This is a genomic window from Pseudomonas sp. JAI115, assembly GCF_014200835.1.
GTDB lineage: Bacteria > Pseudomonadota > Gammaproteobacteria > Pseudomonadales > Pseudomonadaceae > Aquipseudomonas > Aquipseudomonas putida_A.
This window is the reverse complement of sequence record NZ_JACHCY010000006.1, coordinates 1-57,671: the sequence shown is the minus strand read 5'-3', so window position 1 is coordinate 57,671 and position 57,671 is coordinate 1. Positions and strand designations below refer to the sequence as shown.

The following is a 57,671-nucleotide window of genomic DNA, read 5'->3' as shown; positions in this document are numbered from 1 at the left end:
GACGATTGCCAGCGTGGTCGACTTCGGCAAGGTCGGGAACATCACCAGGCCGAACGGGATGGCAGTCAGGATCACCGACAGGATGAAGCCGATGGCGTACGACTTTACGCTGCCGTGGCCAGCATCATGGCTGTCATGGGAGTGTGCATTAGCCATTACAGAGTCCCCATCAGGTAAACAACGGTGAATACGCAGATCCACACCACGTCCAGGAAGTGCCAGAACAGGCTCAGGCAGCTCAGACGGGTCTTGTTGGTCGCCGTCAGGCCGTGCTTGTTGACCTGGTACATCATGATGCCCATCCAGATCAGACCCGCGGACACGTGCAGACCGTGGGTACCGACCAGGGTGAAGAACGCCGACAGGAAGCCCGAACGGCTAGGACCGAAGCCCTCGGAGATCAGCAGGTGGAACTCGTTGATCTCCATGGCGATGAAGCCTGCGCCGAGCAGGAAGGTCATGAACAACCAGCCCAGAACCTGCTGCTTCTTGCCTTTGTACAACGCCAGCATGGCGAAGCCGTAGGTGATCGAACTGAACAACAGCAGAGCGGTTTCGCCCAGCACGTATGGCAGTTCGAAAATGTCGTGGCCCGACGGGCCACCGGCGACGTTGTTTACCAGTACTGCGTAAACCGCGAAGATCGACGCAAACAGAATGCAGTCGGTCATCAGGTAGAGCCAGAAACCGTATACGGTCATCTCGCCCGAGTCGTGGTGATGGTCATCGTGCCCATGGTCACCATGGGCGTGTCCAACATTGGTCACTAAGTTCGACATGGTTTAAGCCTGTTCCAACGAGGTTACACGGGTGGCATTGGCCGGGATTTTCCCTGCCGCGACCAGACGCTTGTGCTGCTCGGCTTCGATGCGCTCGATCGTTTCAACCGGAACCATGTAGCCCTGGTCGTCACGTGCGGCGTGGATCACGAAGTAGATGACAGTGCCGGCCAGGCTGGCGATCGCCAACCACCAGATGTGCCAGATCATCGCGAAACCGAAGACGGTCAGCAGTGCGCCCATCACCACGCCAGTGGCGGTGTTGTTCGGCATGTGGATCGGCTCGTACTTGGCCGGAGCCTGGTACGCAGTACCGTTTTCCTTGGCTTCGGTGAACGGGTCGATGCAGTCAGCCTTAGGCAGCACAGCGAAGTTGTAGAACGGAGGTGGCGACGAGGTCGACCATTCCAGAGTGTGGGCATTCCACGGGTCACCGTGTTCGCACATGTTCTCTGGCTTGTTGCGGTCACGCACACTGACGTACAGCTGGATTAGTTGGCAGGCGATACCGACAGCGATCATCACCGCACCGAACATGGCAACGTACAGGTACGGTACCCACTCAGGGTTGGTGGTGGCGTTCAGACGACGGGTCATGCCCATGAAGCCCAGTGCATAGAGCGGCATGAACGCGACGAAGAAGCCCGAGATCCAGAACCAGAACGCTGCTTTACCCCAGCCTTCGTGCAGCTTGAAGCCGAACGCTTTCGGGAAGTAGAAGCCGAAACCTGCGATGTAGCCGAATACCGCGCCGCCGATGATCACGTTGTGGAAGTGCGCGATCACAAACAGGCTGTTGTGCAGAACGAAGTCAGCACCCGGAATGGCCAGCAGTACGCCGGTCATGCCGCCGATGGCGAAGGTCACCATGAAGCCCAGAGTCCACAGAACCTGGCTGGTGAAGCGCAGACGGCCCTGGTAGATGGTGAACAGCCAGTTGAACAGTTTCACACCCGTCGGGATGGAAATCAGCATCGTCGCCAGACCGAAGAAGGCGTTTACGCTGGCACCCGAACCCATGGTGAAGAAGTGGTGCAGCCAAACCATGAAGCCCAGTACCGAGATCGCGCCCGAAGCGTAGATCATCGAGTGGTGGCCGAACAGTTTCTTGCCGGTGAACGCCGAGATCACTTCCGAGAAGATGCCGAATGCCGGCAGGATCAGGATGTAAACCTCAGGGTGGCCCCAGGCCCAGAACAGGTTGACGTACATCATTGGATTGCCACCAAGTTCATTGGTGAAAATGTGGAAATCCATGTAACGGTCGAGGGTCAGCAGTGCCAGGGTAGCGGTCAGGATCGGGAACGAAGCCACGATCAGGACGTTAGCCCAGGTGCAGGTCCAGGTGAAGATCGGCATGTCCATCAGTTTCATGCCAGGGGTACGCATTTTCAGCACGGTGGCGAGGAAGTTGACCCCCGTCAGCGTCGTCCCTAACCCGGATAGCTGTAGCGCCCAGATGTAGTAGTCCATCCCCACGCCAGGGCTGTACTGCAGACCCGACAGCGGCGGATAGGCAACCCAACCGGTCTTGGCGAATTCGCCGACACCCAGCGACAGGTTGATCAGCACCACGCCGGACACCAGCAGCCAGAAGCTCAGGGAGTTCAGGAACGGGAAGGCAACGTCACGCGCGCCGATCTGCAGCGGCACTGCAAGGTTCATCAGGCCGGTGAAGAATGGCATCGCCATGAAGATGATCATGATCACACCGTGAGCGGTGAAGATCTGGTCATAGTGTTCAGGCGGCAGGTAGCCAGGCGAACCCTCGGTGGCCATGGCCAACTGGGTACGCATCATGATGGCGTCGGCAAAGCCACGCAGCAGCATGACCATGGCAACGATGATGTACATCACACCGATTTTCTTGTGGTCGACCGACGTCAGCCACTCGGTCCACAAGTAGGTCCACTTCTTGAAGTAGGTGATTGCAGCGAACAACGCCAGACCACCGAGCGCGATCATCGAGATGGTGACCATCACGATCGGCTCGTGGAAAGGGATCGCTTCCCAACTTAATTTACCAAACATCGTTTACTCCTCTGCCCCGGCAGCTGAATGCGAATTCGAGTCCATGTCCGTTGCCGCCACTTCTTTCTCTTTCTTCTCGTGCTTCAGCGGCTTGCCCGGTTTCATGCCTTCGTACTTGTCGACGATGGTCTGGAACAGGTTCGGCGTGACCGAGGAGTAGAGCTCGACTGGATTGTTCTGGCTTGGCTTGGCAAGGGCTGCGTATTCAGCTTGTTCAAGCTGTTTAGGTGCCTTTTTGACTTCACTTACCCAGGCGTCGAAATCTTCCTGAGAAGTTGCGATCGCTTTGAATTTCATACCGGTGAAACCAGCGCCGCTGTAGTTGGCGGAGATACCGTCCATTTCAGCGTTGCGGTCAGCGATCAGGTGCAGCTTGGTGGTCATGCCCGCCATCGCGTAGATCTGGCCGCCCAGGCCCGGGATGAAGAACGAGTTCATCACGGCGTCGGAGGTGATCCGGAAGTTGACCGGAGTGTGCGCCGGGAACACGATCTTGTTGACCGTGGCAATGCCTTGTTCCGGGTAGATGAACAGCCACTTCCAGTCCAGCGCAACGACTTCGATGGTCACCGGCTTGACGTCGGATTCAATCGGACGGTACGGGTCCAGTTTGTGGGTCGAAATGTAGGTGATGTAACCCAGGGCGATGATGATCAGAACCGGGATGGTCCAGACCGCCACTTCGATTTTGGTCGAGTGCGACCATTTCGGGGTGTAGACGGCATCCTTGTTGGACGCGCGGTACTTCCAGGCGAACAGGAAGGTCATGACGATAACCGGCACAACGACCAACAGCATCAGCAGCGTGGCGGTGATGATCAGGTTGCGCTGTTCCAGGCCGACCTGGCCCGTTGGATTGAGCAGGGTCATGTTGCAGCCTCCCAGCAACAACGTGCCGAGCAGCGGCACTAGGCCTAGTAATCTGGGGTACCTGTTTTTACTCATCTCACGACCTCTAAAGCAGCTTGCGCAATGCAGTTGGGTTTTGATCGCCAACACTTCACCCTGCCAAGGGTTGGCATTTTCTTTGGATTGAATAAGGGCCGCCCGTCGCGCGTCAGACGCTCGACAAAACCATGGACAGCGGTCAGTTCTTATTCGAATTCGTGGTCAAAGGCCTTGTTACAGACCAATTCCATTTGGTGCGGAAAGTTGGAAGGCACCGACACCTGGGTGTCGCAAAAGCCTTTCGGCCCGCTCGACACCCGACTTCCTGTCCAGTTCCTTAATAAAGGCTGAACAGTGCCGGGAATTCAGTGCGGGCGATTGTAGATAGGTAGCGCCCTATACACCATGTCTTATCCCGAAATAATTTTTATCGCTCAGAGCAACAATCCATCACCGTTTTTGCAAAAGTTCCGCATGTTATCGAAATCGATTCTCAACAAAAAACACCAAAAAATGTAGGCCTATACACCTCAGTTCAGACAGCTCCGAAGGGATTTTCCCGGCAGCGAATCGGCGCAAAGCCCGATATTCAAAGGCCTCTGGCCATCTGCCAGAGCCTGTTAAAACTGCCTGATCTGGCACCTGCGTGCAAAACCAGAAAAATGCCGAAACAGACCAATCCTTTTTTGTAACATTACGCCAATCCGGGTCGCCGAAAGCCCCTGCGACAGGGCGCGTGTGACAACATGTCGCACATCTGCCGCACTCTCCATTGCCGTTCGTCACGGTGATTTCACAATCACTCTGAAATGCAAAACGCCCCGATCGGCTGATACGCAAATCGGGGCGTTTTCTGTATCGGCCAATCTGCCGAAGAGTTGATTCAGCGCAGTGCTTTTCGGTTACGCGAGGTCAGCAGCGGCACCAGAATCACCACCAGCACGAACGCCACCAGCGCCCATTGCGCCAGCGACAGACCGAGGATCGGCGGGTACGGCGTCGAGCAGAAACCATCGACCTGGAAGCCCAGCGGGAAGATCTTCGCCAGCGGCAGGTCGTCGACAATCGGCTGCAACACATCGATGCCGCAGCTCACCGCCGGATAGAACTGGGTGTACACGTGATGCCCGGCAACACCGGCGCCGGCGATCGCGCAGATCACCACCAGCACTTCGAACACCGTGATGCTGCGGCGGGTGCGCATGGCCGCGCCGATAAACGCGAACAGCGCAATCAGCAGCAATGCATAACGCTGCAGGATGCACAGCGGGCATGGTGCCTCGCCCAGCACGATCTGCATGTACAGCGCGCCACCAATCAATGCCAGACAGATGATGCCCAGCAGCACCAGAAAGCGCCGCTCACGTCCCAGTCGAATCGTTTCCTCGCTCATCGCGTTTCCCTTGTATGTCCATGGTTCAGCTGGCTGGCGGCTGCGCTTGCAGTTGCGCCATCAGACTGATGTTGTCTTCGATATGCCAATTGGCCGCGATGCGACCGTTGTCGATCTGATAGATATCGGTTGCCCGGAAGTCTACACGCTGGCCCTGCCCTTTGAGAGCCTTGAACGTCCCACTGAAGTGTCCGCGAAAGTGCAGATGCACCACCACGCGGTCACCGGCAATGATCATTTGCTCGATCTCGCAGCTCAGGTCCGGCACCGCCGTACGAAAGAACTTCGATGCCAGCAACGGCCCGGTCGGCCCCTGCACCCGACCTTCAGGCGGGGTCTTGTCGACAAACTGCGGCGACAAGGCTGCCGTGGCCAGGGCCTCTTCTCCACTGTTCCAGAAACTGCCGTAACGCCGCGCCGCCAACTCCATTGCATCGCGCTGAGCCTTGGGCAGGCTCTGATCGACGACCAGGGTCTGTGGTGCGATCAACGCCGATTCGGCCGCAGCAAATGGACTGGCCAGCAAAGCAGCCGACAGGCCAAGCATTGCCAGGCTCAGACGAGAGGAGAAGATGATGTGCGACATGGGGGCGATCCTGATCAGTTAAACGAACGAGCGCCTATCATCAGCATCGGGGAATAAACGATAAACCGGTTAAGAAACGATTAACCTTTAAACAGAATTTAAGAATCGAGACCGCGTAACGGCCTTCGCGAGCAGGCTCGCTCCCACATTGGATCTGCGTTGAACACAAATCCTGTGGGAGCGAGCCTGCTCGCGAATGAAGACAACCCGGTTTCAGATCACTCCAAAGCCGCCGCCGGCCCGAAGAACTCATAACGGCTCTGCTGCTCCGGCACGCCCAACGCTTTCAGATGCCGCTTGATCGCGCCCATGAAGCCCTTCGGCCCCAAGAAGTAAGCGTCGACGTCACGTTGCGCCGGCAGCCATTCACCCAATTGCTCTTGGCTGAGGATCCCGACCTTGTCCGCCGCCGGGCTCACGCCGTCGTCTTCGGCGTAGCAATAGAAGCGCTTGAGCTGCGGATGACGCGCCGCCAGCCCATCGATCCAGTCGCGGAACGCATGCACGCTGCCGTTGCGCGCGCAGTGGATAAAGTGCACCGGGCGCTCGGTTTGCAGCGCTGCTTCGAGCATCGCCAGAGTCGGGGTAATGCCGACGCCACCACTGATCAGCACCAACGGCTTGTCGCTGGCAGTCAGGGTGAACTCGCCCGATGGCGGGAACAGCTGAATGCTCGCGCCGATGTGCAATTGGTCATGCAAGTGGTTGGACGCACGACCGCCCGGTTCGCGTTTGACGCTGATGCGGTACTGACCTTTATTGGCCAGCGCCGACAGCGAGTAATTGCGGCGGATTTCTTCGCCATCAAGGATCAGCTTCATGCCAATGTACTGACCCGGTTCTGCGGCCAGGATCGGGCCTTTGTCCGCCGGCTCGAAGTAGAACGAAATGATTTCCGCGCTCTCCTCGACCTTGTCCACCACGATGAAATCCCGCGCCCCACGCCAGCCGCCGACTGCCTGTTCTTTCTGGTCGTAGATCGCGGCTTCAGCACCGATCAGAATCTCGGCCAATTGCCCGTACGCCGCGGCCCACGCGCTCATGACTTCAGGCGTAGCGATCTCGTCGCCGAGCACTTCGGAAATGGCCCGCAGCAGGCAGGTGCCAACAATCGGGTAGTGCTCCGGGAGGATTTGCAGGGCGACGTGCTTGTTGATGATCTTCGCCACCAGATCGCCCAACTGGTCGAGCTGATCGATGTGCCGGGCGTACATCAACACACCATTGGCCAACGCGCGCGGCTGATCGCCACTGGCCTGATGCGCCTGGTTGAACAGTGGCGCACCTCAGGGTATTCGGAGAGCATCATGCGGTAGAAGTGGGTGATCAGCGCTTCACCGCCGCTTTCCAGCAGAGGCACAGTGGATTTGACGATGGCACGATCCTGGACGCTAAGCATAAGAGTGACTCCTGAGCTTTTTGAGAATTACCTTAGGCTTATCAGTTTTCGTGCCAGATAAATTATCTTTATAAATCAATGAATTATTTTTTACGTAGTCATTTAGACTCAAAGCGCTTTATAGTCATCGCGACTACATCGAGTCTCTTTGACTACAAGACCATGACCGCCAAATCTCTGCTCACCGCTCTACTGCCACTGGTCTCCGACCTGTCCCGCGAACTGCCCGAAGGCGAGCGCTATCGGCGCCTGCTCGAAGCCATGCGCGCCCTGCTGCCGTGCGATGCCGCCGCGTTGCTGCGCCTGGACGGCGAATGGCTGGTGCCGCTGGCGGTGGATGGTTTGAGCACCGACACCCTCGGCCGGCGCTTCAAGGTCAGCGAACATCCCCGTTTCGAGATCCTGCTGGACGGCGCCGGGCCAACGCGGTTCGCCGCCGACAGCGACTTGCCCGATCCTTACGACGGCTTGGTCGATGGTCTGGGCGAACATCTCGAAGTGCATGACTGCCTCGGTTGCCCACTGTTCGTCGATGAAAAACTCTGGGGCCTGATCACCCTTGATGCGCTCGATCCGGAGCGTTTCGAGCCGATCGAACTCGACGCCTTGCAAGCGTTCGCCAGTCTCGCCTCGGCCACGGTCAACGCCGCCGAACGTATCGAACGCCTGGCGCTGCGTGCCGAAGACGAACACCAACGCGCCGAGGTCTACCGCCAGGCCAGCGGTCAGCAGCAGCGTGAAATGATCGGCCAGAGCAAGGCGCACAAACGGCTGGTGGAGGAAATCAATCTGGTCGGCGGCAGCGACCTGACCGTGCTGATCACCGGCGAAACCGGGGTCGGCAAGGAGCTGGTGGCGCAAGCGATCCACGCCGCCTCGCCGCGCGCCGACAAACCGATCATCAGCCTCAACTGCGCCGCTCTGCCCGATACGTTGGTAGAAAGCGAACTGTTCGGCCACGTGCGCGGCGCCTTTACCGGCGCCACCAGCGACCGCCGCGGCAAGTTCGAACTGGCCAATGGCGGCACGCTGTTTCTCGATGAAGTCGGCGAACTGTCGCTGACCGTACAGGCCAAGTTGCTGCGCGTGCTGCAAAGCGGCCAGTTGCAGCGGCTCGGCTCGGACAAGGAACATCAGGTCGATGTGCGCCTGATCGCCGCGACCAACCGCGATCTGGCCGAAGAAGTGCGCAGCGGCCGCTACCGCGCCGACTTCTATCACCGCTTGAGCGTGTACCCGCTGCGCGTCCCGGCGCTGCGCGATCGCGGCCGCGATGTGTTGCTGCTCAGCGGCTTCTTTCTGGAACAGAACCGCTCGCGCATGGGCCTCAACAGCCTGCGTTTGAGTAGCGATGCCCAGGACGCGTTGCTCGCCTACACTTGGCCGGGCAACGTGCGCGAGCTGGAACATTTGATCGGCCGCAGCGCACTGAAGGCGCTGGGCAATTGCAAGGTAAGGCCGAAGATCCTCAGTTTGAGCGCGGCGGATCTGGATCTGCCGCGGGAGGTTGTGGATAACTCAATTGAGCCGGCTGCCGAGGTGCCCGCGATGCCGTTGATCAACGGCGATCTGCGCAGCGCCACCGAGCAATATCAGCGGCAGTTGATCAGTGCTGCGCTTGAGCGTCATCAGGATAACTGGGCGAGTGCGGCGCGGGAGTTGGGGCTGGATAGGGCGAATCTTGGGCGGATGGCCAAGCGGTTGGGGATGAAGAGCTAAAAGCACACCCTCACCCTAGCCCTCTCCCGGAGGGAGAGGGGACTGATTGGGGGATATTCAAGAATTCCGCCGACGTGAAAGATCTGTACTGAATCCATAATCGACTCGGTCATTCAGGTCGATGTACAGCGCCAGACACCTCGTTCGGCCCCCTCTCCCTTCGGGAGAGGGCTGGGGTGAGGGGCTTTGGATCTGCCGCCAGCCGATAACCGACCTAAAGCCCACCCCGTTAACGCCGATAACCCGGCATCAATAGTTTCTGGCGATTTGCACCCTCGCCCATCACCTTTTTCCACAGAAGGTTTTTATGTCTTCCAACAAAGCCCGCGCAGATTCACTTTCGCTTCTGCTGTTTACCTTGCGCAGCGGCAAGCTGATGGCGATCAACCTGCTGAAAGTCAGTGAAATCATCCCCTGCCCGCCGCTGACCAAAATGCCCGAGTCGCATCCGCACATCAAAGGCATCGCCACCCTGCGCGGCGCGTCGCTGTCGGTGATCGACCTCAGCCGCGCCATCGGCGAGCGACCACTGGAAGACCCGAACGGCGGCTGCCTGATCGTCACCGACGTCAGCCGTTCGAAGCAGGGCCTGCATGTGCAGGCGGTGAGCAAGATCGTCCATTGCCTGACCACCGACATCAAGCCGCCGCCGTTCGGCTCCGGCGGCTCGCGCGCCTACATCACCGGCGTGACCTCGGTGGACGGCACGCTGGTGCAGGTGCTGGACATCGAGAAAGTCATCCACAGCATCGCTCCGGCGCAGATCGAGATGGCCCCGACCGACCTGAGCATGGAAGACGCCGAGGTACTGGGCAACGCACGGATTCTGGTGGTCGACGACAGCCAGGTGGCGTTGCAGCAATCGGTGCACACCCTGCGCAACCTCGGCCTGCAATGCCACACCGCGCGCAGTGCCAAGGAAGCCATCGACTGCCTGCTGGATCTGCAAGGCACCGCGCAACAGATCAACCTGATCGTCTCCGACATCGAAATGTCCGAGATGGACGGCTACGCCTTCACCCGCACCCTGCGCGAGACGCCGGACTTCGCCCACCTCTACGTGCTGCTGCACACCTCGCTCGACAGCGCGATGAACAGCGAGAAAGCGCGTCTGGCCGGGGCCAACGCGGTGCTGACCAAGTTCTCCTCGCCGGAACTGACCCAGCGCCTGATCGAAGCGGCCAAACACGTCGCCGCCAACGGTCACTGAGTCTTGGGCCAGACGTACTGCTTTTTGATGCGGCGCGACCTTCGCCAAGGCGTGCCGCCGATCCACTGGCCGGAAGGCATTGAGCTGAGCACCTATCGTCCGGAACTGGCGGCGGCGGTGCATCAGCTGATGCAACTCGGCTACCGCGAAGGCGGTGGTCGCGTGCCGGCACTGGAGGAATGGCAGCTGCGCTTCGAGAGCGATCCCGAATACGACCCGGCGCTGTGTTTCATTGCCAGCGATGCCGAAGGCGTGATCGGCGTGGCGCAGTGCTGGACCAGTTCGTACATCAAGAATCTGGTGGTGCACCCACGTGCTCAGGGCCGAGGTTTGGGTCGGGCATTGCTGCTGAATGCATTCAAGGTGTTTCAGCAAAGGCGCGAAGGATTTGTCGATCTGAAGGTGCTGGAAGACAATCTGCGGGCGCAGCGTTTGTATGAGAGTGCCGGGATGATGGTGGTTCGCCGGGAACTTGTGCCGGACTGATCGACCGTCTTCGCGAGCAAGCCCGCTCCCACAGGGGGAACGCATTCCAAATTGTGGGAGCGGGCTTGCTCGCGAAGAGGCCGGCCCAGGCAACTTCCCTTCCCGGGCAGACTCCAACCTTGGCCACCCACGACCAAGGACGCCCACGATGAAAACCCTCTCCCTGAGCCTGCTCTGCCTCACCGCCCTGGCCTCACAGGCCCACGCCTCCAGCCCCGACGCCTGGGCCGCTTACGATAAAACCGTGCTCGCCAGCTGCACCAAGGCCAGCGGCCTGAAAGACGCCAAACCCGTCGGCACACCCGCGCAATTCGATGACCGCGTCGGCTACACCGCCGTGCTGTTGCAAGGCCAATACCCGCAAAAACACATGAAAGGCCAGCAAGGCACTGAGCTGTGCCTGTACAGCAAAAAGTCGAAAACCGCGTTCGTCACCGAATGGGACTCGATCCGCCCGACCGCCAAGCCCTGAGGGCTGGCGCACAACTTGCTTCGATCAGCCTCAGCCTGGCGACTTTACGTCGCCGTATCACACTCTGATTGAAGATTGATCGTGCAATGAATACGACATTTTCCTGCGTCGGTTGCGGCAAATGCTGCACCGACCACCATGTGCCCCTGACCCTCGCCGAAGCCCGCATGTGGGCGGCGGATGGCGGCCAGGTGATCGTGCTGGTGGAGGCCTTTCTCGGCAACGGCCTGGGCCTGCCGGCGCAGCAGCGTGAACACGCCGAACGGCGTTCGCTGGTGGTACGCAGCGGCACGACCGAGGCCCACGTGGCCATCACCTTCGCCGCCTACAACGTCGGTCGCTGCCGGAATCTTGACGAAGAAAACCTGTGCCGTATCTACGAGCGCCGACCGTTGGTGTGCAGGATTTATCCGGCAGAAATCAATCCGTACATTCCGCTCAACCCGGCGGCCAAGGATTGCCCGCCGGAGTCGTGGCAACAGGGGCCGCTGCTGATTGTCGGCGGGGAGCTGGTCGATCAGGAACTGCTGGAGCTGATCCAGCGTTCGCGTCAGGCCGATCGCGATGACATCCGCATCAAGGATGCAATCTGCGCGGCGCTGGGGATTCGCACCACGGCGCTCAAGGGCGATGGGTTTACCGCGTATTTGCCGCAGATGGACGCTTTTGCGGCCGTGATCGATCAGGTTTCAGCACAGCCGCTGAGTGAAGCGTCCAGCGAATGGCTGTTTCATTTGTCCGGGGACGACGTTGCCGGGCAATTGGTGGCGGCCGGGGCGCAGGTGGTGACGGAGCCGGCGCAGACGTATGCGTTTATTTCGCTGCGGGCGGCTTGATCCGGAATTTTTGTCGGGGCGAATGGCCCCTTCGCGAGCAGGCTCGCTCCCACAATGGATCGCATTTCAAATGTGGGAGCGAGCCTGCTCGCGAAGAGGCCGGCCCAGGCAACCTCAATCCCTAACCCGCCGCCCCCAGAACTCCCGCGCCAGCAACCGCAAATCCCCCGCCAGCCCCGCCACGTCCTCAGAGTTACGCTGACTCTGCCGCCCCTCATCCACCGTCAATTCCGACGCCGTGCGAATGCTGACGATATTGCGGTTGATGTCTTCGCTCACCGCGCTCTGCTGCTCCACCGCCGCGGCAATCTGCAGGCTCATCTCGGTGATCTGCTCGACCCGCTCACTGATCCCGTCCAGCGCCCGCGCCGCGCGCTGTGCCTGTTCGACGCTGTTATCCACATGCTCGCTGCTCTGCTGCATTACCAGCACTGCATCGCGCGCACCGTTTTGCAGGCTGCTGATCATCCGCTGGATCTCGTTGGTCGACTGCTGCGTGCGTTGCGCCAACCCGCGCACCTCATCGGCCACCACTGCAAAACCGCGCCCGGCATCGCCAGCACGCGCTGCTTCGATCGCCGCGTTGAGCGCCAGCAGATTGGTCTGCTCGGCAATGCTGCGGATCACCTCCATCACCCCGGAAATCTCGCTGCTGTGACCTTCGAGCTGATGAATCACCTCGGTCGCCCGCCGCAACTCCTCGGCCAGACGCAACACCGCACTGCGACTCTCGCCGACCAGCCAATGCCCCTCGCGCGTTTCCGTCCCGGCCATGTCCGCCGCTACCGACGCCTGCTGCGCATGGCTGGCAACCTGCGCGACACTGGCGGCCATCTGATGAATCGCCGCCGCCACCTGATCGGTTTCCGCTTGCTGCGCCAACGAACTGCTGTGGCTGCTTTGCAAATGATCAACCAGTTGCGCCGCATGCCCGGCCAACTGCTGCGATGCATCACCGATGCGCCCGACCACCGCGCCGACCTGGGCTTCGAGCATCTGCAGGGCGAATTCAATCTGGCCGATTTCATCGCGGCGCCCGGTGTAAATGCTCTGACTCAACGGATTGTCCGCGACCTGCCGCGCCCGTTCACTCAGCCGCTCCAGCGGCCGCAGGATCCAGCGCACGCCCAACGCGCAGAGACTGCTGCCGACAACAAATGCCAGCCCATCGATCCATGCCGACTCCGGACGCAACCAGGCCTCGATCCCCAACACCAGCCCCAGCAACGCACTGGCCAACACCGTGATCCTGCCACGCAGACCTAAAGTGGGCAGCGGCCGCCGTCCCTTCAACTCTCCACGCAACTGCGCGTACACCCGCTCCGCCGCCGCCACCTGCCGTGCATCCGGCCGGGTGCGTACCGACTGATACTCCACCGCCACGCCGCTCTGCGTAACCGGCGTGACGTACGCGCTGACCCAATAATGATCGCCATTCTTGCAACGATTCTTCACCAGCCCCATCCACGAGCGCCCGCCCTTCAGCGTCTGCCACATATGCGCAAACGCCTGCGCCGGCATGTCCGGATGGCGCAACAGGTTGTGTGGCGTGCCGAGCAATTCGTCGCGGCTGTAGCCGCTGATCCTAATGAAATCGTCGTTGGCGTAAGTGATCGCGCTGGTCAGATCAGTGGTCGAAAGAATGTTCGCGTCCGGCGCCACATCGACGTTACGGCCGGTTACCGGGAGATTGATCTTCATGGAAAGCGCGCTCGTTTTATGGGAAGAGTCGGCAGGGCTGCTGACTCTAAGCGCACCAATTGGTCAAATATTGATCTGGCTCAGGATCTGAGCACTTAGCCATCACTGCGACCGAAAATCGCAGTTGATGGCTGAAGGCGGGATGAAACTCAGCGCTTGCCCATCGAGCGACGGGTACCCGGCGGCGCCATGCCCGGGGTCTTGGTGTGGCCGTTCTTGGCGCCGTTCTTGTACCACGGCTGATTCGAACCCTTGGCAGCAGCCAGCTCCCCCGGTTTGAACGGGAACTTGAAAGCCGGGATCTCGGGTTTGCTCTCGCTGGCGTCAGCCAGTTCAGCCGGGACATCGCTCACAGCGTCGTCAACCGGCGGTTGGGTCGGGGAAGTCATAAAAGCTCCGCAAAGCAAAAAAGTCGGGCCCGAACAGTGAGCCGCGAAGGCGCGCAGTATACCTGCGCGCCTTGCGACAGCACCTGAAGATTTGCAGCGCACGCCGAACGGTTTAGAGGTAGGTGATGGTGCAATGTTTGCCAAATTGGGAATGATCGATCCCTTTTGGGGACCGGCTGACACCAATAGCCGGCAGAGATGCGTCGCCCGCACAGACGTCTTCGCGAGCAGGCTCGCTCCCACAGGTGGACTGTGTTTCAATCTGTGGGAGCGAGCCTGCTCGCGATGAACGATGACGCGGTGCTCGGACGGATCAAGTGCGTGGATCAACCCGATCCAGCGCCCGGTTCACCGCCAGTTCGGCGAGCATGACGATCTGCTGGATCGCCAACGCCGTGCTGCGTTGCGGGCCGCCGAGTTCATTGGCGAAGTTACTGGCCATGGCACTGGCAGAGGCCAACGATTCGTAAGCGTGGGCGAGCAGGGTTTCGGTGTCGATGCCTGGGTTGACCAGAAACATGGTGCTTGGCTGTCGCGACTGGACGGGTTGCGGACTGAGGTAGAAATCGAGCGCGCGTTTTATGGCTTCGCGGTTTTTGGCGAGGTCTTCAGCGCGGATGGCTTCGGCGAGCGGGGTTGTGGTTTCGGGGGGAGGGTCTGGGATCAGTTTATCCATGGTGTAGCTCCTACTTGTATTTGGGAGCCAGCCTTTGTCGTTTCCACACGACAAAAGGTGGCAACTGTGCGCGGGGTGGAAAACCGATAAGTAGGCAACCGGCCAGACCGAAGTCTGCCCACGCACAGCCGCCGCGACGCAGTTTGCAGACGAAAAAAGACGTCGGCAACGATTACGGTGCTGGTGCATTGTTTTTACTTGAATCGGGTTTCCACACCCGATCGCTGAATTTGCAGCGACAACCAAAGACTAGAGACCGCGCTTCCGACGGACAACCTGAAAACCTTGTGGGAAGGTTCTGGTTATTTGGCACAGAATTAAACAGCTCAACGTAATCGGCTGACTGGACAGACCTCTTCGCGAGCAAGCCCGCTCCCACCGTTGAACCGAGTACACCTACCGGAGATTGGTCGGCTGTCAGGCCGCCATCGCTGGCAAGCCAGCTCCCACAAAAGAGCAAAGCAAAAGCGAGATCAAAAGATCGCAGCCTCCGGCAGCTCCTACAGGGAAGATAAGTACAACCCGCACGCGGCGCATGCCGCCCCACTCCAGGATGAGCGCAAGCTCGGCTGTCGCTCTTGATCTTGATCCACGGGCGACGTCGGAAGGCTGAGCGGAGGGATTGATCCGGGGGTGGGAGCGCAGCGACCGTTTGGCGCAGCCAAACACAGCGAGAGGAGGTGCAGCGAAGCAAACCGTAGGCGCTGCCCCCGGATCAATCCCGCAGCGAAGGGACCCCGAGCCCCAGCGAGCGGGCCGAACGCAGGAGCAAGCCTTTTTGGTTACTTTTTCGGCGTCTGGAAAAAGTGACCCGCCGTAAGGGCGGAACCGTAATCAGCCACACCCGCGGAAACGGATATACACCCCGGCGAAACTGACAGCGCTGACAGCTAGCCGTCACCCTCCTGACCCCCAAACAAGTTTATAAATACCCAACCTGCCCAAACTCCAGCCCTTGGCGCCCCATTTCATGCGAATCAAGAAAAACCAAGCCCTGCTAGCCCTAGTGATCGCCCTGGCCGCCGCAGGCGCATGGTGGGCAATGAAACCCGCCCCGACCAAACTGGCCACCCCAACCGCCATCCCGGTCCGCGTCGTCACCGTCAGCGAAAAAGACGTCCCCCGCTACACCACCGGCATCGGCTCCGTACTCTCATTACACAGCGTCGTAGTACGCCCACAAATAGACGGCATCCTCACCAAAATCCTCGTCAAGGAAGGCCAACTCGTCAAAGCAGGCGACCTGCTCGCCACCATCGACGACCGCTCGATCCGCGCCAGCCTCGACCAGGCCCGCGCACAACTGGGCGAAAGCCAGGCGCAACTGCAAGTCGCCCTGGTCAACCTCAAACGCTACAAACTGCTCAGCGTCGACGACGGCGTCTCCAAACAGACCTACGACCAGCAACAAGCACTGGTCAACCAGTTGAAGGCCACCGCCCAAGGCAACCAGGCCGCAATCGACGCGGCGCAAGTACAACTTTCCTACACGCAGATCCGCTCCCCGGTCACCGGCCGCGTCGGTATTCGCACCGTCGACGAAGGCAACTTCCTGCGCATGACCGACACCGCCGGCCTGTTCACCGTGACCCAGATCGACCCGATCGCCGTGGAATTCTCCCTGCCGCAACAAATGCTGCCGACCCTTCAAGGCCTGATCAACGATCCGCAGCACGCACAGGTCAAGGCCTACATCGGCGCTGATACCGACGGCGAAACCGGCAACCTGCTCGGCGAAGGTCACCTGACCCTGATCGACAACCAGATCAACGCCAACACCGGCACCATCCGCGCCAAGGCCGAATTCGACAATGCCAGCCAAAAGCTCTGGCCGGGCCTGCTGGTGACGGTAAAAATTCAGACGGCACTGGATAAGAATGCGCTGGTGGTGCCGCCCACTGTCGTACAGCGCGGTCTCGATCAACACTTCGTTTACCGGGTGAGTGGCGACAAAGTCGAAGCCGTACAAGTGCAGATGGTCTATCAGGGTAGTGGCCAGGACATCATCAAAGGCGTGAAGGCCGGTGACGTGCTGGTAACCGACGGCCAGTCGCGGCTCAAACCCGGCTCGACCGTGCAGGTCATGAGCGAGCCGCCACAGGTGGTGCAAGCGGAGCCGAAACCATGAAGGCGCACAAAGGCGTCTCCACCTGGTGCATCGATCACCCGGTCGCGACGATTCTGTTGACCATCGCATTGGTGCTGGTCGGCGTGATTGCCTTCCCACGCCTGCCGATCGCCCCACTGCCGGAAGCGGAATTTCCGACAATTCAGGTCTCGGCGCAGTTGCCCGGCGCCAGCCCCGACACCATGGCCTCGTCCGTGGCCACGCCGCTGGAGGTGCAATTCAGCGCCATCCCCGGCATGACCCAGATGACTTCCAGCAGTGCGCTCGGCTCCAGCCTGCTGACCCTGCAATTTACCCTCGACAAGAGCATCGACACCGCCGCCCAGGAAGTCCAGGCGGCGATCAACACCGCTGCCGGCAAACTGCCCAAGGACATGCCGACCCTGCCGACCTGGAAGAAGGTCAACCCGGCCGACAGCCCGGTGCTGATCCTCAGCGTCAGCTCGACGCAAATGCCCGGCACCGAACTCAGCGACCTGGTGGAAACCCTGCTCTCGCGTCAGATCAGTCAGATCGACGGTGTAGGCCAGATCAACATCACCGGTCAGCAACGTCCGGCGATTCGCGTGCAAGCCTCGGCCGACAAACTGGCGGCGATCGGCCTGACCCTGGCCGATATTCGTCTGGCGATCCAGCAGACCAGCCTCAACCTCGCCAAAGGTGCGTTATACGGCGAATCGAGCATCTCGACGCTGTCGACCAACGACCAGTTGTTCCATCCCGAGGACTACAGCCAACTCATCGTTTCCTACAAGGACGGCGCCCCGGTTCACCTGCGCGATGTCGCCAAAGTCGTCAACGGTTCGGAAGATGCCTACGTGCAGGCCTGGGCCGGTGATCGACCGGGGGTGAACCTGGTGATTTCGCGGCAACCTGGCGCCAACATTGTCGAAACCGTCGACCGCATTCAAGCCGCCCTGCCCGGCCTTGAAGCCATGCTCCCGGCCTCGGTGCAGGTGAAAACCCTGATCGACCGCACCCAGACCATCCGCGCCTCGCTGCATGAAGTCGAGATCACCCTGTTGATCGCGATCCTGTTGGTGGTGGCGGTGATGGCGCTGTTCCTGCGCCAGTTGTCGGCAACCCTGATTGTTTCAGCGGTGCTCGGCGTATCGCTGATCGCCAGTTTCGCTTTGATGTACCTTCTCGGGTTCAGTCTGAACAACCTGACGCTGGTAGCGATTGTCGTGGCCGTGGGGTTTGTGGTCGACGATGCGATTGTCGTGGTGGAGAACATTCACCGACACCTTGAGGCCGGCGACGATATGCGCGAGGCGGCGGGCAAAGGTGCCGGCGAGATCGGCTTCACCGTGGTTTCGATCAGTTTCTCGCTGGTGGCGGCGTTCATTCCTCTGCTGTTCATGGGCGGTGTGGTCGGGCGGCTGTTCAAGGAATTCGCCCTGACCGCGACCTCGACCATTCTGATTTCGGTGGTGGTGTCGCTGACCCTCGCGCCGACGCTGGCAGCGCTGTTCATGCGCAAACCGGTGCACCACGCCCACGACAAACCGGGCTTCAGTGAACGCTTGCTCGGCTGGTACGAAAAAGGTCTGCGCCGCGCCCTCGCCCACCAGAAACTGATGATCGGCGTGTTCGGCCTGTCGCTGGCACTGGCGATTGCCGGTTACATCTTTATCCCCAAGGGTTTCTTCCCGGTGCAGGACACCGGGTTTGTCCTCGGCACCACCGAAGCCGCTGCGGATATTTCCTACGGCGACATGGTGAAAAAACACTTGGCCATGGCCGAAATCGTCGCCGCCGATCCGGCCGTTCAGGCGTTCTCGCACTCGGTCGGTGTGTCCGGCAGCAACCAGACCATCGCCAACGGCCGCTTCTGGATTGCCCTGAAAAAACGCGGCGACCGCGACGTCTCGGCCAGCCAGTTCATCGACCGCATTCGTCCGCAACTGATGAAAGTCCCGGGCATCGTCCTGTATCTGCGCGCCGGCCAGGACATCAACCTCAGCTCCGGCCCGAGTCGCGCGCAGTATCAATACGTGCTCAAGAGCAACGACGGCGCGACCCTCGCCACCTGGACCCAGCGCCTGACCGAAAAACTGCGCAGCAACCCGGCGTTCCGCGACATTTCCAACGATCTGCAACTGGGCGGCAGCATCACCCACATCAGCATCGACCGCAGCGCCGCCGCGCGTTTCGGCCTGACCGCCAGCGATGTCGACGAAGCGCTGTACGACGCCTTCGGGCAGCGCCAGATCAACGAGTTCCAGACCCAGGTCAACCAGTACAACGTGATTCTGGAACTGGACACCAAGCAACGCGGCAAAGCCGAAAGCCTCAACTATTTCTATCTGCGCTCGCCGCTGAGTGGCGAGATGGTGCCGCTGTCGGCGCTGGCCAAATTCGATGCGCCGACCATCGGCCCGCTGTCGATTGCCCATGACGGCATGTTCCCGGCCGCCAACCTGTCGTTCAACCTGGCGCCCGGCGTGGCGTTGGGCGACGCGGTGATCCTGCTCAATCAGGCCAAGGCCGAGATCGGCATGCCGACCGCGATCAGCGGCAATTTCCAGGGCGCGGCGCAGGCGTTCCAGAGTTCGCTGGCCAGTCAGCCGTGGCTGATTCTCGCGGCGCTGGTGGCGGTGTACATCATTCTCGGCGTGCTCTATGAGAGCTTCGTACATCCGCTGACAATCATCTCGACGCTGCCGGCGGCCGGTCTCGGGGCGGTGATCATGCTGTGGATCTGCGGTCAGGACTTTTCGATCATGGCGTTGATCGGGCTGGTGCTGCTGATCGGTATCGTCAAAAAGAACGGCATTCTGATGATCGACTTCGCACTGGAAGCCCAGCGCAATCGCGGACTGGCGCCGCAGGATGCGATTTTCGAAGCGTGCCTGACGCGGTTCCGGCCGATCATCATGACCACCCTCGCCGCCCTGCTCGGTGCGTTGCCGCTGATGCTCGGTTACGGCACCGGCGCGGAACTGCGCCAGCCGCTGGGGATCGCGGTGGTGGGCGGCTTGCTGGTCAGCCAGATGCTGACGCTGTTTACCACGCCGGTCATATACTTGTGGCTTGAGCGGCTTTTCCACAGGCCCAAACCAATGCCCACGACGGCACTGGCGACCACAGACTGAGGCAGGTCATGCGCGTTCTGATTATCGAAGACGAGGAAAAAACCGCGGATTATCTGCACCGCGGTTTGACGGAACAGGGTTACACCGTGGACCTGGCCCGCGACGGCGTCGAAGGCCTGCATCTGGCGCTGGAGAGCGACTATGCGGTGATCGTCCTCGACGTCATGCTGCCGGGCCTGGATGGCTTCGGCGTGCTGCGCGCATTGCGTGCACGCAAGCAGACCCCGGTGATCATGCTCACCGCCCGCGAGCGTGTCGAAGACCGGATCAAGGGCCTGCGTGACGGCGCCGACGATTACCTCGGCAAGCCGTTTTCCTTCCTTGAACTGGTAGCCCGCCTGCAAGCGCTGACCCGGCGCAGCGGTGGCCATGAACCAGTGCAAGTGAGCATCGCCGACCTGTGGATCGATCTGATCAGCCGCAAGGCCACCCGCGCCGGCACCCGGCTGGATCTGACGGCGAAAGAGTTCTCGCTGCTCAGTGTTCTGGCGCGCCGGCAAGGTGAAATCCTCTCGAAAACCGCGATTGCCGAGATGGTCTGGGACATCAATTTCGACAGCGACGCGAATGTCGTCGAAGTCGCGATCAAGCGCCTGCGAGCCAAACTCGACGGGCCGTTCGACGAGAAACTGCTGCACACGATTCGTGGCATGGGTTATGTGCTGGAGAGCCGTGGTGTCCAGTAATTCGATTGCCCTGCGTTTGAGCGGGATGTTTACGCTGGTGGCGCTGCTGGTGTTTCTGTTGATTGGCGGCGCGCTGTATCAGCAGGTCGACAAAGGCCTGGGTCTGCTGCCGGAAGCCGAGCTGGATGCGCGTTACAGCGTACTGGAGTCGGCGCTCAATCGTTATGGCACGCCTGAGCATTGGGTGAAGATCAACGCCAAGCTCAAGCTGCTCGGCGAGGAAGACAAGCGCATTCGTTTCTGGGTGGTCAGCGGTGATCCCGGTTACGAGTACGGCGCGCCGGACGCGCAAATCCGCGCCTTCGCCAAACGCCCAACCGGCATGCATGACCTGCAGTTGCCCGAGCATCCTTATCCGCTGAAAGTGCTGCTGACCGAGTTACCCGCCAAGGACCAGCGCCCGCCGCTGCGCTTCATGATCGGCATCGATACCGAGACTTTCCACGAGACTCAGCACAACCTGCTGATCGCCTTGGTCAGCCTGGCGATTGTCGGCGTGCTGCTGGCCTCGGCGCTGGGTTATTGGGTGGCGCGGATCGGTCTCAAGCCGCTGATCAAACTGTCTCACGAAGCCCAGCGCCTGGCACCGCCACTACGGGCCGGACGCCTGCGCATGTCGCCCTTGCCGCCGGAGCTGGAGCAGTTTGTCGACTCGTTCAATTCAACCCTGGAGCGGGTCGAACAGGCCTATTCGCGCCTGGAATCGTTCAACGCCGACGTCGCCCATGAACTGCGCTCGCCACTGACCAACCTGATCGGCCAGACCCAGGTCGCGCTGACCCGCGGGCGCTCCGCCGAGCATTACTTCGAAGTGCTGCAATCGAACCTCGAAGAGCTGGAACGCCTGCGTTCGATCATCAACGACATGCTGTTTCTGGCCAGCGCCGACCAGGGCAGCAAGGCCACCAAACTGACCGAGACTTCTTTGGCCGATGAAGTCGCGACCACTCTGGAGTACCTGGATTTCATCCTCGAAGATGCGCAAGTGCAGGTGCACGTCAGTGGCGATGCGCAGGTGCGGATCGAGATCGCGCATCTGCGCCGGGCACTGATCAATCTGCTGAGCAACGCCGTGCAGCACACCGAGCCGGGGAAGGTGATCGAGGTGTGCATCGAAGTTGAAGACCATCAGGTCAGCATCGGCGTGGCCAACCCCGGATCGCCGATTGCCAGCGAGCACTTGCCGCGTCTGTTCGAACGCTTCTACCGGGTCGATGCCTCGCGCAGCAACAGCGGCAACAACCATGGGCTGGGGCTGGCGATCGTCAAGGCGATTGCACTGATGCACGGTGGCGATGTGTTTGTGCGCAGTGATCGGGGGATGAATACCTTCGGCATCCACCTCCCCGTTTAATCGCTGATTAAAGTCCCCTGTGGCGAGGGGATTCATCCCCGATGGGTTGCGAAGCGACCCCAAAATCAGCAATCGCGATCTTCCTGACACAACCAGTACAAAGGATTGAGGGCTGCTTCGCAGCCCATCGGGGATGAATCCCCTCGCCACAAGGAATGGCGTTCACCCGAGGTTGATCTTTGCTTTTGCTGTAACAGTCATTTATGAAAATCACGCTGTTTCTCGGCGCCCGGCAACCTTATCTTTGCCCGCACCAAACAGCACTTGCCAAGCAAGAAGGTTTTCAAGATGTCCAACAGTATGGGTATTGCCAGCGCTTTCGTTTTGTCCTCATTGATCCTGTCGCCGATGGCGATGGCTGAAGAATCGCAAGCGTTCGTAGCGCAGAATGCCGCTCGCGCTCACGCCTTCGAACAGTATCAGGCAGAAGTGATGGCCAAGTCGCAGGACGCCTCGCAAGCCCCTCAAGCCGCCACTTCTCAGGCTCAAGCAGCCGAGAAAGACAGCTGAGTCGCGCACCGCGAAAAATTTCCCTCGACGCGGTTGTTTGGCTCTTCCCGTTCAACCGTCGTCCTTCCAGGCCGCTGCTTTTCAGCGGCCTTTTTTCGTTGTGGTCTGAAAGCCGTTTGGTTCGTCTGTAAAAAACAAGAAACATCCCGCACCTCAAGACATTGAAGTGTCAGTTGACCCAAGGAGCTCCGTCGCAAGTGCGTTACCCAGTCAGTTTCACCCCGCTGTTCATTGCAATTGCCGCAACGATTGCCCCCACAGCCCAAGCCGACGAAGCCGCCAAACAAGGCTTCATCGAAGGCTCGAGCCTCAACCTCAACGCCCGCAACTACTACATGAATCGCAACCGTCTGCAGCAGACGGACGACAACATCGAGTGGGGCCAGGGTTTTCTCGGGATCTTCCAGTCGGGTTACACCGAAGGCACGGTCGGCTTCGGCATCGATGCCCACGCCATGCTCGGGCTGAAGCTCGACGGCGGTGGCGGTACCGATGGTTCGAGCATCCTGCCGATCAGCGATGGCAATGGCAAAGCGCCGGGCTCGTTCTCGACTGCGGGCGGCACGTTGAAGATGCGCGCGTTCGATACCGAGCTGAAGGCCGGTGACCTGTTCCTCACCAACCCGGTGATTGCCGGCGGTGATTCGCGCATGCTGCCGCAGACCTTTCGCGGCGTGAGCCTGACCAATCACAGTTTCGACGGCTGGATGTTCGAAGGTGGCCAGGCCAGTTTTACCAAGCCGTACAATCAGAGCGGTCGCCAGCGCATCGGCACGTCCTACGGCCAACTCGCCGAGGGCGACGAAAGCCGTCACCTGAACTGGGCCGGCGTGTCCTGGAGCGGCGTCGAAGGCCTGACCAGCAATCTGTACGCCGCCGAGCTGAAGGACATCTGGAACCAGTACTACTACGACCTGGATTACACCTGGCAGTTGAACGATCTGGTCAGCCTCAACCCGGGCCTGCACTTCTATCACACGCAGGACACCGGCGACGCGCTGCTGGGTAACATCGACAACAACACTTACAGCCTGCATTTCACCGTCGGCATCGGCAACCACAGCGTCACCGCTGCGTACCAGCGCGTGAACGGCAACACGCCGTTCGACTACATCAGCCAGGGCGACAGCGTTTACCTCGACAACTCGCAGCAGTATTCGGACTTCAACGGCCCGAACGAGCGCTCGTGGAAGCTCAAGTACGCCTACGACTTCGCCGGTCTCGGCGTGCCGGGCCTGACTTCGGCAGTTTCCTATTCGCGCGGCACCGTGGACCTGACCAAGGTCGATCCGGACAGCAAAGGCTATGCCTCGTGGTACAGCGCTGACGGTCGCAACGCCAAGCACTGGGAACGCGACCTTGATCTGAAATACGTGGTGCAGAGCGGGCAGGCGAAAGACCTCGCGGTACGCCTGCAATGGGCGACCAACCGGGGTGGCAACGGTTACGGCGCGATTGATACCGATACCGATGAATACCGGGTGATTGTCGACTACCCGATCAACGTCTTCTAAGATCCCCTCTAGCTCAGTAACAACTGATCCTTTTTTTGAATGGAATAGATTTTGTGGCGAGGGGATTTATCCCCGATGGGCTGCGCAGCAGACCCTTTTTTGGGGCCGCTTCGCAGCCCATCGGGGATAAATCCCCTCGCCACAGTAGATCTGTTTTAGTGTTATCCCCAGCAGTGTTTGTGCAACTACTCTTATAAGTCTTACCCCAACCGACAGCCCCCATCATGATCGCGAGCCGTACCCCACCTCTGGCGGGCAAGACCGGACGCCCCGAATTGCTGCTGATCTGCGGCAGTTCGCTGACCGTGATCGCGATTCTGTGCATCGTCACTTTTCTGCTGATTCGTGAGCACGCCAACGCTCAGGAGTCGGCCACCCGCAGTGCCACCACCATCGCCCAGTTGATCGACGCCGACGTCCTGCGCACGGTCGAGCTGTACGACCTGACCCTGCAAGGCCTGATCGCCGCCGCGCAACGCGACGACTTGCGCGACGTCACCCCGCAGATCCGCCATCTGGCACTGTTCGACCGCTCGACCACCGCACGCTTCAAGGGCGACATCCTGCTGCTCGACAAGCACGGCGATGTGGTCGCCGACTCATCACGCATCGAACCCAAACCGGGTAACTTCGCCGACCGCGATTACTTTCTCGCCCATGCCTTCAACCGTGACACTGGCATGTTCATCAGCCGCCCATTCAAGACCCGCTGCGATTGCGACGAAGCCAATCAGTGGCGCATCAGCTTCAGTCGGCGGATTTCTTCGGACACTGGAGAATTCGCCGGCGTGGCGGTGGCGTCGATGAAACTCGACTACTTCGATCAACTGTTCAACAGCCTCGACATCGGCAAGGACAGCACGCTGAACATCATCAACAGCGACGGCGTGCTGCTGGCGCAGAAGCCGCATCTGCAAAGCGACTCCATCGGCAAGAGTTTCGGTAACCGGCCCAACGTGGTGCGGATTCTCGGCGACAAGGATGGCAGTGGCAGTTTCACCAGCACCTCGAGCATGGATCATCAGCAACGGCTCTACACCTATTCGCGGGTCGGCAATCTGCCGTTGACCGTTATGGTCGCGCTGTCCAGTGATGAGGTGTTCGGCACTTGGCGCCGCACGGCGCTGTTGATCAGCGGCGCCACCGGCGTGCTGTGCGCCGGGCTGCTGTGGCTGACCTGGCTGCTTGCCCGTGAGCTGCGCCTGCGCCAGCGCGCCGAACGCGAACTGGCGCAGCTAGCCGCCACCGATGCGCTGACCGGCGTGGCCAACCGGCGGATGCTCGATCAGTCGCTGCGCCACGAATGGTTCCGCGCCCAGCGTTCGGGCAAGCCGCTGTCGGTGATGATGATCGATGCCGATCACTTCAAGGCGTTCAACGACCGGCATGGGCATCAGGCCGGTGATCAGGCGCTGCGCGAACTGGCCAGGGTTATCACCGCGAACGTGCGACGACCAGGGGATCTGGTCGCCCGTTACGGTGGCGAAGAGTTCTCGGTGATACTCGCTGAAACCGACAGCAGCGGCGCGCGACAGATTGCCGAACATATCCGCCAGGCGGTCGAGCAGATGCCGAGGGTCCAGGGCGCGGACGTGGCGATGACCGTCAGTATCGGTATCAGCACCTGGACGGCGGTGGTCGAGATGTCGCTGGAACAACTGCTGTTTGCGGCGGACAAGGCGTTGTATCAGGCCAAGGAGAGCGGTCGCAATCGAGTGGTGGTGGCTGGCTGAAGTATTGCGGTGGCTGCAATGGCCTCTTCGCGAGCAAGCCCGCTCCCACATTTTGGAATGCGTTCCTCTGTGGGAGCGGGCTTGCTCGCGAAGAGGCCAGAACAGACAACATCAAATTCAGGGCATAAAAAAAGGCCATCCGAGGATGGCCTTCAAAAAACTAGAGAGGTTTTTTACTTACACCGCCGCAACCGGGCGCATGTAAGAGATTGGTGCGGTGCTGGCGTCTTCGAACGTCACCACTTCCCACGCATCTGTCTGCTCAATCAACTTGCGCAGCAGCTGGTTGTTCAGTGCATGACCGGACTTGAAGCCTTTGAACTCACCAATCAGGCTGTTACCCAGCAGGTACAGGTCACCAATCGCATCGAGGATCTTGTGCTTCACGAATTCGTCTTCGTAGCGAAGGCCGTCTTCGTTCAGTACACCATCGGAATCCACCACGATCGCGTTTTCAACGCTGCCGCCGAGTGCGAGGTTGTGCTTGCGCAGGTACTCGATATCACTCATGAAACCGAAAGTACGGGCGCGGCTGACTTCTTTTACGAACGAAGTGCTGGAAAAATCCACGCTTGCACTTTGGGTGCGGTCCCGGAAAACCGGGTGATCGAAATCGATCTCGAAGCTCACCTTGAACCCTTCGAAAGGGACGAAAGTGGCGCGCTTGTCGCCGTCTTCCACTGTCACTTCACGCAGGATGCGGATGAATTTCTTGGCGGCGTCCTGCTCTTCCAGGCCAGCCGATTGAATCAGGAATACGAACGGTCCAGCGCTGCCATCCATGATCGGGACTTCGGACGCGGAGAGCTCGACGTAGGCGTTATCGATGCCCAGGCCAGCCATGGCCGAGAGCAAGTGCTCTACCGTGTCCACTTTGACGTCGCCGTTGATCAGCGTCGTCGACATAGTGGTTTCACCGACGTTTTCCGCGCGGGCAGGAATCTGCACCACAGGGTCGAGGTCAGCGCGACAAAACACAATGCCAGTGTCGACAGGCGCAGGCTTGAGGGTCAGGTAGACCTTCTCCCCGGAATGCAGGCCTACACCTGTGGCACGGATAATATTTTTCAGTGTGCGTTGTTTAATCATGGCTTGGGCCGCTTCAGCGCAAATTGCGAACTGGTATCAACAAAGGCTGGCGATAATAGCAGACCGAGCCTTTGCTGAACACCAATCACCGTCATAGCCCTGATACATTCCATCAATCGGCCTGACGACGCAGGAATGCCGGGATGTCCAGGTAATCCAGATCGTCCTGCGGGTTCATCTTCGCGGCAGTCGCAGCACCGGCCTGAGCCTGGTTGCGCATGACGGTCGGACGGTCCAGGTCACGGTAGTTCACCGCCGGAGCTTCCTGACGCGCAGGAGCCGGTTGTTGAACCTGAGCGGCAGCCATGGAGGTGTGAACGGTGTTGTCGATGACCTTCACAGGCTTCTCGATTTTCGCGCCCAGACCGGTGGCAACCACGGTGACGTGCAGTTCGTCGCGCATGTCCGGATCGATAACGGTACCGACCTTGACCATTGCGTGCTCGGAAGCGAAGGCTTCGATGATGCTACCCACGTCGGAGTACTCACCCAGGGACAGGTCAGGACCGGCGGTGATGTTCACCAGGATGCCGCGTGCGCCTTGCAGGTTCACGTCTTCCAGCAGCGGGTTGCGGATGGCCGCTTCGGTCGCTTCACGTGCACGGTTCGGACCGCTGGCGCAGCCAGTGCCCATCATCGCCATGCCCATTTCGCTCATCACGGTACGCACGTCGGCGAAGTCGACGTTGATCATGCCCGGACGCTTGATGATGTCGGAGATACCGCGAACGGCACCGGCCAGTACGTCGTCAGCCTTGGCGAAAGCCGACAGCAGGCTTGCGTCTTTACCGAGGATGGTCAGCAGCTTCTCGTTAGGGATGGTGATCAACGAGTCGACGCTTTCGGAGAGCATGCGGATGCCTTCGTCGGCGATCTGCATACGCTTGCGGCCTTCGAACGGGAACGGACGGGTCACGACCGCAACGGTCAGGATGCCCATTTCCTTGGCCACTTCGGCGATGATCGGCGCAGCACCGGTACCGGTACCACCGCCCATGCCAGTGGTGATGAACACCATGTTGGTACCCTGCAGGACTTCGGCAATGCGCTCACGGTCTTCGAGAGCGGCCTGACGACCTACTTCAGGGTTGGCGCCAGCGCCGAGACCTTTGGTCACGCCGGTGCCCAGTTGCAGGATGGTGCGCGCGCCGATGTTTTTCAGCGCTTGAGCATCAGTGTTGGCGCAGATGAATTCGACGCCTTCGATGTTGCTCTTGACCATGTGGTTGACAGCGTTGCCGCCGCCACCGCCAACACCGATAACTTTGATTACCGGGCTTGCGGGGATGTTGTCTACGAGTTCGAACATTTTCCCTCTCCTTACATTCTCTAGTTTTTTCGCCTACTGCATTTTTGTAGCGGTGTTGCGGTAAAGCTTTAGAAGTTGCCTTGAACCCACTTCTTCAATCGGTCCAGCAACGGCGCCTGTGGCTCATCGTTGCTGTAGCTGTCGCGGCTGCCGATGCCCGAGAACGAGATCCCGTCGGACTGCTTCTGCAGGCCGTACATCAACAAGCCCACGCCAGTGGAATAAATCGGATTGCGCACCACGTCATCCAGGCCCTTCACGCCATGCGGCACGCCCAGGCGCACCGGCATGTGGAAGATTTCTTCAGCCAGTTCGGTGGCACCTTCCATCTTCGACGTACCGCCGGTCAGGACGATGCCCGCCGGGATCAGGTCTTCGTAGCCGCTGCGACGCAGCTCGGCCTGGATCAGGGTGAACAGTTCGTCGTAACGCGGCTCGACCACTTCGGCCAGGGCCTGACGCGACAGTTCGCGCGGTGGACGGTCGCCAACGCTCGGCACCTTGATGGTTTCGCCGGCACCGGCCAGTTTGGCCAGGGCGCAGGCGTAGCGGATCTTGATCTCTTCGGCGTACTGGGTCGGGGTGCGCAACGCCATGGCGATGTCGTTGGTCACCTGATCACCGGCAATCGGGATCACCGCGGTGTGGCGGATCGCGCCTTCGGTGAAGATCGCGATGTCGGTGGTGCCGCCGCCGATGTCGACCAGGCACACGCCCAGCTCTTTTTCGTCGTCGGTCAGTACCGAGTAGGCCGAGGCCAGTTGCTCGAGAATGATGTCGTCGATTTCCAGACCGCAGCGACGCACGCATTTTTCAATGTTCTGGGCAGCATTGACGGCGCAGGTGACCACGTGAACCTTGGCTTCCAGACGCACGCCGGACATGCCCAGAGGCTCGCGGACGCCTTCCTGGTTATCGATCACGTAATCCTGCGGCAGGGTGTGCAGCACGCGCTGGTCAGCCGGGATCGCCACGGCCTGGGCGGCGTCGAGTACGCGCTCCAGGTCAGCCGAGCTCACTTCGCGATCACGAATCGCCACGATGCCGTGGGAGTTCAGGCTGCGGATGTGATTGCCGGCCACGCCGACGAAAGCCGAGTGAATGCGGCAGCCCGCCATCAGTTGGGCTTCTTCGATCGCGCGCTGGATCGATTGCACGGTGGACTCGATGTTCACCACCACGCCCTTCTTCAGGCCGCGGGACGGGTGAGTACCGATACCGACGATTTCCAGCGTGCCGTCGTCCGCGACCTCGCCTACCAGCGCCACCACCTTGGAGGTGCCGATATCCAGACCGACGATCATTTTGCCGCTTTGCACGTTTGCCATGGGTCCTGCCTCTTCTTAATTCTTTGCGACAGCGGGTTGGGCTGTCGTCGGCGCTACTGGTTCCCGCCAGCCAACAGCGAGGCCGTTGGCGTAGCGCAGATCGATGCGCGCAATGTTCGTAATCTGGTCTTTAAGCGTCTTGTCATAGATGGCAATGAAGCGGCGCATCTTTTCCACCAGGTTGCCGCGTCCCAGCAGCAACTCGATGCCGGGGCCGGAGCTGCCGGCACCGGTGGTCAGGAACCAGCTGCCACGTTCACGCAGTTCCAGGCGCGCAATCGAGAAGCCCAGCGGCCGGAGCATCTGGCTCAACACCTGATACTGCTGCATCACTTGCTGCTGGGCCCGTTGTGGGCCGAACAGCTGTGGCAGGTGTTCGTAGTTCGCCAACTCCTTTGGCGTGAAGGCCTGACCCTGGTTGTTGAGCAGCGACTCGTCGCCCCAACGGGCCACCGGCAGTTGCTCTTCGAGGCGGATCACCACCTGATCCGGCCACACCCGGCGTACTTCGGCGTGGGCGATCCACGGCATCTGCTCAAGCTCGGTACGCATGCTGGCCAGATCAATGGTGAAGAAGCTCGACGCCACGTACGGGGCGATTCGCTGCTGCACCGCTTGCTGACTGATGTAGCTCAGGTCGCCCTGCACGGCGATCTTGGTGATCGGCCTGTCAGCGTATGGCAGCAAACGCTGCGCGCCTTCGTAAGTACCGAACCCGAGCGCCACCAGCAGCACCGGCCAGAACAGGCTTTTCAGAAAGCCGAAATTGGCTTTCGGCAGGCGCGCGGACATCGGCTCTTTGGCCACCATTCGGCTGGCACCCCGCGGCACCGGCTTGCGGCCGGGTGCGGGTGGCTGATGTCTGAGATGAGCGCCTTGCATGGTCTTAACCTCGCGCCTCTGTATGACCGGAGCCTTCAACACTGGCGGCCAGAATGGCCAGAACCAGTTGCTGGAAGTCCAGACCGGCAGCACGGGCCGCCATCGGCACCAGGCTGTGATCGGTCATGCCCGGTGCGGTGTTCACTTCCAGGAACCAGAACTGTCCGTCGGCGTCCTGCATCACGTCCGCCCTGCCCCAACCGGCAATACCCAGCGCCTCACAGGCCTTGGCCGTGAGATCCATGAGTTCCTGTTCCTTGGCGGCATCCAGTCCGCACGGAATGCGGTACTGGGTATCGTTGGCGATGTACTTGGCGTCGTAGTCGTAGAACGTGTGCGGTGTACCCAGGGCGATAGGAGGCAACACCTGGTCACGCAGGGTGGCGATGGTGAACTCCGGACCTTGAATCCATTGTTCAACCAAGACTTGCGAATCGTAGGTACTGGCCGCTTTCCATGCGTCGATCAACTCGGACGCAGAACTCACTTTGGCCATCCCGATACTTGAACCTTCATGCGCCGGTTTGACGATCAAAGGGAAGCCCAGTTCCGTCGCCGCGGAAATACAATCGGCTTCGCTGCACAGCACGGCGTGACGCGGCGTCGGAATCCCGAGGCTGTGCCAGACCTGCTTGGTGCGCAGTTTGTCCATCGCCAGTGCCGAAGCGAGGATGCCGCTGCCGGTGTAAGGAATACCGGCGCATTCGAGCAGGCCCTGCATCGAGCCGTCTTCACCGCCACGACCGTGGAGAATGATGAACGCGCGGTCGATCTTTTCATTCAGCAGACGCTGCAGAAAATCCTCGCCGACGTCGATCCCGAACGCGTCCACGCCCGCGCTTTGCAGCGCGTCGAGCACGGCGTTACCGGATTTCAGCGAAACCTCACGCTCGGCACTCATGCCACCGAACAGCACGGCGACACGGCCGAAGTCTTTCGGCGCGATGGTGGAGAACAGGTTGGCGTAGGCAGCAGTCATTTCAACTTCCCCTCGACCGACGCAGCCACGGCGCCGGCGAACAATTCACTTTTCAACAGCTTCGGCGCGAGACCGCCGATATCCCCGGCGCCCTGGCACAGCAGGATGTCGCCGGCACGCAGCAGCGGTTTGACCAGCGGCGCGAGGTCGACACCGCGCTCGATGTAGATCGGATCGAGCTGACCGCGCTGACGGATGCTGTTGCACAACTTGCGGCTGTCCGCGCCCGGGATCGGCTCTTCGCCGGCCGGATAGACTTCCATCAGCAGCAGCACGTTGGCATCGGCCAGTACATTGACGAAATCGTCATACAGATCACGGGTGCGGCTATAACGATGCGGCTGGTAAACCATCATCAGACGGCGCTCCGGCCAGCCACCACGCACGGCTTTGATCACGGCCGCGACTTCGGTCGGGTGGTGACCGTAGTCATCGACCAGCATCACGTTGCCGCCGTCCACCGGCAGTTCGCCGTAGACCTGGAAGCGTCGGCCAACGCCCTGGAACCCGGACAGGCCCTGAACGATGGCTTCGTCACTGACGCCTTCGTCGGTGGCGATGCAGATGGTCGCCAGCGAGTTGAGCACGTTGTGGTTGCCCGGCATGTTCACGGACACGTCCAGCGGCTCGCGATCCGGGCGCAGTACGGTGAAGAAGGTCTGCATGCCCTGCTGACGCACATTGATGGCGCGCACGTCGGCGTCTTCGCTGAAGCCGTAGGTCACGGTTGGACGCTTGACCAGTGGCAGGATTTCACGCACCACCGGATCGTCCAGGCACATCACCGCCAAACCGTAGAACGGCAGGTTGTGCAGGAACTCGACGAAGGTTTTCTTCAGTTTGTTGAAGTCACCGTCGTAGGTCGCCATGTGATCGGCGTCGATGTTGGTCACCACCGCTACCAGCGGTTGCAGGTGCAGGAAGCTCGCGTCGCTTTCGTCGGCTTCGGCGATCAGGTAGCGGCTGGTGCCGAGCTGGGCATTGGTGCCCGCCGCATTCAGTCGGCCACCGATGACGAACGTCGGATCGAGGCCACCAGCGGCGAACACCGAAGCGATCAGGCTGGTAGTAGTGGTTTTGCCATGAGTACCGGCGACGGCGATGCCGTGGCGATAGCGCATCAGCTCGGCGAGCATCTCGGCACGCGGTACCACCGGGATACGACGCTCAAGGGCGGTCGCCACTTCCGGGTTGGAGGTGTTGACGGCGCTCGAGACCACCAGCACGTCGGCGGTAGCGGCGTTCTCGGCACGGTGACCGATATAGATGTGCGCACCGAACGATTCCAGACGCTCGGTCACCGGCGACGCCTTCAGGTCGGAACCGGACACTTCATAGCCCAGGTTCAGCAACACTTCAGCGATGCCGCACATGCCCACGCCGCCGATACCGACGAAGTGGATGCGACGGATGCGGCGCATTTCCGGTTGTGGCATGGCTTTCTGATTTTCAACCATGGGCCACCTCCAGGCAGGTATCGACCACGCTACGGGTGGCATCGGGTTTGGCCAGACGGCGGGCCGCTTGGGCCATTTCTTCGAGTCGTTGCGGTTGCATCAAGACCTCTGTCAGGCGCGCGGCAAGGTCCGCGGCACCAGTCGTTCTTTGCGGCATCACGAAGGCAGCGCCTTCACGGGCCAAATAATCGGCGTTGCGGGTCTGGTGATCGTCGATCGCGTGGGGCAAAGGCACCAGCATCGAGGGCAGACCAACGGCAGCCAGCTCACTGATGGTCAGCGCGCCAGCGCGGCACACCACCAGGTCAGCCCAGCCATAGGCCTGGGCCATGTCTTTGATAAACGGCTGCACCTGCGCATCCACGCCGGCGGCGCGGTAGCGCTCTGCAGTCACTTCATCGTGGTTTTTGCCGGCCTGATGAAACACTTCCGGACGCAAATCGGCAGGGACTTGCGCCAGGGCTTCAGGCAGCAACTTGTTCAACGGTTCTGCGCCCAGGCTTCCGCCAAGGATCAGCAAACGCGCTTTGCGACCCGCCAAGGCTGGTCGCGATGTTTCGAGGAACAGCTCGCTGCGCACCGGGTTTCCGGTGGTACGGCGGGTGTCCGACAGAGTAAAGGTGTCGGGGAATGCTTCACACACCCGGGCGGCGAACGGCACCAGCAACCGATTGGCGGTGCCGGCCACGGCGTTCTGCTCGTGAACGATCACCGGCACACCGGCCAGTTTCGCGGCAATGCCGCCAGGCCCGGTCACATAACCACCGAAGCCGACCACGCAGACCGGACGCAGCTTGCGAATCACCGCCCGCGCCTGCCACACCGACTTGAGCAACATGAACGGTGCCTTGAGCAGCGACAGCTTGCCCTTGCCACGCAACCCGGTGGCATTGATGCGGTGCAGTTCAAGACCTGCAGCCGGCACCAGTTCGTTTTCGATCCCGCGTGGCGTGCCGAGCCAGTGCACGGTGTAGCCGCGCGCCTGGAATTCGCGGGCACAGGACAATGCCGGGAACACGTGGCCGCCGGTGCCGCCGGCCATGATCAATACGTTAGCGCCCATGATTCGGCTCCTCGGCGAAGTCGCTCTCATGGAACTCCATCTCTTCACTGCCCAGGTGGGTTCGACTCTCCCACTCGATCCTCAGCAACAAGCCAAGGCAGGCGCAGCAGATCACCAGGGAACTGCCGCCGTAACTGAGGAACGGCAGGGTCAGGCCCTTGGTGGGCAGCAGGCCGACGTTCACGCCGATGTTGATCAGGAACTGACCGATCCACAGGAACGACAGACCGTAAGCCACATAAGCGGCGAAGAACTGCTTGGCCTTCTCGGCCCACAGACCGATGTACATGCCGCGAATACACACGAAGACGAACAGCGCGACGGTGCACAGCGAACCGACGGCGCCCAGCTCTTCGGCCAACACCGAGAACACGAAGTCGGTGTGTGCTTCAGGCAGGTAGAACTGCTTCTGTACGCTGTTGCCCAGGCCAACGCCCAGCCACTCACCGCGACCGAAGGCGATCAACGCCTGCGACAATTGATAACCGGCGCCGAACTGGTCGGCCCACGGGTCGGCGAAGTTGGTCAGACGTGCCATCCGGTACGGCTGCATCTGAATCAGCAGCACCACGGCCCCGACTGCAAGAACCACCATCAGCGAGAAGCGGAACAGCCCGACCCCGCCGAGGAACAGCATCGCCGCCGCAGCCCCCATCATTACCACGGTGGCACCGAAGTCCGGCTCCATCAGCAACAGACCCGCCATCGGCAGCAGCACGATGAACGGCTTGAAAAAGCCCATCCAGCTCTCGCGCACTTCTTTCTGCCGGCGTACCAGATACCCGGCGAGGTAGATCACCACGAAGACCTTGGCAATCTCGGACGGCTGCACGTTGAAGAAGCTGAAACCGATCCAGCGCATCGACCCGTTCACTTCACGGCCGATCCCCGGGACGATAACCATTACCAGCAGACCGAATGCGCCGATCAGCATCATCCAGCCCAGACGCTGCCAGGTGGCAATCGGAATCATCATGGTGATGATGCACGCGCCGAGGCCTAGCGCCACGTAGATCAGGTGGCGAATCATGTAATACAGCGCGCTGCCCGACTGCGCCGCCGCCACTTCAGTGGAGGCCGAGGCGATCATGATCAGGCCCAAGCCCAGCAGCGCCAGGCAACCGGCGAGCATCGGGAAGTCGAGGTCGATGCCACGCCCGGTGATGATCGGCGACGGGTACGGCTTGATGATATTGCGCAGGCTCATGCCAGATCCTCCACGGCGCGGACGAACTGGTGACCACGGTCTTCGTAATTCTTGAACATGTCGAAACTGGCGCAGGCCGGCGACAGCAGCACTACGTCACCCGGCTGGGCGACCGCGCGGCACTGCGCAACGGCGTCGACCAGCGAGGTCGCGCGAATCAGTGGCACGGCGTCACCGATGGCCTCGCCGATCTTGTCCGAGTCGCGGCCCATCAGGATCACGGCGCGGCAGTTGGCCGCCACCGGATCGCGCAGGTCGTTGAACTCGGCGCCTTTGCCGTCGCCACCGGCGATCAGCACGACCTTGCCGTCGATATCCGCACCCAGGCCTTCGATGGCGGCCAGTGCGGCGCCGACGTTAGTGGCTTTGGAATCGTTGTAGTAACCGACGCCGTCGAGATCACGCAGCCACTGGCAGCGGTGTTCGAGGCCGGTGAAGTTACGCAGGGCATCAAGCATGGCGTCGAACGGCAAGCCGACCGCATGGCCGAGCGCCAGCGCCGCGAGGGCGTTCGCCTGGTTATGCGCGCCGCGCACTTTCAGTTCGCGCACTGGCATCAGGTTCTGGAATTCGAAGGCCAGGTATTTCTCGCCGTCTTCTTCGCGCAGGCCGAAGGCCTTGAAATCCGGTTTGTTCAGGCCGAAGGTCCAGCAAGGCTGGCCTTCGCCGATCAGCGGACGACTGAGTGCATCCTGACGATTGACCACGAACTGCTTCGCGCCACGGAAGATCCGGTGCTTGGCCAGGTGGTACGCCGGCAGGCCGCTGTAGCGGTCCATATGGTCTTCGCTAATGTTCAGCACGGTGGCCACTTCAGCGTTGAGCTGGTCGGTGGTTTCCAGCTGGAAGCTCGACAGCTCCATCACGTACAGCTCGACGTCATCGCTGAGCAGTTCCAGTGCTGGCGTACCGAGGTTGCCGCCCACCGCGACGCGTTTGCCGGCCGCAGCCGCCATCTCGCCGACCAAAGTGGTGACGGTGCTTTTCGCGTTGGAACCGGTGATGGCCACGATCGGCGCCCGCGCGTTACGCGCGAACAGCTCGATGTCGCCGGCCATTTTCACGCCACGGGCGGCAGCGGCTTGCAGGGCCGGGGTCGCCAGCGCCAGGCCAGGGCTCACGTAGAGCTCGTCGGCACGGCACAGGAATTCGACGTCCAGCTCGCCACAACGCACTTCCACGTGCGGATAGTCACGCTTGAGCGTGGCCAGTTCCGGTGGATTGTCCCGCGTATCGGCGACGGCAAACGACACGCCCCGGTTCGCCAGGAAGCGAACCAGGGACATGCCGCTCTTGCCGAGGCCGACAACGATGCGGAAGTGGTCAGAAGCGATCAGAGACACTCGTTCTACCTCAGCTTCAGGGTGGCAAGGCCGATCAGCACGAGAATCACGGTGATGATCCAGAAACGGACGATCACACGTGGCTCGGGCCAGCCCTTGAGTTCAAAGTGGTGGTGAATCGGTGCCATGCGGAACACACGGCGCCCGGTCAGCTTGAAAGAGGCAACCTGGATAACCACCGACAGGGTTTCCATCACGAACACGCCGCCCATGATGAACAGGACGATTTCCTGACGGACGATCACTGCGATGGTGCCCAGTGCCGCGCCGAGTGCCAGAGCACCGACATCGCCCATGAACACTTGCGCCGGGTAGGTGTTGAACCAGAGGAAGCCCAGACCGGCACCGATCAGCGCGCCGCAGAACACGATCAGTTCGCCCGCGCCCGGCACATAAGGGATCAGCAGGTATTCAGCGAATTTCACGTTACCCGACAGGTAGCAGAAGATCCCCAGACCGCCGCCGACCATCACGGTTGGCATGATCGCCAGACCGTCGAGACCGTCAGTCAGGTTGACCGCGTTGCTTGAGCCGACGATCACGAAGTAGGTCAGCACGATGAACCCGGCGCCCAGCGGAATGCTGTAGTCCTTGAGCATCGGCAGGATCAGCGTGGTTTCCACCGGCGTGGTGGCGGTCATATAAAGGAAGATCGCCGCGCCCAGACCGAACACCGACTGCCAGAAATACTTCCAGCGGCTTGGCAAGCCACGGGAGTTCTTCTCGATCACTTTGCGGTAGTCGTCGACCCAGCCGATGGCACCGAACAGCAGCGTCACCAGCAGCACGACCCAGACGTAGCGGTTGCTCAGGTCAGCCCACAGCAGGGTGCTGACACCGATGGAAGACAGAATCAGTGCGCCACCCATGGTCGGCGTACCCGACTTGGACAGGTGCGATTGCGGGCCGTCATTGCGAACGGACTGGCCGATCTGACGGTTCTGCAGGGTGCGGATCATCCACGGGCCATAGCACAGCGACAAAACCAGCGCGGTCAGCACACCGAGGATCCCGCGCAGGGTCAGGTACTGGAAGACCGCGAAGCCTTTGTAGAACTGTTGCAGATACTCCGCTAGCAGCAGCAGCATTAATGTTTCTCCAGACTGGACCCGCACAGAGCCGCAACGATGTTTTCCATCGCTGCACTGCGCGAACCCTTGATCAAAATGGTGGTGTTTGTGTCCTGCTCGGCGTCGAGGGCCTGGATCAGTTCGGCTTGCGTGCCGAAGTGATGCGCCTCTTTACCGAATGCGTTCACGGCGTGGACCATGTTCGGCCCGACCGCGTAAAGCGCGGAAACCTTGCCCCGGGCGTATTCGCCCACGTCGCGGTGCCCCTGCTCCGCCCAGTCGCCCAACTCGCCGATATCTCCGAGCACCAGGACGGTGCGGCCGGAAAAGCCGGCGAGTATATCAACGGCCGCGCACATGGAGGTGGGGTTTGCGTTGTAAGTGTCATCGATCACGCGCATGCCGTTCTTCGCCAGTTGCGCGACGGTGCGACCCTTGACCGGTTGTACTGCGCCAAGCCCGGTGGCAATGCCGAACAGCGACACGCCCAAGGCGTGAGCGGCAGCGGCGGCAGCCATGGCGTTGGCGACGTTATGGGTGCCGAGCAGGTTCAGTTGAACGTGCTCCACACCTTCAGGTGTATGCAGGTTGAAGGCCGGGCAACCCCGGGCATCGGTGCTCAGGTCGCTGGCGTGGAAATCTGCCTGAGGATTGCTCAGGGAGAAGGTCAGCACTTTGCGTGCGCCGGCGCGGAGCTTCCAGATACCAAAGGCCTTGTCATCGAGGTTGAGCACAGCGACGCCATCCGCCGCCAGCCCGTCGATGATCTCGCCTTTGGCTTCGACGATTTTTTCCGGCCCGCCGAACTCGCCAACGTGGGCGGTGCCAGCGTTGTTGAGGATCGCCACGTGTGGCTTGGTCAGCCCGACGGTGTAGGCGATTTCACCCAGACGCGAAGCGCCCAGTTCGATTACGGCGGCGGTGTGTTCCGGGGCCAGTTCGAGCAGGGTCAGCGGTGCGCCCAGATCATTGTTCAGATTGCCGCGCGTCGCCAGCACCGGACCGCGGGTACGCAAGATGCTCGCGAGCATTTCCTTGACCGTGGTCTTGCCGCTGGAGCCAGTGATGGCCGCGACTGGCTGGGTGAATGCGGCACGGTTCAACGCACCCAACTGGCCGAGGGCCTGGCGGGTGTCCTTGACCAGCAGTTGCGGCAAGGTGCTGTCGACGACTTCGCGCTCGACCAGTGCCGCCACCGCGCCCTTGCCGGCGACGTCGTTCAGATAGTCGTGACCATCGAAGCGCGGACCGGTCAGGGCAATAAACAGTTGGCCAGCGGTGATCGCACGGCTGTCGATGCTGACGCCATCAAAACTGGCGTCGCTGCTGATCAGACGGGCGTCGAGCACGTTGGTCAGTTCGCTCAATGTCAGGGCCTTAAGCATGGGCCACCTCCCACGCGGTGAGGGCATGATCGGCCTCGACCAGATCGGAGAAAGCGTGCCGCTCGCCGTTGATTTCCTGATAGTCCTCGTGACCTTTACCGGCCAGCACGATCACGTCATCCGCCGAAGCACCGGCGATCAGCTGGGCGATCGCCTGACCACGGCCGGCGACGAAGGTGACGTTATCCACAGCGCTGAAACCGGCGCGGATGTCGTCGAAAATCTGCGCCGGGTCTTCCGTGCGCGGGTTGTCATCGGTGACCAGTACGCGATCAGCCAGACGCTCGACCACTTCGGCCATCAGCGGACGCTTGCCGCGATCACGATCACCGCCACAGCCGAACAGGCACAGCAACTGGCCTTTGACGTGTGGGCGCAATGCAGTCAGAACTTTTTCCAGCGCATCCGGGGTGTGGGCGTAGTCGACCACCACCAGCGGCTGAGTGCCGCCACCCAGACGCTGCATGCGTCCGGCCGGGCCTTCGAGTTTCGGCAGCACCTTGAGAATTTCGTCGAGCGCGTAATCCAGACCGAGCAAGGCGCCGACCGCCGCCAGTATGTTGCTCAGGTTGAAACGACCGAGCAGCGAGCTGCGCAGATGATGTTCGCCCTGCGGCGTGACCAGCGTGGCGCGTACGCCGTGGTCATCGAACTGCGCTTCACGGCAGAACAGGTAGGCGCTGCTGTCGAGCAGGCTGTAAGTGATCAGGCGCGAATCGCGTTTTTCGGCGGCCAGCTGCCGACCGAAATCGTCGTCGAGGTTGACCACGCGGCACTTCAGGTCATTCCAGGCGAACAGCTTGGCCTTGGCCTCGGCATACGCCTCCATGGTGCCGTGGTAATCCAGGTGATCGCGGGACAAGTTGGTCATTACCGCGACGTCGAACGCCAATGCGGTAACGCGGCCCTGGTCCAGACCGTGTGACGAGACTTCCATGGCCACGGCTTTGGCCCCGGCCTTTTTCAGGTCGCCCAAGGTTGCTTGCACGGCAATCGGATTCGGCGTGGTGTGCAGGCCGCTTTCCAGCGCGCCATAGAACCCGGAACCCAGCGTACCGACGATGCCGCAATGCTGACCGAGCAGATCGAGTGCCTGCGCGACCAGTTGGGTCACGCTGGTCTTGCCGTTGGTGCCGGTGACGCCGATCAGGTTCAAGTGATGGCTCGGTTCGCCATAAAAGCGCCCGGCGATGTCGGACAGCTGCGCCGCCAGGCCTTTGACCGGAATCAATGGCACTTCGGTGATCGGCAGCACGGTGGCGCCTTCCACTTCATAGGCAACTGCCGCCGCGCCACGCTGCAAGGCATCGGCGATGTGCGCACGGCCATCGAACTTGCCGCCCGGTACGGCGAGGAACAGATCACCCGCGCGTACGTTGCGGCTGTCCAGCGCCAATTCACGGATCAGCAGATCGTGGCCGGCGTGGGGGAATATCTTGTTCAGACTCAGAGACATCAGCCGCGCCCTCCATTGGCTTTCAGCGGAACGACCGGGGTAGCGTTGGCCTGTTGGGTGGTCGGCAGGTTGTCCGGGGTCACGTTCATCAGACGCAGGGTGCCGGACATCACACGGCTGAACACCGGCGCCGACACCAGACCACCGAAGTAACCGGCCTTGGACGGTTCATCGATCACCACCACGATGGCGTAACGCGGATCGCTCATCGGGCCGAAACCGGCAAACAGCGAACGGTACGAGTTTTCGGCGTAGCCCTTGGTGCCCACCGACGTTTTACGTGCAGTACCCGACTTGCCGGCCACGTGATACGCCGGCACCTGCGCACGGAACACGCCGCGCGGTGCTTCGATCACTTGTTGCAGCATGCCTTGCATGGTTTTCGCGACCGCTTCCGGCAGTACCTGGGTGGTCTGCGGCGGCTTGTCGGTTTTGATCAGGGTCAGCGGTGCCAGACGACCGTTGTTGGCCAGCGCCGAGAACGCGTGCACCAGCTGGATCGCCGTCACGGAAATACCGTAGCCGTAAGACAGCGTCGCAGTTTCGGCCTTGCGCCATTCACGGTAATTCGGCAGGTTGCCGACGCGCTCGCCCGGGAAGCCGAGGCCGGTGTCCTGGCCGAGGCCGACTTTCTGTGCGAGGCGGAAAATGGTTTCGCCACCAATATCGAACGCAACCTTACTCATGCCGACGTTACTGGAATTGATCAGGATGCCGGTCAGGTCGAGTACCGGACCTTCGGTCTTCGACACGTCCTTGATGGTGTATTTGCCGATCTGCAGGGAGCCCGGGTACACCTCGACGGTGTCGCTCGGTTTCCAGCGGCCGGTTTCGATCGCGGCACTCATCGAGATCGCTTTCATGGTCGAACCCGGTTCGAACACGTCGATCATCGCGCGGTTACGCATCATCGCCGGCTGCAGGTTGCGACGGTTGTTCGGGTTGTAGGTCGGCTGGTTGACCATGGCGAGAATCTCGCCGGTCTTCACGTCCATGATCACCAGGCTGCCGGCCTTGGCGCCGTTCTCGATGATCGCGTTGCGCAGCTCGCGGTTGGCCAGGTATTGCAGACGCAGGTCAATCGACAACGCCAAGGGCTTGCCGGCCTTGGCGTTCTTGGTGACCTGGACATCCTTGATCAGCCGACCGCGCCGATCCTTGATGACCTGCCGCTTGCCCGGGACACCGGCCAGCCACTCGTCGTAGGCCAGCTCGACGCCTTCACGCCCGTGATCGTCAATGTCGGTAAAGCCGACCATGTGCGCGGTAACTTCACCGGCCGGATAGAAGCGGCGGAATTCTTCGATGCCGTAAACGCCCGGCACTTTCAGATCGAGCACAGCCTGGCCCTGCTCGGGGGTCAGCCCGCGCACCAGATAAATGAATTCTTTGTTGGCCTGGGCTTCGAGACGTTCGGCCAGGGCTTTCGGATCCTGCCCCAGCGCAGCGGCCAGCGCCGGCCACTTCTCTTTGGCGGTCTGCATTTCCTTGGCGTTGGCCCACAGGGTCGTCACCGGGGTGCTCACGGCCAACGGCTCGCCGTTACGGTCGGTGATCAGACCACGGTGAGCAGGAATCGGAATATGACGCAGGCTGCGCGCATCGCCCTGACCTTTGAGGAAGTCACGGTCAACCACTTGCAGGTCGATGATGCGCCAGCAGATCGCCGCAACCATCACGCCCAGCAGTGCCACCATCAGGCGGAAGCGCCACGGGAAGAGTGCCCCTTCGAGTTTCATCATGGCGCCACCATCTTCACGTCAGCGGCGCCAGGGATGTGCATTTTCAGTTGTTCGGTGGCCAGCACTTCGATGCGGCTGTGCGCAGTCCAGGTGCTTTGCTCGAGAATCAGGCGCCCCCACTCGGCCTGCGCCTTGTCGCGCACGCTGAGTTCGTTATAAAGATTGTTGAGCAACTGCCGGTTCCAGTGCGCGCTGTAAGACACGCCGATGGCCGACACGAGCACGCCGATAAACAGCAGCAGCATGATAAAGCTGCCGCCCGGCAGGGGCTTGGCGAAAAGCTTGCTCACCGCAACTTCTCCGCGACACGCATGACAGCGCTACGGGAACGTGGGTTGGCTTTGAGTTCGGCGTCGGAGGCCGTCTGCGCTTTGCCATGGATTTTGATTTTCGGTTCGAACGCCACGTGGCGCACGGGCAGGTTGCGCGGCAGGTTGTCGGCTTCGCCTTTCACCAGCTTGCGCATGAACAGTTTGACGATGCGGTCTTCCAGCGAGTGGAAACTGATGACCACCAGACGGCCACCGATTTCCAGAGCATCCAGTGCGGCTTCGAGGCCTGCCTCCAGATCACCCAGTTCGTTGTTGACGTGAATGCGCAAACCCTGAAATGCACGGGTCGCCGGGTTCTTGCCCTTCTCCCACGCCGGGTTGGCGACTTTCAAGACTTCAGCCAGATCAGCGGTGCGCTCGAACGGCTTGATGTCGCGGCGCTCGGCCACGGCACGGGCCATGCGCCCGGAGAAACGTTCTTCGCCGTATTCCTTGAACACCCGGGCGATTTCTTCCACCGGCGCGGTGTTGACGAACTCGGCGGCGCTGATGCCACGGGACGGATCCATGCGCATGTCCAGCGGGCCGTCGTTAAGGAAACTGAAGCCGCGTTCGGCGTCGTCGAGCTGCGGCGAAGACACGCCGAGATCGAGCAGGATACCGCTGACCTTGCCGCTCAGACCTCGCTCGGCAACCACCGAACCCAGCTCGGCAAAGCTGCGCTGCACAACGACAAAGCGGCCGTCTTCGGCCGCTAGCGTTTGCCCGGTGGCAATCGCTTGTGGATCTTTGTCGAACCCGATGAGCCGACCGTCCGTCCCGAGCTGGCTGAGGATCAGCCGACTGTGCCCGCCGCGCCCGAACGTACCGTCCAGATAGCAGCCATCAGGACGTACGGCGAGAGCCTCGACGGCTTCGTCAAGCAGTACGGTGATGTGGTTAAAGCCGCTATCAATAGTCACAGGATCAAATCACGCAGTTCATCAGGCATGGCGCCCGGTTGTTGAATAGCAGCAAGGTCAGCGGCAGACACCGCGTTCCATGCATCCTCGTCCCACAATTGGAACTTGTTCAGTTGGCCCACCAGCATCGCTTTCTTATCAAGCTTGGCGTATTCGCGCAGACGCGGTGGAACCAGAAAACGACCACTGCCGTCGAGTTCGAGGTCGACGGCATTACCAATCAATAAACGCTGCAGGCGACGGTTCTCTTCGCGAAGCGAAGGGAGCGCGCGCAACTTGGTTTCAATGATTTCCCACTCGTCGAGCGGGTAGACACACAGGCACGGATCAACGGCATCAATGGTCACGATCAATTGGCCGGAACTACGCGAAACGAGCTCGTCACGGTACCGGCTCGGCATGGCGAGACGGCCCTTTGCATCGAGACTGATAGCGTTAGCTCCGCGAAACACGTCAGCGTTTCTCCAATTTTTATCGTTTTGAGCTCAAAAAACCCACTTCATGCCACTTTCCGCCACTTGCGCACACTATAGGAATGCGCCCACCACACCGTCAAGGCGCGGATCAAAGGAAAACCCTTACAGAACGGAGATTTAGGAGCTTAAAAGGAGGGGTAACGACAAATTGGCGGACACTTTTGACCAATAACTTGATGCAGCACTGAAAGCTGCGCTCGGAAGTTAAAGTAATTTGTTAAGAGTAAGATTTTTTCGGTATTACAAAAGCGCTTCTGCTGTTGATTGAAGCAAGGTGGGAAATGGCTATTACTGCATTTGCCGCTGCCGGACTTTAGCGCAGGCCTGCCGATAATAACCAGCCCTGATGCCATTGATTCAAGCAGGGAAAGAAAAAGGTGGAGAGTCGATCTGTAAGCCGGGTTCTGTCTTGAACAGTCATTCGTCTACGATGGCCATCACTGGACATCTTTAGCAACCTACCCGGTCCCAGCGCGGGCCACGCCTTGGGACCCTATTTGGTCTTGCTCCAAGTGGGGTTTACCTAGCCACGAACTGTTGCCAGACGTGCGGTGCGCTCTTACCGCACCTTTTCACCCTTACCGGCGCCGAAGCGCTTAGGCGGTTATTTTCTGTGGCACTTTCCGTAGGCTCACGCCTCCCAGGCATTACCTGGCACTTCGCCCTATGGAGCCCGGACTTTCCTCCCCCCCCTAATTTTCATAGAGGGCAGCGACTGTCCGATCGACTCTCCGCCGCGCAGGTTAACGGCAGAGCGCCCGAAGAACAAGCGCTAATAGCCGTGAAACCCGTCTGCGCGACGGGTTACTCGCCCTTCTGCTGTTCCAGTGCGACCTGATACAGCACGTTTTTGCGCTCGCCGGTGATTTGCGCGGCCAGAGCGGCGGCACGCTTGAGCGGCATCTCTTCGAGCAACAGATTGAGCACGCGCATCGCTTCGCTGCTGACGGCGTCTTCGGACTCCGGTGCAGACCAGCCGGCGACCAGCACCACACACTCGCCGCGCTGCTGGTTGCTGTCGGACTCGACAAACGCACGCAACTCAGCCAGCGGCAAGCCTTTAAGCGTCTCGAAGGTCTTGGTGATTTCCCGGGCCAGCAACGCCTGACGCTCGCCACCGAACACCGCTTCCATGTCCTGCAGGCATTCGAGAATGCGATGCGGGGCCTCGTAGAAAATCAGCGTGCGCGGCTCTTCCTTGACCGCTTCCAGGCGCGCCTTGCGCCCTGCCGACTTGGCCGGCAGGAAGCCTTCGAAGATGAACCGGTCGGAGGGCAGACCCGCCGCCGACAGCGCCGCGATCAAAGCACAGGCGCCCGGCACCGGCACCACATTGATCCCCGCCGCCCGCGCCTGACGCACCAGGTGGTAACCCGGATCGGAAATCAGCGGCGTCCCGGCATCGGAAATCAACGCGACGTTATCGCCCGCCAGCAAACGGGTAATAAAGCGGCTACCTTCATCACGTTCGTTGTGTTCGTGGCAGGCGGCCAACGGTGTAGAGATGCCGAAGTGCTGCATCAGCCGCGCCGAGTGCCGCGTGTCTTCAGCGGCGATCAGCGCCACTTCGCGGAGGATTTTCAGAGCCCGGGCGCTGATGTCGTCCAGGTTGCCGATGGGCGTCGCCACCACATAAAGCGAGCCAGCAGCGGAATTCAAAGGACCTGGAGCAGTCAAAGCGCACACCTCGTGTTCGGTAAAAGCCGGCATTGTAGCGCGTCACGAGGCTTGCGAACCGTATGAGCCAAGCGCGGTTTTGCACGCAGTTGTGCGCCGCCGCAACATTTACTCCAGCTAAATTGATTGATTCACGCCAGTAACATCGCGCCCCGGCCAGTGCTTGGGTACAATTCCACGCTAATTTGATCGAGTATCAGGAACACTTACATGATCGCTTGCCTGCGGCTGTTCACTGCCCTCTGCCTCGCTGCCTTGCTGGCGGCCTGCGCCAGCTCCCCTTCCTCCAGCCTTGGCGAACTTCCACGGACTCCGGATGCCAGCATCGAGCAACTGCTCGAACAGGCTACCCAGGCCAAGACGCCGGAAAAAGCCGCGCTGTTGCGCTTGAGCGCGGCAGACCTGGCATATCGCCAAGGCAACGCCGGCCAGTCCGCGCAGATCCTGCAACAAGTGCCGATGGAGCAGTTGAAGCCAGGCCAGCAGATCTTCGCCAGCACCCTGTCCGCTGAGCTGGCGATGACTCGCAATCAGCCGAAAGCCGCGCTGACGGCTCTGAGCCATCCGAGCCTGCAGCATCTGAGCGAAATGCCGGAAGACCAGCAAGTGCGCACCGGCACCGTGCATGCCCGCGCACTGGAAGCCGATGGCCAGACCCTGGCGGCCGCTCGCGAGCGCATCTTCATCGCGCCAATGCTCAAAGGCGAAGCCGCGAGCAAGAACCACGAAGCGATCTGGACCCTGATCGCCTCGCTGCCAACCGATCAACTGCAACCCAATACCTCCGACGATCTCGGTGGCTGGATCGGCCTGGCCCTGGCCGTGAAAACTGCCGGAACCCTGGAACAGCAGCAAGCCGCAATCGATACCTGGCGCGCACAGAATCCAAAACACCCCGCTGCGATCAACCTGCCGCTGCCCCTGACCAAACTCAAGGAACTGGCCAGCCAGCCCCTGAGCAAGATTGCCCTGCTGCTGCCGCAAGACGGCCCGCTGGCCTCGGTCGGCAAGGCCCTGCGCGAAGGCTTCATGGCAGCGCACTATCAAGCGCAACAGGCCGGCCAGAAGCCGCCCGCCATCGAGTTCTACGACAGCTCCAAGCTGACCTCGATGGACGAGTTCTACCGCAAGGCTCAGGCTGATGGCGTGCAACTGGTGGTCGGCCCGCTGGAAAAACCGCTGGTCAAACAACTGAGCACCCGTCCGCAACTGCCGATCACCACCCTCGCATTGAACTACAGCGAAGGTGATCAAGGTCCGGCGCAACTGTTCCAGTTCGGCCTGGCGGCTGAAGACGAAGCCCGCGAAGTTTCGCGTCGTGCCCGCGCCGACGGCCTGCATCGCGCGGCGATCATGGTGCCGAAAGGCGAATGGGGCGACCGCGTACTGCGTGCGTTCAGCCAGGACTGGCAGGCCAATGGCGGCAGCATCGTCGCCACCGAACGTGTCGATCAGCCGGTGCAACTGGCCCAGCAGATCGCCGACATGTTCCAGCTGCGTCAGAGCGAAGCCCGCGCCAAGAGCCTGCAGAACGCCGCTGGCACCAACGTAGCCGCGCAGCCGTCGCGTCGTCAGGACATCGAGTTCATCTTCCTCGCAGCCACCCCGCAACAGGCGCAGCAGATCAAGCCGACCCTGAACTTCCAGTACGCCGGTGACGTTCCGGTGTACGCAACGTCCCACGTCTACAGCGCCAGCGGCGATGTGAACCAGTACAACGACATGAACGGTGTGCGCTTCTGCGAAACCCCGTGGTTGCTGGAAGCCAACGACCCGCTGCGCCAGCAAGTCACCGCGCAATGGCCACAAGCGGCCGGTAGCCTTGGCCGCCTGTACGCCATGGGCGTCGATGCCTACCGCTTGGCACCGCGCCTGGGTCAGTTGAAGGCGCTGCCGGACAGCCGCATCGAAGGTCAGTCGGGCAGCCTGGGCATGACCCAGACCCAACGCGTGGTGCGTCAGTTGCCATGGGCGCAGTTCGTCAACGGTCAGGTTCAACGCCTGCCGGACACCCCGCGCTGATGCCCGACGGCTCCCACCTGCAAAGCGGCAAGGATGCCGAACGCCAGGCGCTCGAGCATCTGCAACACCACGGTCTGCGCCTGCTGGCGCAGAACTGGTCATGCAAACGGGGCGAGCTTGATCTGGTCATGCTTGATGGCGATACAGTAGTATTCGTCGAAGTCCGCTACAGAAAAAACACTCAATGGGGTGGCGCGCTCGCTAGCATCGATGAGCGCAAACGGCAGAAACTGATTTTCGCCGCACAGTATTTTCTTCAGCGTGAGTCACGCTGGGCCGATTCCCCTTGCCGCTTCGACGTGGTGGCCATCGACAGGCACCCGGATCAGTTGAACTGGTTGCAGAATGCGTTCGATGGTTGATTCTCTGCACACCACCCCGGACACTTTCACCGACAATTTTTGCTCTTTGCTTTGCGGGCTGCACATTCACGTGCCGAACAGCCGCGCTACTTAAGGTCACACAGATGGACATGCAATCCCGAATTCGCCAGCTTTTCCAGGCCAGTATCGACACCAAGCAACAGGCGATGGACGTACTTGCACCGCACATCGAGCAAGCCAGCCAGATCATGGTCAACGCCCTGCTCAACGAAGGCAAAATGCTTTCGTGCGGCAACGGTGGCTCTGCCGGCGACGCCCAGCACTTCTCCTCGGAGCTGCTCAACCGCTTCGAGCGCGAACGCCCGAGCCTGCCAGCCATCGCCCTGACCACCGACAGCTCGACGATCACCTCGATCGCCAACGACTACAGCTACAACGAAGTGTTCTCCAAGCAGATCCGCGCACTGGGTCAACCAGGCGACGTATTGCTGGCGATTTCGACCAGCGGTAACTCGGCAAACATTATTCAGGCGATCCAGGCCGCACATGATCGCGAAATGATTGTCGTAGCATTGACTGGCCGCGATGGCGGCGGCATGGCTTCGCTGCTGCTGCCTGAAGATGTCGAGATTCGCGTACCGGCCCATGTCACTGCACGTATTCAGGAAGTCCATCTGCTGGCGATCCATTGCCTCTGCGATCTGATCGACAGCCAACTGTTCGGGAGTGAAGAATGACCCCTAATCGCCTTGGCCTTCTGGCCTTGACCCTGTGCCTCGGCATCAGCGGCTGCACCTCGGTGGTGAATGCCAGCCGTGAAGCGCCGATTGAAGACGACCGCGGCACCCGAACCTTCGGCAGCAAAATCGACGACTCGCTGATCGAGACCAAAGTCGGCGTCAACGTGGCCAAGGCCGACCCAGGCCTGGACAAGGACTCGCATATCGTCGTCACCAGCTTCAACGGCGTGGTGCTGCTCGCCGGCCAGACGCCGCGCGAAGACCTCAAGGCCAAGGCTGAACAGGCCGCCGCCAACGTCCAGCGCGTGAAGAAGGTGCACAACGAGCTGCAAGTGATTGCGCCGTCGAGCTTCCTCGCCCGCCAGAACGACGCCTGGCTGACCACCAAGATCAAGACCCAGATGCTGACCGATGCCAGCATTCCCGGCTCGCGCATCAAGGTCGTGACCGAGAACGGCATCGTCTATCTGCTGGGCCTGCTGACCAAGCAGGAAGCCCAACAGGCGACCAACCTGGTGCAGAGCGTTTCCGGTGTGCAGAAAATCGTGAAGCTGTTCGAATACATCGACTGATACGCGACGAGCAGATACAAAAAAAGGCGATCCATCCGGATCGCCTTTTTTATTACTTCACCACTTTCAGGCTTGGCCGGCCGCTTGGGCGCGGCGGCTCGCTGTCCGGTGGCGGCAAGTCGTCATCGGGCTCGATATCGTCTTCGTCATCCATCGGCGACTCGAGATCGAACACCATGCCCTGCCCGTTCTCCCGGGCGTAGATGCCCAGGATCGCACTGATCGGCACATACAGACTGTGCGGCACGCCACCGAAGCGACCCTCGAAGGTCACCACGTCGTTGTCCATGTGCAAGTGCCGCACGGCGCTGGGCGAAATGTTCAGGACAATCTGCCCGTCACTGGCGAAGCCCTGCGGCACCTGCACTGCCGGGTATTCGGAATTGACCAGCATGTGCGGGGTGCAATCGTTATCCACAATCCACTCGTAGAGCGCGCGGACCAGATAAGGTCGACTGGAGTTCATAGCGGCTCCTTAAGCCTTAGCGCATATCGCGTTCGACGCCAGACAGACTCGCCTGGAAAGCCTCACGCGCAAACTGGCGCTCCATATAATCAAGCAGCGGCTTGGCCGGCCGCGGCAGTTCAATACCCAGAATCGGCAAACGCCAGAGTATTGGCAATAGGCAGCAATCCACCAGACTTTGTTCCTCACTGAGGAAAAACGGCTTGTCGGCAAACAGCGGCGACACGCCCGTCAGGCTTTCACGCAATTCCTTACGCGCCACGACACGCGCGGCCTCCTTGGACTTGGGATCAAGAATCAGATCCACCAGACCACACCAGTCGCGCTGAATACGGTGAATCAGCAGACGACTGTTGGCACGCGCCACCGGATAAACCGGCATCAGTGGCGGATGCGGGTAACGCTCATCCAGATATTCCATCACCACGGTCGACTCCCACAACGCCAGGTCGCGATCGACCAGCGTCGGGAGACTGCCGTAAGGGTTCACCTCAATCAGTTTAGGCGGCTGGCGACCAGCTTCCACGTAAATGATTTCGGCGCTGACACCCTTCTCTGCAAGCACGATGCGCACTCGGTGGGAATAGTGGTCGGCGGGGTCGGAGTAACAGGCCAACCGATTGGTCACGCCCATGGCGATCCTCCTCGCTTGTTGAAATTATCGGAACCGGAAAAACGCGCGCGCCCAGAGGGCGCCTCCCGCAATGCCTGGCGAACCAGGTGTTGCGTTATCGGAGGCGCCCTTGGGCGCGCGCGATTAACAGCAATGCTTGAAGCGTATCAGTGCACGTCTTTCCAGTATTCACGCTTGAGCAGGTAGGCGAACACAAAGAAGAACGCCAGGTACAGCAAGACGTAAGTACCGATGCGCTGATGTTGCAGCTTAACCGGGTTAGCCGAGTAAGCCAGGAAGGTTACCAGATTCTTGACCTTCTCATCGAACTGCTCTTCGTTCAGAGCACCGGATTTCGGCACGATGGTCAACTGATCGCACGCTTCATGGGTCAGCGGCGTACCGGTCAGCGGATCGTATTGCTTCTTGCCGTCCTCGACGATCTGCACTTGCTTGCAGCCAACCACCTGGCGACCTTGCAGGCCGACCAGCACGTTAGGCATGCCGACGTTCGGGAAGACCTTGTTGTTCACGCCCCATGGGCGTGCCGGATCTTCGTAGAACGAGCGCAGGTAACCGTAGAGCCAGTCAGTACCACGCACGCGCGCCACCAAAGTCAGGTCCGGCGGCGCAGCACCGAACCAGGTCTTGGCGTCCGCCGGCTGCATGCCGATGTTCATGTGGTCGCCGATCTTGGCGCCAGTGAACACCAGCTTCTCGAGCATCATTTCGTGGGGAATGCCGAGGTCATCGGCCACCCGCTCGTAACGCTGAAACTTGGCACTGTGGCAGCCCATGCAATAGTTAGCGAAGGTCCGCGCACCATCTTGCAGGGCAGCCTTGTCGGACACGTCGATATCGACTTTTTCCAGCTCCGGACCACCGTGTTCAGCGGCGAAAGACAGCACAGGCAGAGCAGCAAAAATCAGAGCAAAAAATAACTTTTTCATCAGCCAGTCACCCTTTCCGGAACCGGTTTGGTCTTCTCGAGCCTGGTGTAGAACGGCATCAGAATGAAGTAGGCGAAGTACAGGAAGGTGCAGATCTGCGACACCAGCGTGCGCTCCGGCGTCGGGGCCAGTACGCCCAGAATGCCGAGGATCACGAAGGAAATGCAGAACACCACCAGCCAGATTTTGCTCATCCAGCCCTTGTAACGCATCGATTTGACCGGGCTGCGGTCCAGCCACGGCAGCACGAACAGCATGGCAATCGAGGCGCCCATGGCGATAACACCCATGAGTTTGTCCGGGATCGCACGCAAGATCGCGTAGAACGGCGTGAAGTACCAGACCGGGGCAATATGCTCAGGCGTCTTGAACGGATTGGCTTGCTCGAAGTTTGGTTTTTCGAGGAAGTAGCCGCCCATTTCCGGGAAGAAGAACACGATAAAGCAGAAGATGAACAGGAACACCACTACGCCGACGATGTCTTTCACGGTGTAGTACGGATGGAAGGCAATGCCATCCAGCGGGACACCGTTTTCGTCTTTGTGCTTCTTGATGTCGACGCCATCAGGGTTGTTCGAGCCGACTTCGTGCAGCGCCAGAATGTGCAGGACCACCAGACCAAGAATCACGATCGGCAGCGCCACGACGTGCAGGGCGAAGAAGCGGTTCAGGGTAATCCCGGAGATCAGGTAGTCACCCCGAATCCACTGGGTCAGGTCGTTACCGATCACCGGAATCGCACCGAACAGCGAGATGATCACCTGGGCACCCCAGTAGGACATCTGACCCCAAGGCAGCAGATAACCCATGAAGGCCTCGGCCATCAGCGCCAGGTAGATCAGCATGCCGAATACCCAGACCAGTTCACGTGGTTTCTGGTACGAACCGTAGAGCAGGCCACGGAACATGTGCAGATAGACCACGATGAAGAACGCCGAGGCGCCGGTGGAGTGCAGCAGACGCAGGATCGAGCCGTACTCGACATCGCGCATGATGTATTCGACGGAAGCGAACGCCTCTTCTGCCGACGGCGTGTAGCTCATCGTCAGCCAGACACCGGTAACGATCTGATTGACCAGCACCAGCAGCGCCAGCGAGCCGAAGAAATAGAAGAAGTTGAAGTTTTTTGGCGCGTAATACTTGCTGAGATGGTCTTCCCACATTTTGGTCGCAGGGAAGCGCGCATCAACCCAATCCATGAACTTGCTCATCACGCTTTCTCCGTATCGACGCCAATGACAATCAGGTCATCGGTCTCATAGGAATGCGGGGGAACTGGCAGGTTCAAAGGCGCGGGTTGCGACTTGTAGACGCGGCCAGCCAGATCGTAGTGGGAGCCGTGGCAAGGGCAGAAATAGCCACCGACCCAGTCTTTACCCAGATCTGCAGGCGCCACTTCGGGACGGAAGGTTGGTGAGCAACCCAGGTGCGTGCAGATCCCGATCAGCAGGAGAATTTCCGGCTTGATCGAACGCACTTCAGGGTCGACATAGGTGGGTTGCGTGGAGTTCTTGGAAGTCGGATCGGAGAGCTGGCCCTCGATCTTCTTGAGATTCCCCAGGATTTCCGCAGTACGGCGGACAATGAACACCGGCTGGCCGCGCCACTCGGCAATCATCTGCTGTCCTGGCTCGATCTTGCTGACATTCACTTTCACCGGTGCACCGGCGGCTTTCGCCTTGGCACTGGGAAACCATGACCCCACGAACGGGACCGCAGCCCCCACCGCTCCTGCAGCACCCACCACGGATGTGGCTGCTACCAAGAAGCGACGCCGGCCTGCATTCACGCCGTCATTGCTCATTCAGTCCTCTCCCATCAGCTTTGTGGCCTGTTAAATCAGGCATCTACTAAATAAATCAATGTTACTTATAAAAATTTTGCCGAGATGGTAATGAAAAGCCCCAATTCTGACAAGGGAATTACCCGGAGCTCATACCCTCAAGCCTTGCAGTATAGGGGGTCTACGAATGTGGCAAGTTGTCACAGCGCAATTCTTTTGATAAATCGCAGGCATAAAAAAACGCCCGGTTCCGTGAGGAATCGGGCGTTCTTTTTTGAACGTGGAAACGAATTAACGCTTCGAGTACTGCGGACGCTTACGCGCTTTACGCAGACCAACTTTCTTACGTTCAACTTCACGGGCGTCGCGAGTAACGAAGCCAGCTTTGCGCAGAGCGCTACGCAGGGTTTCGTCGTAGTCCATCAGAGCGCGAGTGATGCCGTGGCGGATTGCGCCAGCCTGACCACTTACACCACCACCGATGACAGTGACGTAGATGTCGAACTTCTCGACAGTCTCGGTCAGTTCCAGCGGCTGACGAACTACCATGCGGGCAGTTTCGCGGCCGAAGAACGAGTCCAGGGAGCGGTTGTTGATGGAGATGTTACCAGTACCCGGACGCAGGAAAACGCGTGCGGTTGCGGTCTTGCGACGGCCAGTGCCGTAATTTTGAGTCGCCGACATAATGAACTATTCCGTTAAATCTTCAGTTCTTGGGGCTGCTGAGCAGTATGAGGGTGTGCAGCGCCCGCATAGACTTTCAGCTTACGGTACATGTCACGACCCAGCGGGTTCTTAGGCAGCATGCCTTTAACCGCGGTCTCGATCACGCGCTCAGGGGCTTTGGCGATCAGCTTTTCAAAGTTGATCGACTTGATGCCGCCCGGGAAACCGGAGTGGGAGTAGTACATTTTGTCAGTGGTTTTAGCGCCGGTTACACGGATCTGCTCGGCGTTGATTACGACGATGTAGTCGCCGGTGTCAACGTGAGGAGTGTACTCAGGCTTGTGCTTGCCACGCAGACGGCTCGCGATTTCGGTGGCCAGACGACCCAGGGTCTGACCAGCAGCGTCGACGACAAACCAGTCGCGCTTTACTGTTTCCGGTTTAGCAGTAAAAGTTTTCATTCTTTATAGCCTCAGGGGCCGCCTGTAAATAAGACGGCGGATCTTACTGAATAGTGCGTACTTTGACAAGTCAAAGGCAGCCGGATACAGACGCTTTCGGGGGCTCGGGTCGGCGCGTCCGTTCAACGGCAAGATTCTTCGGCGGCGGCGCATCACTTCCACTGCAGAAAGAGGTCGGCAATTATGCAGATTGCGAAAAAATTTTCAACCTGCTTTTATGATTGTTTTGCCCAAGGAGCACCCGATGGACTATCGCCAGCTAGGCCGTACCGACCTGAACGTGAGTGCAATCTGCCTCGGCACCATGACCTGGGGCGAGCAAAACACTGAAGCTGAAGCCTTCGCCCAGATCGAACGGGCCAAGGAAGCCGGGATCAATTTCATCGACACCGCCGAGATGTACCCGGTGCCGCCGAAAGCCGACACCTACGCCACCACCGAGCGCTACATCGGCAATTACTTCAAGCGTCGCGGCGACCGCGCCGACTGGATCCTAGCCAGCAAGATCGCCGGCCCCGGCAACACCATCGACTACATCCGCGACAAGAACCTGCGCCACAATCGCCAGCACATCACCGCCGCGGTGGATGCCAGCCTCGAGCGCCTGCAGACCGATTACATCGACCTGTATCAATTGCACTGGCCGGAGCGCAGCACCAACTTTTTCGGACAACTGGGCTACAAGCACAAGATCGAGGCCAACCTGACGCCGCTCGAAGACACCCTCGAAGCCCTCGACGAGCAGGTCAAGGCCGGCAAGATCCGCCACATCGGTCTGTCCAACGAGACGCCGTGGGGCACCATGCGTTTTCTTGCCTTGGCCGAAGCCCGTGGCTGGCCGCGTGCGGTGTCGATCCAGAACCCGTACAACCTGCTCAACCGCAGCTTCGAAATCGGCCTGGCGGAAATCGCCATCCGCGAACAGTGCGGCCTGCTCGCCTACTCGCCGCTGGCATTCGGTTTCCTGTCCGGCAAGTACGAAGGCGGCGCGCGTCCGCCGAAAGGTCGCCTGAGCCTCTACAGCCGCTTCAGCCGCTATTTCAACGCGCAATCGGAAGCGGCCTGCAGCCGTTACGTGGCCCTGGCCCGTGAACACGGTCTTGATCCGGCGCAGATGGCCCTTGCATTCGTCACCCAGCAACCGTTCGTCACCAGCAACATCATTGGCGCCACGACGCTGGAGCAACTGGACAGCAACATTGCCAGTTTTGATCTGAAGCTTTCCGATGAGGTGCTGGCGGGGATTGAGGCGATCCACAAGGATCATCCGAACCCGGCGCCTTGATCGGCCGTTAAAAGCTTCGCGAGCAGGCTCGCTCCCACAGGTACAGCGTGATCCTTGTGGGAGCGAGCCTGCTCGCGAAGGGGCCCGTCAATTCACTGCAGAACTCACAGCGACCGCGCAATGATCTCCTTCATGATTTCATTGGTACCGGCATAGATCCGCTGCACCCGTGCATCCGCCCACGCCCGGGCCACCGGGTACTCCCACATGAAGCCGTAGCCGCCATGCAACTGCACGCACTCGTCGAGCACCTTGCATTGCAGGTCCGTGCCCCAGTATTTGGCCATCGCCGCTGTCGGCACATCGAGCTTGCCCTGCAGATGCAGTTCCAGGCACTTGTCGACAAATACTCGGCCGATCTGAATCTCGGTAGCCATCTCCGCCAGTTTGAAGCGGGTGTTCTGGAAATCGGCGATCGCCTTGCCGAACGCCTTGCGATCACGGGTGTAATCCAGCGTCCATTTCAGCGCAGCTTCGGCTGAGGCCAGACCACCGATCGCTACCGTCAGTCGCTCCTGTCGCAATTCCTGCATCAAATAAGCGAACCCTGCCCCGGCCTGCCCCAACAGGTTTTCTTTCGGCACGCGTACGTCCTGGAAGAACAATTCCGACGTGTCCTGAGCCTTCATTCCGACCTTCTCCAGGCGTTTGCCCTTCTCGAAGCCCGGCGTATTCGCCTCTACCACAAACAGGCTGGTGCCTTTGGCGCCGGCCTTGGGATCGGTTTTGGCGACCACGATCACCAAATCAGCGAGAAAGCCGTTGGTGATGAAGGTCTTGGAGCCGTTGATCACGTACTCGTCGCCGTCCAGCACTGCGGTGGTCTTGACCCCTTGCAGGTCGGAACCGGCACCCGGCTCGGTCATCGCAATCGCGCTGACCATCTCGCCAGAGACCAGTTTCGGCAGGTATTTGTGCTTAAGCGCTTCGCTGCCGTAATGCAGGATGTACGGCGCGACGATGTCCGAGTGCAGCGAGAAACCGATACCGGTCAGACCCAAGCGACCAACCTCTTCGATCACCACCGCGCTGTACAGAAAGTCCGCGCCCAGGCCGCCGTATTCTTCCGGCAGGTGTGAGCAGAGCATCCCCGCCTCCCCGGCCTTGTTCCACAGCTTGCGGTCGATGTGGCCTTGTTTCTCCCATTGCGCATGGAACGGCACAGCCTCTTTTTCGAGGAAGGTTCGTACGCTGTCGCGGAACAATTCGTGCTCGGAGCTGAACAAGGTTCTGGGGATCATGCGGCACCTTTCATTCTTGTTGGAGGGATATGACCTTCAGAGACTAAGCCTCACCTCCGACACAGGACACTGGACACATCCGACAAAAAATAAGACGATCCAGCCGTCTGGTGACCACTTTCCCTTATAAAAACAAAACAAAAGTTGAATTATGTCCAAGCAAGTCTCCACGCCCTTGCGGCGCGTCAGCATCCTGGCAATCGACCGGGTTTTCGCATCCACTCTCATGCAGGCCAAGGATTTCTTCCATCTGGCCAGCCTGCGTTACGGCAAACAACTGGGCCACGGCCTGACACCGGCGTTTGAAACCCGCCTGGTCAGCCCCGACGGCAAACCGGTGAACAGCTTCAGTGACGTGATGATGCCGGTGGACGGCGGCCTGGAAAACGCCGACGTCATCATCCTCCCGGCGTTCTGGGACGACTTTGAAACCCTGTGCGGCCGTTATCCACAAATCCTGCCGTGGCTGCGCGAGCAGCATGCCCGCGGCGCCGTGCTCTGCGGCGAAGCCACCGGGGTATTCTGGCTGGCCGAGGCCGGACTGCTCAATGGCAAGGAAGCGACCACCTACTGGCGTTTCTTCAATGCCTTCGCCGAGCGCTTCCCCAAGGTGTACCTCAATCAGGACAAGCACCTGACCGACGCTGACAACCTGTATTGCGCCGGCGGCACCACTTCGGCCTGCGATCTCTATATCTACCTGATCGAACGCTTCTGCGGCGCCAACGTGGCGCAAGCCGTGGCCCGCGACATTCTGTATGAAGTGCAGCGCAGCTATTCGCCGGGACGTATCGGTTTCGGCGGGCAGAAGCTCCACCAGGACGTGATCATCCTGCAGATCCAGCACTGGCTTGAAGAGCATTTCGCCGACAAGTTCCGCTTCGAAGACGTGGCCCGCGAGCACGGCATGAGCATCCGTAATTTCATGCGCCGCTTTCAGACTGCGACTGGCGACAAGCCGCTGCACTACCTGCAACGGTTGCGTATAGAGACCGCCAAGGGCTTGCTGTCCGGCAGTCGCAAGAGCATCAAGACCATCAGTTATGAGGTCGGCTACGACGATGCGAGCTTCTTTGCGCGGCTGTTCCGCCAGCACACCGAGCTGTCGCCGAACCAGTATCGGCAGCAGTTTCAGCAGGCTGCGTAGCTCTCCCACAACAGCGTAATGCCCCTGTGGGAGATTCTATGTTGCTCAGCAACCCTAGAATCTCAAACTGATCGGTATTCGCCCTGATTCTTCATCAGGGTGAATGCCACTCGGCAG

General features: G+C 60.4%; 52 protein-coding genes, 1 other RNA gene and 2 pseudogenes (1 of these 55 running past the window's edge). 18 read left to right on the top strand and 37 right to left on the bottom strand.

The features are described 5' to 3' along the window. From cyoD to hmpA, 7 genes and pseudogenes are all read right to left on the bottom strand, one after another. Positions 1-156, bottom strand: partial view of a cytochrome o ubiquinol oxidase subunit IV gene (gene cyoD / locus HDC30_RS15735; RefSeq protein ID WP_003227981.1) — the 5' portion only. 180 nt of this gene lie to the left of the window's left edge; 156 of the gene's 336 nt are visible here — the first part of the coding sequence; the start codon lies at positions 154-156; its stop codon lies beyond the left edge, outside the window. Beyond that, positions 156-779, bottom strand: coding sequence for a cytochrome o ubiquinol oxidase subunit III (gene cyoC, locus HDC30_RS15730; protein WP_003227982.1), 624 nt, complete (start codon positions 777-779; stop codon positions 156-158). Before cyoC ends, cyoD begins: the two co-directional genes overlap by 1 nt. A 3-nt stretch (positions 780-782) precedes the next feature. Then, positions 783-2,810 (bottom strand): cytochrome o ubiquinol oxidase subunit I, encoded by a 2,028-nt coding sequence (gene cyoB / locus HDC30_RS15725; RefSeq protein ID WP_007968380.1) that lies wholly within the window; start codon positions 2,808-2,810, stop codon positions 783-785. 3 nt (positions 2,811-2,813) lie between these two features. After that, positions 2,814-3,755 carry a ubiquinol oxidase subunit II gene (gene cyoA / locus HDC30_RS15720; protein ID WP_027612162.1) on the bottom strand — a complete coding sequence of 314 codons (942 nt, stop codon included), beginning with the start codon at positions 3,753-3,755 and terminating at the stop codon, positions 2,814-2,816. Between the two features lie 826 nt (positions 3,756-4,581). Beyond that, positions 4,582-5,091, bottom strand: a complete 510-nt coding sequence (locus HDC30_RS15715) for a disulfide bond formation protein B (protein WP_025109264.1) — start codon at positions 5,089-5,091, stop codon at positions 4,582-4,584. A gap of 25 nt (positions 5,092-5,116) precedes the next feature. Continuing rightward, the gene (locus HDC30_RS15710; RefSeq protein ID WP_134787291.1) at positions 5,117-5,677 is read right to left on the bottom strand and encodes an ester cyclase; all 561 of its coding nucleotides are present in this window, start codon (positions 5,675-5,677) and stop codon (positions 5,117-5,119) included. Positions 5,678-5,895: 218 nt separating this feature from the next. Continuing rightward, positions 5,896-7,076: pseudogene (hmpA, locus tag HDC30_RS15705) on the bottom strand (NO-inducible flavohemoprotein). A gap of 162 nt (positions 7,077-7,238) precedes the next feature. Between hmpA and norR the strand changes: the two are divergent. The 5 genes from norR (at position 7,239) to HDC30_RS15680 (ending at position 11,799) form a co-directional block, all read left to right on the top strand. Beyond that, positions 7,239-8,795, top strand: coding sequence for a nitric oxide reductase transcriptional regulator NorR (gene norR / locus HDC30_RS15700; protein WP_183783908.1), 1,557 nt, complete (start codon positions 7,239-7,241; stop codon positions 8,793-8,795). A gap of 307 nt (positions 8,796-9,102) precedes the next feature. Continuing rightward, positions 9,103-10,005 carry a chemotaxis protein CheV gene (locus HDC30_RS15695; protein WP_027612166.1) on the top strand — a complete coding sequence of 301 codons (903 nt, stop codon included), beginning with the start codon at positions 9,103-9,105 and terminating at the stop codon, positions 10,003-10,005. A gap of 27 nt (positions 10,006-10,032) precedes the next feature. Continuing rightward, positions 10,033-10,491: a GNAT family N-acetyltransferase gene (locus tag HDC30_RS15690; protein WP_183783906.1), complete on the top strand. Its 459-nt coding sequence runs from the start codon at positions 10,033-10,035 to the stop codon at positions 10,489-10,491. 148 nt (positions 10,492-10,639) lie between these two features. After that, complete coding sequence (locus HDC30_RS15685) at positions 10,640-10,963, top strand: hypothetical protein (RefSeq protein WP_007968394.1); 324 nt, start codon at positions 10,640-10,642, stop codon at positions 10,961-10,963. A gap of 86 nt (positions 10,964-11,049) precedes the next feature. Beyond that, positions 11,050-11,799 (top strand): YkgJ family cysteine cluster protein, encoded by a 750-nt coding sequence (locus HDC30_RS15680; protein ID WP_183783904.1) that lies wholly within the window; start codon positions 11,050-11,052, stop codon positions 11,797-11,799. A 114-nt stretch (positions 11,800-11,913) separates the two neighbouring features. Here the strand turns inward: HDC30_RS15680 and HDC30_RS15675 are convergent, their stop codons facing one another. From HDC30_RS15675 to HDC30_RS15665, 4 genes and pseudogenes are all read right to left on the bottom strand, one after another. Beyond that, positions 11,914-13,014 (bottom strand): methyl-accepting chemotaxis protein, encoded by a 1,101-nt coding sequence (locus HDC30_RS15675; RefSeq protein ID WP_409347915.1) that lies wholly within the window; start codon positions 13,012-13,014, stop codon positions 11,914-11,916. 204 nt (positions 13,015-13,218) lie between these two features. Continuing rightward, a pseudogene (locus HDC30_RS29570) lies at positions 13,219-13,500 on the bottom strand (PAS domain-containing protein); the annotation flags it as partial. 149 nt (positions 13,501-13,649) lie between these two features. Continuing rightward, on the bottom strand, positions 13,650-13,889 hold the full coding sequence (locus tag HDC30_RS15670; protein WP_064589103.1) for a hypothetical protein: 240 nt from the start codon (positions 13,887-13,889) through the stop codon (positions 13,650-13,652). 313 nt (positions 13,890-14,202) lie between these two features. Then, the gene (locus HDC30_RS15665) at positions 14,203-14,565 is read right to left on the bottom strand and encodes a DUF6124 family protein (protein WP_183783900.1); all 363 of its coding nucleotides are present in this window, start codon (positions 14,563-14,565) and stop codon (positions 14,203-14,205) included. A gap of 970 nt (positions 14,566-15,535) precedes the next feature. Here HDC30_RS15665 and HDC30_RS15660 point away from each other — a divergent pair. The 7 genes from HDC30_RS15660 (at position 15,536) to HDC30_RS15630 (ending at position 25,588) form a co-directional block, all read left to right on the top strand. Beyond that, positions 15,536-16,693: an efflux RND transporter periplasmic adaptor subunit gene (locus HDC30_RS15660; protein ID WP_183783897.1), complete on the top strand. Its 1,158-nt coding sequence runs from the start codon at positions 15,536-15,538 to the stop codon at positions 16,691-16,693. Then, positions 16,690-19,791, top strand: a complete 3,102-nt coding sequence (locus HDC30_RS15655) for a multidrug efflux RND transporter permease subunit (RefSeq protein WP_183783895.1) — start codon at positions 16,690-16,692, stop codon at positions 19,789-19,791. Before HDC30_RS15660 ends, HDC30_RS15655 begins: the two co-directional genes overlap by 4 nt. Positions 19,792-19,799: 8 nt before the next feature. Continuing rightward, on the top strand, positions 19,800-20,477 hold the full coding sequence (locus HDC30_RS15650; protein WP_007916978.1) for a heavy metal response regulator transcription factor: 678 nt from the start codon (positions 19,800-19,802) through the stop codon (positions 20,475-20,477). Then, entirely contained in the window at positions 20,467-21,831 is a 1,365-nt protein-coding gene (locus HDC30_RS15645; RefSeq protein ID WP_115988934.1) for a heavy metal sensor histidine kinase, read from the top strand. The genes HDC30_RS15650 and HDC30_RS15645 overlap by 11 nt, the downstream gene beginning before the upstream one ends. Positions 21,832-22,119: 288 nt before the next feature. Continuing rightward, positions 22,120-22,341: a hypothetical protein gene (locus tag HDC30_RS15640; protein ID WP_096795481.1), complete on the top strand. Its 222-nt coding sequence runs from the start codon at positions 22,120-22,122 to the stop codon at positions 22,339-22,341. Between the two features lie 197 nt (positions 22,342-22,538). Beyond that, on the top strand, positions 22,539-23,855 hold the full coding sequence (locus tag HDC30_RS15635) for an OprD family porin (protein WP_183783893.1): 1,317 nt from the start codon (positions 22,539-22,541) through the stop codon (positions 23,853-23,855). Positions 23,856-24,079: 224 nt separating this feature from the next. Then, positions 24,080-25,588, top strand: a complete 1,509-nt coding sequence (locus tag HDC30_RS15630; protein WP_183783892.1) for a sensor domain-containing diguanylate cyclase — start codon at positions 24,080-24,082, stop codon at positions 25,586-25,588. A gap of 177 nt (positions 25,589-25,765) precedes the next feature. On the opposite strand, the gene lpxC is transcribed toward HDC30_RS15630, so the two are convergent. The 18 genes from lpxC to rsmI all read right to left on the bottom strand — a co-directional run bounded on the left by lpxC (position 25,766) and on the right by rsmI (position 45,318). After that, complete coding sequence (lpxC, locus tag HDC30_RS15625) at positions 25,766-26,677, bottom strand: UDP-3-O-acyl-N-acetylglucosamine deacetylase (protein WP_007961638.1); 912 nt, start codon at positions 26,675-26,677, stop codon at positions 25,766-25,768. 112 nt (positions 26,678-26,789) lie between these two features. Next, entirely contained in the window at positions 26,790-27,986 is a 1,197-nt protein-coding gene (ftsZ, locus tag HDC30_RS15620; RefSeq protein ID WP_007961637.1) for a cell division protein FtsZ, read from the bottom strand. A gap of 68 nt (positions 27,987-28,054) precedes the next feature. Further along, positions 28,055-29,314 carry a cell division protein FtsA gene (gene ftsA, locus HDC30_RS15615; RefSeq protein WP_003228014.1) on the bottom strand — a complete coding sequence of 420 codons (1,260 nt, stop codon included), beginning with the start codon at positions 29,312-29,314 and terminating at the stop codon, positions 28,055-28,057. Positions 29,315-29,329: 15 nt separating this feature from the next. Beyond that, complete coding sequence (locus HDC30_RS15610) at positions 29,330-30,196, bottom strand: cell division protein FtsQ/DivIB (protein ID WP_007961636.1); 867 nt, start codon at positions 30,194-30,196, stop codon at positions 29,330-29,332. A 4-nt stretch (positions 30,197-30,200) separates the two neighbouring features. Continuing rightward, complete coding sequence (locus HDC30_RS15605) at positions 30,201-31,175, bottom strand: D-alanine--D-alanine ligase (protein ID WP_086791637.1); 975 nt, start codon at positions 31,173-31,175, stop codon at positions 30,201-30,203. After that, positions 31,172-32,632, bottom strand: coding sequence for a UDP-N-acetylmuramate--L-alanine ligase (gene murC, locus HDC30_RS15600; RefSeq protein WP_183783890.1), 1,461 nt, complete (start codon positions 32,630-32,632; stop codon positions 31,172-31,174). The genes HDC30_RS15605 and murC overlap by 4 nt, the downstream gene beginning before the upstream one ends. Then, positions 32,625-33,695 (bottom strand): undecaprenyldiphospho-muramoylpentapeptide beta-N-acetylglucosaminyltransferase, encoded by a 1,071-nt coding sequence (gene murG / locus HDC30_RS15595; RefSeq protein WP_027612180.1) that lies wholly within the window; start codon positions 33,693-33,695, stop codon positions 32,625-32,627. The genes murC and murG overlap by 8 nt, the downstream gene beginning before the upstream one ends. Further along, positions 33,685-34,902, bottom strand: a complete 1,218-nt coding sequence (gene ftsW, locus HDC30_RS15590; RefSeq protein WP_003228018.1) for a putative lipid II flippase FtsW — start codon at positions 34,900-34,902, stop codon at positions 33,685-33,687. The genes murG and ftsW overlap by 11 nt, the downstream gene beginning before the upstream one ends. After that, positions 34,899-36,245 carry a UDP-N-acetylmuramoyl-L-alanine--D-glutamate ligase gene (gene murD, locus HDC30_RS15585; RefSeq protein ID WP_007961632.1) on the bottom strand — a complete coding sequence of 449 codons (1,347 nt, stop codon included), beginning with the start codon at positions 36,243-36,245 and terminating at the stop codon, positions 34,899-34,901. Before murD ends, ftsW begins: the two co-directional genes overlap by 4 nt. Positions 36,246-36,250: 5 nt before the next feature. Continuing rightward, the gene (gene mraY, locus HDC30_RS15580; protein ID WP_025109289.1) at positions 36,251-37,333 is read right to left on the bottom strand and encodes a phospho-N-acetylmuramoyl-pentapeptide-transferase; all 1,083 of its coding nucleotides are present in this window, start codon (positions 37,331-37,333) and stop codon (positions 36,251-36,253) included. After that, positions 37,333-38,700 carry a UDP-N-acetylmuramoyl-tripeptide--D-alanyl-D-alanine ligase gene (murF, locus tag HDC30_RS15575; protein ID WP_097086210.1) on the bottom strand — a complete coding sequence of 456 codons (1,368 nt, stop codon included), beginning with the start codon at positions 38,698-38,700 and terminating at the stop codon, positions 37,333-37,335. Before murF ends, mraY begins: the two co-directional genes overlap by 1 nt. Further along, complete coding sequence (locus HDC30_RS15570) at positions 38,693-40,156, bottom strand: UDP-N-acetylmuramoyl-L-alanyl-D-glutamate--2,6-diaminopimelate ligase (RefSeq protein WP_150368488.1); 1,464 nt, start codon at positions 40,154-40,156, stop codon at positions 38,693-38,695. The genes murF and HDC30_RS15570 overlap by 8 nt, the downstream gene beginning before the upstream one ends. Beyond that, a complete protein-coding gene (locus HDC30_RS15565; RefSeq protein ID WP_171061849.1) occupies positions 40,156-41,895 on the bottom strand; it encodes a penicillin-binding protein 2 in 1,740 nt (579 codons plus the stop codon). Before HDC30_RS15565 ends, HDC30_RS15570 begins: the two co-directional genes overlap by 1 nt. Then, positions 41,895-42,188, bottom strand: a complete 294-nt coding sequence (gene ftsL, locus HDC30_RS15560; RefSeq protein ID WP_007961627.1) for a cell division protein FtsL — start codon at positions 42,186-42,188, stop codon at positions 41,895-41,897. The genes HDC30_RS15565 and ftsL overlap by 1 nt, the downstream gene beginning before the upstream one ends. Further along, positions 42,185-43,132, bottom strand: coding sequence for a 16S rRNA (cytosine(1402)-N(4))-methyltransferase RsmH (rsmH, locus tag HDC30_RS15555; RefSeq protein ID WP_027612185.1), 948 nt, complete (start codon positions 43,130-43,132; stop codon positions 42,185-42,187). Before rsmH ends, ftsL begins: the two co-directional genes overlap by 4 nt. Then, a complete protein-coding gene (gene mraZ, locus HDC30_RS15550; RefSeq protein WP_003228026.1) occupies positions 43,129-43,584 on the bottom strand; it encodes a division/cell wall cluster transcriptional repressor MraZ in 456 nt (151 codons plus the stop codon). The genes rsmH and mraZ overlap by 4 nt, the downstream gene beginning before the upstream one ends. 401 nt (positions 43,585-43,985) lie before the next feature. Next, an RNA gene (gene rnpB, locus HDC30_RS15545) (RNase P RNA component class A) lies at positions 43,986-44,339 on the bottom strand. Between the two features lie 73 nt (positions 44,340-44,412). Then, positions 44,413-45,318, bottom strand: coding sequence for a 16S rRNA (cytidine(1402)-2'-O)-methyltransferase (gene rsmI, locus HDC30_RS15540; RefSeq protein WP_183783888.1), 906 nt, complete (start codon positions 45,316-45,318; stop codon positions 44,413-44,415). Between the two features lie 177 nt (positions 45,319-45,495). Between rsmI and HDC30_RS15535 the strand changes: the two genes are divergently transcribed. The 4 genes from HDC30_RS15535 (at position 45,496) to HDC30_RS15520 (ending at position 48,942) form a co-directional block, all read left to right on the top strand. Beyond that, entirely contained in the window at positions 45,496-47,307 is a 1,812-nt protein-coding gene (locus HDC30_RS15535) for a penicillin-binding protein activator (protein WP_183783886.1), read from the top strand. Continuing rightward, complete coding sequence (locus HDC30_RS15530) at positions 47,307-47,669, top strand: YraN family protein (protein ID WP_027612188.1); 363 nt, start codon at positions 47,307-47,309, stop codon at positions 47,667-47,669. The genes HDC30_RS15535 and HDC30_RS15530 overlap by 1 nt, the downstream gene beginning before the upstream one ends. A 104-nt stretch (positions 47,670-47,773) precedes the next feature. Next, positions 47,774-48,367, top strand: a complete 594-nt coding sequence (locus HDC30_RS15525) for a phosphoheptose isomerase (RefSeq protein ID WP_007961622.1) — start codon at positions 47,774-47,776, stop codon at positions 48,365-48,367. After that, positions 48,364-48,942, top strand: coding sequence for a BON domain-containing protein (locus tag HDC30_RS15520; protein WP_007961621.1), 579 nt, complete (start codon positions 48,364-48,366; stop codon positions 48,940-48,942). The genes HDC30_RS15525 and HDC30_RS15520 overlap by 4 nt, the downstream gene beginning before the upstream one ends. Positions 48,943-48,994: 52 nt before the next feature. Here the strand turns inward: HDC30_RS15520 and HDC30_RS15515 are convergent, their stop codons facing one another. From HDC30_RS15515 to rplM, 7 genes are all read right to left on the bottom strand, one after another. Beyond that, entirely contained in the window at positions 48,995-49,408 is a 414-nt protein-coding gene (locus HDC30_RS15515; protein ID WP_003228047.1) for a ClpXP protease specificity-enhancing factor, read from the bottom strand. A 16-nt stretch (positions 49,409-49,424) separates the two neighbouring features. Further along, on the bottom strand, positions 49,425-50,042 hold the full coding sequence (locus HDC30_RS15510; RefSeq protein ID WP_007961620.1) for a glutathione S-transferase N-terminal domain-containing protein: 618 nt from the start codon (positions 50,040-50,042) through the stop codon (positions 49,425-49,427). Positions 50,043-50,188: 146 nt separating this feature from the next. Next, a complete protein-coding gene (locus HDC30_RS15505) occupies positions 50,189-50,971 on the bottom strand; it encodes a cytochrome c1 (protein ID WP_007917027.1) in 783 nt (260 codons plus the stop codon). Continuing rightward, complete coding sequence (locus HDC30_RS15500) at positions 50,971-52,182, bottom strand: cytochrome bc complex cytochrome b subunit (RefSeq protein ID WP_096797145.1); 1,212 nt, start codon at positions 52,180-52,182, stop codon at positions 50,971-50,973. Before HDC30_RS15500 ends, HDC30_RS15505 begins: the two co-directional genes overlap by 1 nt. Beyond that, positions 52,182-52,775, bottom strand: a complete 594-nt coding sequence (gene petA / locus HDC30_RS15495; RefSeq protein ID WP_003228055.1) for a ubiquinol-cytochrome c reductase iron-sulfur subunit — start codon at positions 52,773-52,775, stop codon at positions 52,182-52,184. Before petA ends, HDC30_RS15500 begins: the two co-directional genes overlap by 1 nt. A 270-nt stretch (positions 52,776-53,045) precedes the next feature. Beyond that, the gene (rpsI, locus tag HDC30_RS15490) at positions 53,046-53,438 is read right to left on the bottom strand and encodes a 30S ribosomal protein S9 (protein WP_007961615.1); all 393 of its coding nucleotides are present in this window, start codon (positions 53,436-53,438) and stop codon (positions 53,046-53,048) included. A 14-nt stretch (positions 53,439-53,452) separates the two neighbouring features. Continuing rightward, positions 53,453-53,881: a 50S ribosomal protein L13 gene (gene rplM, locus HDC30_RS15485; protein ID WP_003228062.1), complete on the bottom strand. Its 429-nt coding sequence runs from the start codon at positions 53,879-53,881 to the stop codon at positions 53,453-53,455. Positions 53,882-54,125: 244 nt separating this feature from the next. Here rplM and HDC30_RS15480 point away from each other — a divergent pair, with 244 nt between their 5' ends. Then, positions 54,126-55,166 (top strand): NADP(H)-dependent aldo-keto reductase, encoded by a 1,041-nt coding sequence (locus tag HDC30_RS15480; RefSeq protein WP_139054190.1) that lies wholly within the window; start codon positions 54,126-54,128, stop codon positions 55,164-55,166. Between the two features lie 104 nt (positions 55,167-55,270). Here HDC30_RS15480 and HDC30_RS15475 read toward each other — a convergent pair whose 3' ends face one another. Beyond that, positions 55,271-56,407 carry an acyl-CoA dehydrogenase family protein gene (locus tag HDC30_RS15475; RefSeq protein ID WP_183783884.1) on the bottom strand — a complete coding sequence of 379 codons (1,137 nt, stop codon included), beginning with the start codon at positions 56,405-56,407 and terminating at the stop codon, positions 55,271-55,273. A gap of 250 nt (positions 56,408-56,657) precedes the next feature. On the opposite strand from HDC30_RS15475, the gene HDC30_RS15470 reads away from it, so the two are divergent. Then, positions 56,658-57,554, top strand: coding sequence for a GlxA family transcriptional regulator (locus HDC30_RS15470; RefSeq protein WP_171061848.1), 897 nt, complete (start codon positions 56,658-56,660; stop codon positions 57,552-57,554). The last annotated feature ends 117 nt before the right edge of the window (positions 57,555-57,671 follow it).

Excerpts from the sequence above, each read along its gene's own strand:
- HDC30_RS15530 (WP_027612188.1), top strand. The coding sequence starts at position 47,307 with ATGCCCGACGGCTCCCACCTGCAAAGCGGCAAGGATGCCGAACGCCAG.
- HDC30_RS15715 (WP_025109264.1), bottom strand. The coding sequence starts at position 5,091 with ATGAGCGAGGAAACGATTCGACTGGGACGTGAGCGGCGCTTTCTGGTG.
- rpsI (WP_007961615.1), bottom strand. The coding sequence starts at position 53,438 with ATGTCGGCGACTCAAAATTACGGCACTGGCCGTCGCAAGACCGCAACC.
- HDC30_RS15640 (WP_096795481.1), top strand. The coding sequence starts at position 22,120 with ATGTCCAACAGTATGGGTATTGCCAGCGCTTTCGTTTTGTCCTCATTG.
- norR (WP_183783908.1), top strand. The coding sequence starts at position 7,239 with ATGACCGCCAAATCTCTGCTCACCGCTCTACTGCCACTGGTCTCCGAC.
- HDC30_RS15660 (WP_183783897.1), top strand. The coding sequence starts at position 15,536 with ATGCGAATCAAGAAAAACCAAGCCCTGCTAGCCCTAGTGATCGCCCTG.
- HDC30_RS15710 (WP_134787291.1), bottom strand. The coding sequence starts at position 5,677 with ATGTCGCACATCATCTTCTCCTCTCGTCTGAGCCTGGCAATGCTTGGC.
- HDC30_RS15535 (WP_183783886.1), top strand. The coding sequence starts at position 45,496 with ATGATCGCTTGCCTGCGGCTGTTCACTGCCCTCTGCCTCGCTGCCTTG.
- HDC30_RS15670 (WP_064589103.1), bottom strand. The coding sequence starts at position 13,889 with ATGACTTCCCCGACCCAACCGCCGGTTGACGACGCTGTGAGCGATGTC.
- HDC30_RS15505 (WP_007917027.1), bottom strand. The coding sequence starts at position 50,971 with ATGAAAAAGTTATTTTTTGCTCTGATTTTTGCTGCTCTGCCTGTGCTG.
- HDC30_RS15570 (WP_150368488.1), bottom strand. The coding sequence starts at position 40,156 with ATGTCTCTGAGTCTGAACAAGATATTCCCCCACGCCGGCCACGATCTG.
- HDC30_RS15695 (WP_027612166.1), top strand. The coding sequence starts at position 9,103 with ATGTCTTCCAACAAAGCCCGCGCAGATTCACTTTCGCTTCTGCTGTTT.
- HDC30_RS15605 (WP_086791637.1), bottom strand. The coding sequence starts at position 31,175 with ATGACTGCTGCCTACGCCAACCTGTTCTCCACCATCGCGCCGAAAGAC.
- HDC30_RS15655 (WP_183783895.1), top strand. The coding sequence starts at position 16,690 with ATGAAGGCGCACAAAGGCGTCTCCACCTGGTGCATCGATCACCCGGTC.
- lpxC (WP_007961638.1), bottom strand. The coding sequence starts at position 26,677 with ATGATTAAACAACGCACACTGAAAAATATTATCCGTGCCACAGGTGTA.
- mraY (WP_025109289.1), bottom strand. The coding sequence starts at position 37,333 with ATGCTGCTGCTGCTAGCGGAGTATCTGCAACAGTTCTACAAAGGCTTC.
- HDC30_RS15650 (WP_007916978.1), top strand. The coding sequence starts at position 19,800 with ATGCGCGTTCTGATTATCGAAGACGAGGAAAAAACCGCGGATTATCTG.
- HDC30_RS15510 (WP_007961620.1), bottom strand. The coding sequence starts at position 50,042 with ATGGGCGTGACCAATCGGTTGGCCTGTTACTCCGACCCCGCCGACCAC.
- murG (WP_027612180.1), bottom strand. The coding sequence starts at position 33,695 with ATGGGCGCTAACGTATTGATCATGGCCGGCGGCACCGGCGGCCACGTG.
- petA (WP_003228055.1), bottom strand. The coding sequence starts at position 52,775 with ATGAGCAATGACGGCGTGAATGCAGGCCGGCGTCGCTTCTTGGTAGCA.
- HDC30_RS15680 (WP_183783904.1), top strand. The coding sequence starts at position 11,050 with ATGAATACGACATTTTCCTGCGTCGGTTGCGGCAAATGCTGCACCGAC.
- HDC30_RS15500 (WP_096797145.1), bottom strand. The coding sequence starts at position 52,182 with ATGAGCAAGTTCATGGATTGGGTTGATGCGCGCTTCCCTGCGACCAAA.
- ftsW (WP_003228018.1), bottom strand. The coding sequence starts at position 34,902 with ATGAGCCTGCGCAATATCATCAAGCCGTACCCGTCGCCGATCATCACC.
- cyoB (WP_007968380.1), bottom strand. The coding sequence starts at position 2,810 with ATGTTTGGTAAATTAAGTTGGGAAGCGATCCCTTTCCACGAGCCGATC.
- HDC30_RS15520 (WP_007961621.1), top strand. The coding sequence starts at position 48,364 with ATGACCCCTAATCGCCTTGGCCTTCTGGCCTTGACCCTGTGCCTCGGC.
- ftsZ (WP_007961637.1), bottom strand. The coding sequence starts at position 27,986 with ATGTTCGAACTCGTAGACAACATCCCCGCAAGCCCGGTAATCAAAGTT.
- rplM (WP_003228062.1), bottom strand. The coding sequence starts at position 53,881 with ATGAAAACTTTTACTGCTAAACCGGAAACAGTAAAGCGCGACTGGTTT.
- HDC30_RS15665 (WP_183783900.1), bottom strand. The coding sequence starts at position 14,565 with ATGGATAAACTGATCCCAGACCCTCCCCCCGAAACCACAACCCCGCTC.
- murC (WP_183783890.1), bottom strand. The coding sequence starts at position 32,632 with ATGGTTGAAAATCAGAAAGCCATGCCACAACCGGAAATGCGCCGCATC.
- HDC30_RS15610 (WP_007961636.1), bottom strand. The coding sequence starts at position 30,196 with ATGCAAGGCGCTCATCTCAGACATCAGCCACCCGCACCCGGCCGCAAG.
- HDC30_RS15685 (WP_007968394.1), top strand. The coding sequence starts at position 10,640 with ATGAAAACCCTCTCCCTGAGCCTGCTCTGCCTCACCGCCCTGGCCTCA.
- cyoA (WP_027612162.1), bottom strand. The coding sequence starts at position 3,755 with ATGAGTAAAAACAGGTACCCCAGATTACTAGGCCTAGTGCCGCTGCTC.
- HDC30_RS15690 (WP_183783906.1), top strand. The coding sequence starts at position 10,033 with ATGCGGCGCGACCTTCGCCAAGGCGTGCCGCCGATCCACTGGCCGGAA.
- murF (WP_097086210.1), bottom strand. The coding sequence starts at position 38,700 with ATGCTTAAGGCCCTGACATTGAGCGAACTGACCAACGTGCTCGACGCC.
- HDC30_RS15565 (WP_171061849.1), bottom strand. The coding sequence starts at position 41,895 with ATGAAACTCGAAGGGGCACTCTTCCCGTGGCGCTTCCGCCTGATGGTG.
- ftsA (WP_003228014.1), bottom strand. The coding sequence starts at position 29,314 with ATGGCAAACGTGCAAAGCGGCAAAATGATCGTCGGTCTGGATATCGGC.
- HDC30_RS15630 (WP_183783892.1), top strand. The coding sequence starts at position 24,080 with ATGATCGCGAGCCGTACCCCACCTCTGGCGGGCAAGACCGGACGCCCC.
- HDC30_RS15475 (WP_183783884.1), bottom strand. The coding sequence starts at position 56,407 with ATGATCCCCAGAACCTTGTTCAGCTCCGAGCACGAATTGTTCCGCGAC.
- cyoC (WP_003227982.1), bottom strand. The coding sequence starts at position 779 with ATGTCGAACTTAGTGACCAATGTTGGACACGCCCATGGTGACCATGGG.
- HDC30_RS15480 (WP_139054190.1), top strand. The coding sequence starts at position 54,126 with ATGGACTATCGCCAGCTAGGCCGTACCGACCTGAACGTGAGTGCAATC.
- HDC30_RS15515 (WP_003228047.1), bottom strand. The coding sequence starts at position 49,408 with ATGAACTCCAGTCGACCTTATCTGGTCCGCGCGCTCTACGAGTGGATT.
- HDC30_RS15525 (WP_007961622.1), top strand. The coding sequence starts at position 47,774 with ATGGACATGCAATCCCGAATTCGCCAGCTTTTCCAGGCCAGTATCGAC.
- rsmI (WP_183783888.1), bottom strand. The coding sequence starts at position 45,318 with ATGCCGGCTTTTACCGAACACGAGGTGTGCGCTTTGACTGCTCCAGGT.